Annotated in this window: 53 protein-coding genes and 8 pseudogenes (1 of these 61 running past the window's edge); 47 read left to right on the top strand and 14 right to left on the bottom strand. The window is 56.2% G+C overall.

Annotation, left to right across the window (positions count from 1 at the left end):
• Positions 1–2244: efflux RND transporter permease subunit (locus tag JWR98_RS18600; protein WP_205490789.1), on the top strand; the 2244-nt coding region annotated here is incomplete at its 5' end.
• A 181-nt stretch (positions 2245–2425) separates the two neighbouring features.
• Here the strand turns inward: JWR98_RS18600 and JWR98_RS18605 are convergent.
• Positions 2426–3757 (bottom strand): D-serine ammonia-lyase, encoded by a 1332-nt coding sequence (locus JWR98_RS18605; RefSeq protein ID WP_205490791.1) that lies wholly within the window; start codon positions 3755–3757, stop codon positions 2426–2428.
• Between the two features lie 996 nt (positions 3758–4753).
• Here JWR98_RS18605 and JWR98_RS18610 point away from each other — a divergent pair.
• Entirely contained in the window at positions 4754–5938 is a 1185-nt protein-coding gene (locus JWR98_RS18610; protein ID WP_225908780.1) for an MFS transporter, read from the top strand.
• Between the two features lie 404 nt (positions 5939–6342).
• On the opposite strand, the gene JWR98_RS18615 is transcribed toward JWR98_RS18610, so the two are convergent.
• Positions 6343–7995 (bottom strand): GMC oxidoreductase, encoded by a 1653-nt coding sequence (locus JWR98_RS18615; RefSeq protein WP_205490796.1) that lies wholly within the window; start codon positions 7993–7995, stop codon positions 6343–6345.
• Between the two features lie 60 nt (positions 7996–8055).
• On the bottom strand, positions 8056–8916 hold the full coding sequence (locus JWR98_RS18620; protein ID WP_205490798.1) for an alpha/beta fold hydrolase: 861 nt from the start codon (positions 8914–8916) through the stop codon (positions 8056–8058).
• Positions 8917–9110: 194 nt separating this feature from the next.
• Between JWR98_RS18620 and JWR98_RS18625 the strand changes: the two genes are divergently transcribed.
• From JWR98_RS18625 to JWR98_RS18685, 13 genes and pseudogenes are all read left to right on the top strand, one after another.
• Positions 9111–9866 (top strand): FAD-dependent oxidoreductase, encoded by a 756-nt coding sequence (locus JWR98_RS18625; protein WP_341869752.1) that lies wholly within the window; start codon positions 9111–9113, stop codon positions 9864–9866.
• Between the two features lie 227 nt (positions 9867–10093).
• Positions 10094–10372 carry an FAD-dependent oxidoreductase gene (locus JWR98_RS30270; RefSeq protein ID WP_425273202.1) on the top strand — a complete coding sequence of 93 codons (279 nt, stop codon included), beginning with the start codon at positions 10094–10096 and terminating at the stop codon, positions 10370–10372.
• Positions 10373–11894: 1522 nt separating this feature from the next.
• Complete coding sequence (locus JWR98_RS18635; RefSeq protein ID WP_205490802.1) at positions 11895–12650, top strand: hypothetical protein; 756 nt, start codon at positions 11895–11897, stop codon at positions 12648–12650.
• Positions 12651–12759: 109 nt separating this feature from the next.
• Positions 12760–12990, top strand: a complete 231-nt coding sequence (locus JWR98_RS18640; protein ID WP_205490804.1) for an AlpA family transcriptional regulator — start codon at positions 12760–12762, stop codon at positions 12988–12990.
• A gap of 4 nt (positions 12991–12994) precedes the next feature.
• The gene (locus tag JWR98_RS18645; protein ID WP_205490806.1) at positions 12995–13837 is read left to right on the top strand and encodes a ParA family protein; all 843 of its coding nucleotides are present in this window, start codon (positions 12995–12997) and stop codon (positions 13835–13837) included.
• 82 nt (positions 13838–13919) lie between these two features.
• A complete protein-coding gene (locus JWR98_RS18650; RefSeq protein ID WP_205490809.1) occupies positions 13920–14129 on the top strand; it encodes a hypothetical protein in 210 nt (69 codons plus the stop codon).
• Between the two features lie 14 nt (positions 14130–14143).
• A pseudogene (locus tag JWR98_RS18655) lies at positions 14144–15729 on the top strand (ParB family protein).
• The gene (locus JWR98_RS18660) at positions 15726–16274 is read left to right on the top strand and encodes a DUF2857 domain-containing protein (protein ID WP_205490812.1); all 549 of its coding nucleotides are present in this window, start codon (positions 15726–15728) and stop codon (positions 16272–16274) included. Before JWR98_RS18655 ends, JWR98_RS18660 begins: the two are co-directional and overlap by 4 nt.
• Positions 16271–17465 (top strand): annotated as a pseudogene (locus JWR98_RS18665) (STY4528 family pathogenicity island replication protein). Before JWR98_RS18660 ends, JWR98_RS18665 begins: the two are co-directional and overlap by 4 nt.
• 146 nt (positions 17466–17611) lie before the next feature.
• A pseudogene (locus JWR98_RS18670) lies at positions 17612–18366 on the top strand (PFL_4669 family integrating conjugative element protein).
• Positions 18363–18880: pseudogene (locus JWR98_RS18675) on the top strand (DUF3158 family protein). The pseudogenes JWR98_RS18670 and JWR98_RS18675 overlap by 4 nt, the downstream one beginning before the upstream one ends.
• Entirely contained in the window at positions 18877–19356 is a 480-nt protein-coding gene (locus tag JWR98_RS18680; RefSeq protein WP_205490814.1) for a single-stranded DNA-binding protein, read from the top strand. The pseudogene JWR98_RS18675 and the gene JWR98_RS18680 overlap by 4 nt, the downstream one beginning before the upstream one ends.
• Positions 19357–19569: 213 nt before the next feature.
• Entirely contained in the window at positions 19570–21537 is a 1968-nt protein-coding gene (locus tag JWR98_RS18685) for a DNA topoisomerase III (protein WP_205490817.1), read from the top strand.
• Between the two features lie 37 nt (positions 21538–21574).
• Here JWR98_RS18685 and JWR98_RS18690 read toward each other — a convergent pair whose 3' ends face one another.
• Complete coding sequence (locus tag JWR98_RS18690; RefSeq protein WP_205490819.1) at positions 21575–21832, bottom strand: hypothetical protein; 258 nt, start codon at positions 21830–21832, stop codon at positions 21575–21577.
• 209 nt (positions 21833–22041) lie between these two features.
• Between JWR98_RS18690 and JWR98_RS18695 the strand changes: the two genes are divergently transcribed.
• Positions 22042–22383 (top strand): helix-turn-helix domain-containing protein, encoded by a 342-nt coding sequence (locus JWR98_RS18695; protein WP_027912505.1) that lies wholly within the window; start codon positions 22042–22044, stop codon positions 22381–22383.
• Between the two features lie 1133 nt (positions 22384–23516).
• On the opposite strand, the pseudogene JWR98_RS30275 reads toward JWR98_RS18695, so the two are convergent.
• From JWR98_RS30275 to JWR98_RS18715, 4 genes and pseudogenes are all read right to left on the bottom strand, one after another.
• Positions 23517–23708, bottom strand: a pseudogene (locus tag JWR98_RS30275) (LysR family transcriptional regulator); the annotation flags it as partial.
• Between the two features lie 7 nt (positions 23709–23715).
• Positions 23716–24909, bottom strand: a complete 1194-nt coding sequence (locus tag JWR98_RS18705; protein WP_205490821.1) for an MFS transporter — start codon at positions 24907–24909, stop codon at positions 23716–23718.
• A 3-nt stretch (positions 24910–24912) separates the two neighbouring features.
• The gene (locus JWR98_RS18710) at positions 24913–25182 is read right to left on the bottom strand and encodes a type 1 glutamine amidotransferase family protein (protein WP_205490823.1); all 270 of its coding nucleotides are present in this window, start codon (positions 25180–25182) and stop codon (positions 24913–24915) included.
• Between the two features lie 8 nt (positions 25183–25190).
• Complete coding sequence (locus tag JWR98_RS18715; protein ID WP_205490825.1) at positions 25191–25616, bottom strand: type 1 glutamine amidotransferase domain-containing protein; 426 nt, start codon at positions 25614–25616, stop codon at positions 25191–25193.
• Between the two features lie 153 nt (positions 25617–25769).
• Here JWR98_RS18715 and JWR98_RS18720 point away from each other — a divergent pair, with 153 nt between their 5' ends.
• Positions 25770–26678, top strand: coding sequence for a LysR family transcriptional regulator (locus tag JWR98_RS18720; RefSeq protein ID WP_179028440.1), 909 nt, complete (start codon positions 25770–25772; stop codon positions 26676–26678).
• Between the two features lie 36 nt (positions 26679–26714).
• Here the strand turns inward: JWR98_RS18720 and JWR98_RS18725 are convergent, their stop codons facing one another.
• Genes JWR98_RS18725 through JWR98_RS18735 form a run of 4 tightly spaced genes read right to left on the bottom strand, consistent with a single transcriptional unit; the run spans position 26715 to position 28455 of the window.
• Entirely contained in the window at positions 26715–27365 is a 651-nt protein-coding gene (locus JWR98_RS18725; protein ID WP_263974305.1) for an MBL fold metallo-hydrolase, read from the bottom strand.
• 44 nt (positions 27366–27409) lie between these two features.
• Positions 27410–27553: a hypothetical protein gene (locus JWR98_RS29535; RefSeq protein WP_225908783.1), complete on the bottom strand. Its 144-nt coding sequence runs from the start codon at positions 27551–27553 to the stop codon at positions 27410–27412.
• 21 nt (positions 27554–27574) lie between these two features.
• Positions 27575–27901 (bottom strand): hypothetical protein, encoded by a 327-nt coding sequence (locus JWR98_RS18730; RefSeq protein WP_205490827.1) that lies wholly within the window; start codon positions 27899–27901, stop codon positions 27575–27577.
• Positions 27889–28455, bottom strand: a complete 567-nt coding sequence (locus JWR98_RS18735) for a sugar ABC transporter (RefSeq protein ID WP_205490828.1) — start codon at positions 28453–28455, stop codon at positions 27889–27891. The genes JWR98_RS18730 and JWR98_RS18735 overlap by 13 nt, the downstream gene beginning before the upstream one ends.
• Before the next feature lie 189 nt (positions 28456–28644).
• On the opposite strand from JWR98_RS18735, the gene JWR98_RS18740 reads away from it, so the two are divergent.
• Positions 28645–29514, top strand: a complete 870-nt coding sequence (locus JWR98_RS18740) for a LysR substrate-binding domain-containing protein (RefSeq protein ID WP_225908784.1) — start codon at positions 28645–28647, stop codon at positions 29512–29514.
• Here JWR98_RS18740 and JWR98_RS30010 read toward each other — a convergent pair.
• A pseudogene (locus tag JWR98_RS30010) lies at positions 29504–29770 on the bottom strand (DUF3363 domain-containing protein); the annotation flags it as partial. The gene JWR98_RS18740 and the pseudogene JWR98_RS30010 overlap by 11 nt on opposite strands.
• Positions 29771–30655: 885 nt before the next feature.
• On the opposite strand from JWR98_RS30010, the pseudogene JWR98_RS18750 reads away from it, so the two are divergent.
• The 20 genes and pseudogenes from JWR98_RS18750 to JWR98_RS18845 form a co-directional block, all read left to right on the top strand.
• Positions 30656–31519 (top strand): annotated as a pseudogene (locus tag JWR98_RS18750) (sigma 54-interacting transcriptional regulator); the annotation flags it as partial.
• Positions 31520–31679: 160 nt separating this feature from the next.
• Positions 31680–32237 carry a TetR/AcrR family transcriptional regulator gene (locus JWR98_RS18755; protein WP_205347505.1) on the top strand — a complete coding sequence of 186 codons (558 nt, stop codon included), beginning with the start codon at positions 31680–31682 and terminating at the stop codon, positions 32235–32237.
• 234 nt (positions 32238–32471) lie between these two features.
• Entirely contained in the window at positions 32472–33659 is a 1188-nt protein-coding gene (locus JWR98_RS18760; RefSeq protein ID WP_205490830.1) for an MFS transporter, read from the top strand.
• Between the two features lie 5 nt (positions 33660–33664).
• Positions 33665–34780, top strand: coding sequence for an FAD-dependent monooxygenase (locus JWR98_RS18765; protein ID WP_179028444.1), 1116 nt, complete (start codon positions 33665–33667; stop codon positions 34778–34780).
• A 97-nt stretch (positions 34781–34877) separates the two neighbouring features.
• A complete protein-coding gene (locus tag JWR98_RS18770) occupies positions 34878–36614 on the top strand; it encodes an FAD-dependent oxidoreductase (protein ID WP_225908785.1) in 1737 nt (578 codons plus the stop codon).
• Between the two features lie 67 nt (positions 36615–36681).
• Positions 36682–36999: a cupin domain-containing protein gene (locus tag JWR98_RS18775; protein WP_205490835.1), complete on the top strand. Its 318-nt coding sequence runs from the start codon at positions 36682–36684 to the stop codon at positions 36997–36999.
• A gap of 206 nt (positions 37000–37205) precedes the next feature.
• A complete protein-coding gene (locus JWR98_RS18780; protein ID WP_179028445.1) occupies positions 37206–38201 on the top strand; it encodes a cupin domain-containing protein in 996 nt (331 codons plus the stop codon).
• A 98-nt stretch (positions 38202–38299) separates the two neighbouring features.
• Complete coding sequence (locus tag JWR98_RS18785; protein WP_205490838.1) at positions 38300–41476, top strand: efflux RND transporter permease subunit; 3177 nt, start codon at positions 38300–38302, stop codon at positions 41474–41476.
• A gap of 14 nt (positions 41477–41490) precedes the next feature.
• The gene (locus JWR98_RS18790) at positions 41491–42609 is read left to right on the top strand and encodes an efflux RND transporter periplasmic adaptor subunit (protein WP_205490841.1); all 1119 of its coding nucleotides are present in this window, start codon (positions 41491–41493) and stop codon (positions 42607–42609) included.
• 720 nt (positions 42610–43329) lie between these two features.
• Entirely contained in the window at positions 43330–43911 is a 582-nt protein-coding gene (locus tag JWR98_RS18795; protein WP_069787753.1) for an STY4534 family ICE replication protein, read from the top strand.
• Positions 43912–43982: 71 nt separating this feature from the next.
• On the top strand, positions 43983–44240 hold the full coding sequence (locus JWR98_RS18800) for a hypothetical protein (RefSeq protein WP_069787754.1): 258 nt from the start codon (positions 43983–43985) through the stop codon (positions 44238–44240).
• Between the two features lie 100 nt (positions 44241–44340).
• Positions 44341–44835: a RadC family protein gene (gene radC / locus JWR98_RS18805; RefSeq protein WP_205490844.1), complete on the top strand. Its 495-nt coding sequence runs from the start codon at positions 44341–44343 to the stop codon at positions 44833–44835.
• A gap of 52 nt (positions 44836–44887) precedes the next feature.
• Positions 44888–45634: a DUF5983 family protein gene (locus JWR98_RS18810; protein WP_205490847.1), complete on the top strand. Its 747-nt coding sequence runs from the start codon at positions 44888–44890 to the stop codon at positions 45632–45634.
• Between the two features lie 106 nt (positions 45635–45740).
• Complete coding sequence (gene pilL2, locus JWR98_RS18815; RefSeq protein ID WP_205490849.1) at positions 45741–46283, top strand: PFGI-1 class ICE element type IV pilus protein PilL2; 543 nt, start codon at positions 45741–45743, stop codon at positions 46281–46283.
• Entirely contained in the window at positions 46280–46951 is a 672-nt protein-coding gene (locus tag JWR98_RS18820; RefSeq protein WP_205490852.1) for a chemotaxis protein, read from the top strand. The genes pilL2 and JWR98_RS18820 overlap by 4 nt, the downstream gene beginning before the upstream one ends.
• Before the next feature lie 9 nt (positions 46952–46960).
• On the top strand, positions 46961–47680 hold the full coding sequence (locus JWR98_RS18825) for a TIGR03759 family integrating conjugative element protein (RefSeq protein WP_069787759.1): 720 nt from the start codon (positions 46961–46963) through the stop codon (positions 47678–47680).
• Positions 47662–48210, top strand: a complete 549-nt coding sequence (locus tag JWR98_RS18830; RefSeq protein WP_069787760.1) for a lysozyme family protein — start codon at positions 47662–47664, stop codon at positions 48208–48210. Before JWR98_RS18825 ends, JWR98_RS18830 begins: the two co-directional genes overlap by 19 nt.
• Positions 48207–48722, top strand: coding sequence for an integrating conjugative element protein (locus JWR98_RS18835; protein ID WP_205490855.1), 516 nt, complete (start codon positions 48207–48209; stop codon positions 48720–48722). The genes JWR98_RS18830 and JWR98_RS18835 overlap by 4 nt, the downstream gene beginning before the upstream one ends.
• A 9-nt stretch (positions 48723–48731) precedes the next feature.
• Positions 48732–50837, top strand: coding sequence for a type IV conjugative transfer system coupling protein TraD (gene traD / locus JWR98_RS18840; RefSeq protein ID WP_179028449.1), 2106 nt, complete (start codon positions 48732–48734; stop codon positions 50835–50837).
• Positions 50838–50927: 90 nt separating this feature from the next.
• Positions 50928–51659, top strand: a complete 732-nt coding sequence (locus tag JWR98_RS18845) for a TIGR03747 family integrating conjugative element membrane protein (protein WP_069787763.1) — start codon at positions 50928–50930, stop codon at positions 51657–51659.
• A 286-nt stretch (positions 51660–51945) separates the two neighbouring features.
• Here the strand turns inward: JWR98_RS18845 and JWR98_RS18850 are convergent, their stop codons facing one another.
• The gene (locus tag JWR98_RS18850; RefSeq protein ID WP_069787764.1) at positions 51946–52317 is read right to left on the bottom strand and encodes a histone-like nucleoid-structuring protein, MvaT/MvaU family; all 372 of its coding nucleotides are present in this window, start codon (positions 52315–52317) and stop codon (positions 51946–51948) included.
• 307 nt (positions 52318–52624) lie between these two features.
• Between JWR98_RS18850 and JWR98_RS18855 the strand changes: the two genes are divergently transcribed.
• The 9 genes and pseudogenes from JWR98_RS18855 to JWR98_RS18895 all read left to right on the top strand — a co-directional run.
• Entirely contained in the window at positions 52625–52960 is a 336-nt protein-coding gene (locus tag JWR98_RS18855) for an integrative conjugative element protein, RAQPRD family (protein ID WP_069787765.1), read from the top strand.
• Complete coding sequence (locus tag JWR98_RS18860; protein ID WP_069787766.1) at positions 52957–53196, top strand: TIGR03758 family integrating conjugative element protein; 240 nt, start codon at positions 52957–52959, stop codon at positions 53194–53196. The genes JWR98_RS18855 and JWR98_RS18860 overlap by 4 nt, the downstream gene beginning before the upstream one ends.
• 17 nt (positions 53197–53213) lie before the next feature.
• On the top strand, positions 53214–53585 hold the full coding sequence (locus JWR98_RS18865; protein WP_069787767.1) for a TIGR03745 family integrating conjugative element membrane protein: 372 nt from the start codon (positions 53214–53216) through the stop codon (positions 53583–53585).
• A 7-nt stretch (positions 53586–53592) separates the two neighbouring features.
• On the top strand, positions 53593–54006 hold the full coding sequence (locus tag JWR98_RS18870; protein WP_069787768.1) for a TIGR03750 family conjugal transfer protein: 414 nt from the start codon (positions 53593–53595) through the stop codon (positions 54004–54006).
• Positions 54003–54644, top strand: coding sequence for a PFL_4703 family integrating conjugative element protein (locus JWR98_RS18875; RefSeq protein WP_069787769.1), 642 nt, complete (start codon positions 54003–54005; stop codon positions 54642–54644). Before JWR98_RS18870 ends, JWR98_RS18875 begins: the two co-directional genes overlap by 4 nt.
• Positions 54641–55453 carry a TIGR03749 family integrating conjugative element protein gene (locus JWR98_RS18880; RefSeq protein WP_069787770.1) on the top strand — a complete coding sequence of 271 codons (813 nt, stop codon included), beginning with the start codon at positions 54641–54643 and terminating at the stop codon, positions 55451–55453. The genes JWR98_RS18875 and JWR98_RS18880 overlap by 4 nt, the downstream gene beginning before the upstream one ends.
• Positions 55443–56960 carry a TIGR03752 family integrating conjugative element protein gene (locus JWR98_RS18885; protein WP_205490858.1) on the top strand — a complete coding sequence of 506 codons (1518 nt, stop codon included), beginning with the start codon at positions 55443–55445 and terminating at the stop codon, positions 56958–56960. The genes JWR98_RS18880 and JWR98_RS18885 overlap by 11 nt, the downstream gene beginning before the upstream one ends.
• Positions 56923–57339, top strand: a complete 417-nt coding sequence (locus JWR98_RS18890) for a TIGR03751 family conjugal transfer lipoprotein (RefSeq protein WP_069787772.1) — start codon at positions 56923–56925, stop codon at positions 57337–57339. The genes JWR98_RS18885 and JWR98_RS18890 overlap by 38 nt, the downstream gene beginning before the upstream one ends.
• Positions 57339–57671 (top strand): annotated as a pseudogene (locus JWR98_RS18895) (conjugative transfer ATPase); it runs 2417 nt beyond the window's last position. The gene JWR98_RS18890 and the pseudogene JWR98_RS18895 overlap by 1 nt, the downstream one beginning before the upstream one ends.

The raw sequence follows: 57671 nt of genomic DNA on the forward strand, positions 1-57671 counted from the left end.
GTGATGGCGGCCGACCCGCCCCAGACCGCTGCGGTGTATCAAGGCCAGGACGCCGTGGTGCTGGCAGTGTCCATGGCGCCAGGACAGAACGTTCATCAATTCGGCGTGGCCTTGCGCAAGCGTTTGGCCCAGCTGGAACAGCAGCTGCCGCTGGGCTTCAGCGCCCATATGGTGACGTTCCAGGCGGATGTGGTCGATCAGCAGATGGCCAAGATGAAGCATGTGATGATCGAGACGGTGGTCATCGTCATGGCCGTGGTCATGCTGTTCCTGGGCTGGCACACCGGGCTGGTGGTGGGCGCGATTGTGCCGCTGACCATCCTCGGTACCTTGATCGCCATGCGCATGCTCGGGGTCGAGCTGCAAACCGTGTCGATCGCCGCAATCATCCTCGCGCTCGGCCTGCTGGTGGACAACGGCATCGTGATCGCCGAGGACATTGAACGTCGGCTGCACGCCGGTGAGGATCGGCGCCAGGCCTGCGAGGACGCCGGACGCACGCTGGCGATTCCATTGTTGACCTCGTCGCTGGTGATCGTGCTGGCGTTCTCGCCGTTCTTTCTCGGTCAGACCAGCACCAATGAATACCTGCGTTCATTGGCTGTCGTGCTGGCGCTGACGCTGCTCGGCTCGTGGTTGTTGAGCATCACCGTCACGCCGCTGCTGTGCCTGTATTTCGCCAAGGCCGTTCCCCAGGACACGGCAGAGGACAGTTATGACAGCGGTTTTTACCGAGGCTACCGGGCGGTCATCCGCCGCGTACTGCAGCACAAAGTGTTGTTTTTGCTGGCGATGCTGGGGTTACTGGCCGCCGCGATCTTCGAGTTGATGCGCGTGCCATATGACTTTCTGCCTCAGTCGGACCGGCTGCAATTTCAGATACCCATCACCCTGGAACCCGGCAGCGGTTCGCGCAAGACCTTGCAAAGTGTGCGAGAGATCAGCCGCTGGTTGAGCAAGGAACCTCAGGTCATCGACAGCATCGGCTACGTCGCCGATGGCGGACCACGGATCGTGCTGGGTCTCAATCCACCCTTGCCAGCCCCAGAGACGGCTTACTGCACCGTCAGCGTTAAACCCGGTACAGATATTGATAAGGTCATCGCTGACACGCGCCGCTACCTGCTCGAACAACATCCCGAACTGCGCGGCGAACCCAAACGCTTTTCCATGGGCACCACAGAAGCCGGGATCGCGATCTACCGGGTGACCGGTCCGGACGAAAGTGTATTGCGAACGGTGGCAGGCAAACTTGAATCAGCCCTGCGTAACTTGCCAGGCACATTAGATGTGCGCGATGACTGGAACATACGCTTGACCCGCTACACCGTTGAGGTTGACCAACAAAGCGCCCGCCGCGCCGGTGTAGACACCCAAGCCATCGCTCAGGCGCTACAGCTGCACTTTGGCGGAATCCAGATTTCGTCATTGCAGGACAACGAAACCCGCGTACCAATGGTAGTGCGCGAGCCCGCAACGGCGATCAGTGCCTCCCCCGATCTAAACGGCATACTGGTTTACCCGGTCGATGGCTCGACGCCCCTGCCGCTGGCAGCCTTTGCCCATATCGTCGCGTCCAGTGAGCCCTCCACACTGATACGGCGCAATCAGGAACGGACTATCACGGTGGTCGGGCACAACCCGTCGCTGACGGCCACCTCGATCGTCGAACAGCTGGCGCCACAGGTGGCTGCACTGGCCTTGCCGCCGGGATACCGCATCGAACTGGGCGGCGAAATCGAAGACTCAGCGGACGCCAACCAGGCGCTGTTGCAATACCTGCCACACGCGCTGGTTGCGATGCTGCTGCTGTTCGTCTGGCAATTCAACTCGTTCCGCAAGCTGCTGATCGTGGTCTCCGCCATCCCTTTCGTATTGATCGGCGTTGCGGTCGCGCTGCTGATCACCGGCTATCCGTTCGGCTTCATGGCCACGTTCGGTTTGTTGTCCCTGGCGGGGATTATCGTCAACAACGCAGTGTTGCTGCTGGAACGTATCGAGGCAGAACTGCGCGATGGCCTGTCGGTGCACGAGGCCGTGGTGAATGCCGCCGTCAAACGCCTGCGCCCAATCGTCATGACCAAACTGACCTGCATCCTCGGGCTGATCCCATTGATGCTGTTTGCCGGCCCCCTATGGAAAGGCATGGCGATCACTATGGTGGGCGGCCTGGCGCTCGGCACATTGGTGACACTGGGGTTGATTCCGGTGCTGTATGTGTTGCTGTTCACCCGACGAAGCTGATTAAGATCATCAAACTTAGGCCGTTAAAGGTATAGGCCCTGCGCCAGTTTAAAAGCCGGCATCTGTCGGCTTTTAAACTGGCGTGATCGCTATAATCTAATACCTGTAAAGAAAGCGACCTCGAACGGTCACGGTACGGACCGCGGCTTGGCAAGTTCGTCGACGGTGAACCGCGGGCACCTCACCCCTTCAATGACTCACCTCGGGCATAGAACTTGTCATATTCGCCAGAGGGTACGAACAGCCCCCCAGTCGTCCATATGATATGGGTTGCATTCGCCAGATATGGCTCGAGCCCATTGGCGGCGGTGTATGCTCTTCCAGCAAGAGACTCGGTTACCCAGAGTGGACCGTCGAAGGCTGCAGTGGCAGATGGCTCGACCTTGATTGACTCCGCTTGCCAAGCAGTGTGGACGTGCTTAAACAGCATATCGTCATCAATCGTAAATACTCCTGAAAGCACTGGTCGCATCACCTCCACCGCGCGTTCAGATGCCCGGGGAACTGCCAGCCCGTCTGCCTCTGTGTGATTACTAAGCCCGATGTCATAGACGCTCGGATGGCCTCCACTATCATCTTTCATCGCAACCAAGAAGCATGGTGCTTCCGTAGGCTCGGCAAAGAAACAATGAACATATGATCCAAAGAGATGCGCCAACCCGAACGCAATCCCTCCGGGTGCGCCACCCACGCCACAAGGGATGTAGACGAATAGTGGATGATGCTCATCCACGATAACTTGCTGCTCAGCTAACTGCTTTTGCAACGCCAAAGCGGCAACGCTGTAACCAACAAAGAGAGAAAATGAACTTTCATCGTCGACGAAATGGCAATACAAGTCCTGCTCTGCCTCCGTACGCCCTGCGGCAACGGCGGCAGCATAATCTCCCTCATGCTCTACTACGTTTACTCCGCGATCCCGAAGCCGCGTCTTCTTCCACTCTTTTGCGTCCGCCGACATGTGAACGATGGCTTCAAAACCGAGAGCAGATGCGATAACACCTATACTCAAGCCCAGATTGCCAGTAGATCCAACTGCAACACTATACTGATTCAATAGCTCCTTCCCGGCGAGGCTGAGTACGTTTTTCGGATCACCTTCGGTGATCACTCCACGCCCCAACGCGATTTTTTCGGCGAACTCCAATACCTCGTGTATTCCACCGCGAGCCTTGATAGATCCTGCAATCGGCAGTCCGTGGTCTGCTTTTACGAATAACCTTCCGCTATCCGAGCTCAGGCCTAACGCGTCCTGAAGCTTAGGTACTTTAAGGAGCGGAGATTCAATAATGCCGTTGGACTGTTCCAGCTCAGGAAAAAGGGTGGTCAAAACTGGAGCGAATTTTTTAAATCGCTCCGAAGCCTTGAAGATGTCGGCCTCACCAATAAGTTCAGAGCCCCAAGCTTTTCCAGGCTTTCCACTAGCCCCCCGCCCTGGATTAATCCACATTACTGTTTGCTTGTTCCGCAGCGCGAGATCCACAGAATCCAGCGTATCTAGAGTACCGCTCATCGTTATTCACCCTAAGGTATTGATTGTGTGTGGCCCATTTCAAAAAGCACTACAGGCAGAGAAGATTCTTGCCGACCTAGCAGCAATCGTCATGATTGGGGCAGCGGGCTTTCCAGGGGTAGGGGCGCCATGATCGAAGCATCATCGACGCTATGGTCATCAACCCCATGCCGCCTCAGAGCAAGATCAAGAACGGACCTATTGTCGTTGCACAAAGGGACTTCAAGCGACAGCCTCCAAGAACAGCAGGCGGCGATTGGAGCTTTCAAAAAAATCATTCGTAAGGGGACGACCTGCTGACCGAGCCCCACGTGAATACAGTCACGAGCAGTACTATCGGTTTTTGTTATAGACATCCCGGCGCTCTCCTCTCTGCCCGCATCTCTAAAATGCTAGCGACCTAGAAAATTTCTCGAAAAAACATATGGTTGCGGATCTTAAGGGCCCTCTACCTCTTCCTAGAGGCCAGATTTGTAAGGATGGCATGCGGATTAAACGGCACTATAGGTTGAAGCAAAAATCTGACATAAGTCAATATATAGATCAAGACCCGTTCAGAAACCGTGCGGGAAAATCTGATGGATTCACGTACAAGGTCATATAATGATAACAAACTGGAGAAAGCGAAGCGGCGCATGTTGCGAGCGTTGTACCAAACCGGTATCTTTAACCTGACTAATGACAGGTTACGGCGTAAAAAATGAGCTGGCACGCTCAGGATCATATCGCCTACGTAGCAACCACTACCTCGGCTCAGCTATTCGCCACTGGAATCAACCGAGGATCGACACCCAGTTTTTAAATGAGCGCAAATCAAATCCGGTTCGCCGCAGGCCCGCAGTTGCCTCCCGCTGATTACGAAGCCGGACCCAGCATTCATGTAATGAGCCCGTACTACCTCTTAGGAACCTTGCTGTTGATTTTGGTCCCTCCTTCTTAATCGTCAGGTGCTCCCGGTTATTAACGCGTGCCCCCCTTGCCTAGGTTAAATAGAAAATGCACCTCTCTCATGTAAAATCTTATGAAAACCTATCGTTCGCCTTTCTGTCGCTTGTGCTGTGGACATTCTTTATGGCCTCCAGCGCCCCTACTCCGTTATATCTAATTTATCAACAGCAATGGGGGTTCTCCTCGATTGCCCTGACGTTAATATTCTCTATGTATGCTATTGGCATGCTTTCTGCGCTCTTTACAGTAGGCTCACTGTCGGATTATTTGGGTCGCAAGCCCGTCGTAGCAGGGGCAATTATTCTTGAATTGGTATCAATGATTATATTTTTACAAGCAGACAGCCTCACGCACCTCTTATTCGCTCGATTCATCCAAGGTTGCGCAACCGGGATGGCTACAGCCGTGCTGGGCGCCTTCTTGTTAGATATCAATAGTGACAGAGCGACAATTGCAACGAGCGTAATTCCGCTCCTGGCAACGGGCGCTGGCGTCGCTCTCTCAAGCCTAAGCGTCGACTTTGGACCGATGCCGCTTCAACTGATATATGCGCTGATTGCAATAGGCCTTGCATTCCAGTTAGTGGGAGTCCATATGCTTAATGAATCAATCTCTAAGCGCCCTTTGACTTTCAAAGCATTGCGCCCGTCACTAGCCATTCCAGCGTCCGCTAAGGCCACGTTCTTGGCTATCATGCCGATGAACATAGCAGTGTGGTCGTTAAATGGGTTTTTCCTGTCCCTGGTACCCTCCTTGGTAAAAGCCTCAATCTCAACCACCTCAACGAGCGTTGGAGGTATCGTAGTCAGTTTACTGAGTTTCAGCGGTGCAATGTCCGTAGTACTACTTCGGCGCAAGCGATCAGATTACACTAATCGACTGGGGATAATTTTATTAGTGATCGGCGTTGCAGGCATATTAGGCGGTGTCTACTCCAGCAAAACCTACATATATTATACTTCAACAATCATTGCTGGATTTGGAGTAGGCGCGTGCATTATCAGCATGACCAAAGAGCTTTTACCGCTAGCGTTACCATTTGAGCGAGCAAGTTTAATATCGGCTTACTGGGTTGCGAGTCAGCTCTCTCTTATCGTTCCGTCAATTTTAGTCGGCATATTAGTCCATTATGCAGGATTAACCATCGCCACCTATTACTACGGCGCCGTTGTACTTCTGCTATTAGTTATTTCTCCAATTGTGATGAGTCGGCGCTTAAAGACAATCAGCTAGCGTATGACTTTCATCAACAACCATGCGCTAGCTAGATGCCAACCCTATAGAGCGCAGCGCAAAAAAAGGCTGATCAACCTATTACGTCAATCAGCCAAAAATATAACATTACAAAATATATCGCTAATATTACAAAATTCGATAATCACCATACCAAACGATTAACATCCAGACAACAATCCAGCCGCCGACCCCAATTATTGAAGCTAAGACGCAACACATCCGATCGGCCACATCATTACTCTTGTCGGCTTCCTTTTTTGACAAAGAATTAGCACGAATGCTCCCTATCGATCTTATATTTATTTTCATTTATAAGCTCCCCTGATCAATACCTTATAGCACTCAAACAGGCCTTTTAACTCTATCGCTCCCTTATACTTGTAAGATCCCTCACCCCCACCTCAACGATTAACTTTATCGGCTGCCCTCCCACCAATGTAAGACGCGTTAATTATTAAATCAGCCACCCTTAGGGCGTTCGCAGCAATCGTAAGCGATGGATTAGTACCCGAACTGGTAGGAAAAAAAGAACTATCGACAACATACAAGTTATCTAACTCATGCGCTTTGTTGTTTCTGTCAAGTACACTATTGTGAGGTAAATCACCAAAACGACAAGTTCCACATGCATGACCTAAAATACTATTTTTTTCCGCAGCCGGATTCAAACGTGTGCGATACCCTTTGAATACAGATTTTACTTTTCTACGAAATAGGGCGAGCCGATCTCTATCTTCCTTATGAATTGAATATTCAATTCTGATTTGCCCATCCGCGCTCAAAGTCACCCGATTATCAGCATATGGAAAGTCCTCCATGATCCCTGCAAAGACCATTGTATCTCGCAGCGATGCTTTCACTCCCCATTCAATAATCGAAGACATCCTGGATGCAAGCAGGCCTAGCAACCTAGAGCTACGCGTCAGATCCTCTTTTACAGTATGTGCGATTACACTCACCGGCGGAAGATTGCCATTCGACTGTACGGTACCTAACTTGATACCGTCACTGACATATAAATCATTCCACGCCAATTGTTTGATTAGATCTTTTTCGCGCGGCGGCATACGCATCTTAACAATGTAGTAATCGAGAAAATGACGCATCAAATTTCGGCCAACCTGATCCGACCCGTTAGCGAGCCCACGCGGCCACTTTTTGGAGGCTGAGCGTAACAGTATAGCTGGAGTGCCAAGGGCTCCAGCAGCCAATATGATGGTAGTCCCCCTAAGCGTTACAAGCTTACCATTCCACAGACAAAGAAAAGACGTTACACGAGCAGCTTCAGTCTGCAGCTTGAGAACTTCACAATTGTCAGCGAGAACGGCACTATTCTCCTTTAATGCAGGTACAAGACAAATATTTACACTATCGCCCTTACAGCGCTTATCGCAGATAAAGCCGATGCATTCGCGACAACTAGGTCTATACTCGCATGCCATGGGGAGATGATAAGGATGACAACCCTGCGATGAGAGGTATTCGTACAGCTCCCCATTCGCTGGGCTATATGGCGGCGGAGGCAGAATCGAACGGCTTTCTTTGCCAGGCCGCAGGGGATCTAAGGTTGCTTTAACATTATAGAGAGCCTCCGCTTTCGCGTAATACGGCTCAAGTTCTCCAGATGCTATAGGCCACTTATCAGGAGTCTGCGCGCCCGAGGCACCATTGGCGTAAACAGATGGCTCGAAGTCGACTGGAAAAAACCGCTCCATGACCATCCCATAAAGCACACTCGATCCACCCGTCCCCTCACCCAGAATAGGTAAAACCGATTTTGAGCCCCCTCCCGTTACTTCAAGTATGGGGGAAGATAAGCGACCTGCTCGCTTAAGATAACTAGTGTACGAATTGTTAGAATGCTCGCCTTCGAAAAACGTCTCCGCCCACTTGCCAACGAGTGCATCAGGAGCCGTCAGATGGCTCGCTCCTTTCTCACAGAAAAGCACGCTCATGCCAGCCTGCGCCAGGCTTTGCCCGAGGGTAGCTCCTCCAATTCCCGTGCCTATCACGATCGCATCCCAATGACGCAGCTGAATTTCGGCAGGTGTCATGAACTCTCTCTCGCCTAGTAAAGTGATCTGAAAATGATCTTGCTAATTAGCTCTGACCGGCTAGTCGACTCGCTCTAAAAGCGCGTCTATCGCAGCCAACGATTGAGGCTCGTTTAACAATGGCGGATGCCCTCTGTCGGCAACAACGGTAAGGACTGCATCAGAGTTCAATTCAATCATCCGCTGCGCGATTTCATCCGTTAGCAGATCTGATAGCTCCCCTCTAATGAGTGCTACCGGCACAGCGCTTGCTTTGGAAAACTCATGCCAGAACTCGGGCCGCTCTGCCTGCATACGTGCTGATTCACGCATCGTGAGCAAATCGAAATCACGAGCGTATCGACCAGGCGCAATTTCACGATAGGCACGGAGCATCAAACGTACCCAATCATCTTTATCAAATCCCGGATAGATCGCCTCGTTGTGGTCTTGAACTCGCGCAACCGCCTCCTCAAATGAATAATCCGCACTTTCAGCATGGCCAGCCATTCGCTTAAGTGCCGGTAACGGTATTCGCCCCCCGATATCATTCACCACGATCCCCGCGACGCGCTCTGGTCTCTTGCCTGCCATTTCGATGGCCATCAAGCCACCTAATGTTGTCCCGATAATCACCACGCGCTCAATGTTCAAATGATCAAGAAGCTGCCACATATCCTCAATCAATAAGTCGAAGTGATAATCCTCTGCATTCGTCATGCGGGCAGAGTTTCCTCGTCCGCGCAGGTCGGGAGCGATGACTCGCCGGCCCGCAGCCAAGCGCGGCGCAAGGTCTTCGAAATCCCGAGAATTACGCATAAATCCGTGCAAGCAGAGCACGGGCGTTCCCGCTTCTCGCGATGTGTAGTCTCGATAGAACAGCTCTAAACCGGACCGACCCGTGAATAGCACGCTAGAGAATTGCGATTCGGTGTTAGGCATCACCCTGCTCCATTCTTAGAAATTTAGCCAAAGGCCCCAGGGGCACGGTCTCAAAATTGCCTGTAGCACCCGAAATCAGCTTCGTGCATAATCCGACTTAAGTCAACTTTAACAAAAATCTTATGGGCGTTTGACACTGCTTTGGCGGTGGGGGGATACAAAGTGAGTAAACACGTGATCGTAATTGGAGGGGGATCACTGGTCTCGCGGCTGCGACGGCGTTGAGCTTGCGAGGCCAAAAAGTGACCATTCTTGAGGCATCTGATCGTCCAGGGGGCCGAATCCAAAGACTTACACGTCATGGAGACTCGGTAGAGGCTGGAGCTCAAGGCATTCATTCAAATTACACAGAGATGCTCGGCTTGGTAGAGCACGCAGGGCTACGCGGAGATCTTATGCCATTGGATGGAAAGGTTTCCTACCTGGATCGTAACGGGGCTAGCCGTATCCCTAATGGCAATCTAGGTATAACTAGCCTGATGAATGGACGAGGAGTTCGTGACCTCTCTTGGTTTGTAGCTCGCTATTTAGCCCTCGCAAGGCGCTATCCTCAATTTGAAATTGTTCGCGATTTGCCCGCTTATGACAACATCTCAGTAGAGGAAGCGCTCAATTGGGCAGGCAGTGATTTTCGTGATTATATTTTACATCCAATGATGCACGCAATGACCAACACTGCTCTTGAATTCACCAATCTCTATCACATGCTTAATTCCACCAAATTGGAACTTACTACCAAAGTATTTGGCCTGCGAACGGGGATAGTAACCCTAGCGGAGCGATTGGCCTCCAAGTTGGAGGTCCGATACGAGAGTCCGGTACTTAAGATATTATCATCCGGACGCAAGGTTGATGGTGTTCTTCTTGATAGCGGCGAGACCATAAAATGCGACCATGTTATAGCCGCGTGCCTATTAATGTTTCCGCTCGAATTTTACCTTCAGAACTAGAAACCTCAGCTAAATTCCTAACGGAGTTTACTAACACCCCTATTGTGCTGGTATATTTTTTCCTAGACAGACCAGTTTCATCGCCTGCATATGTGTACATGGGACACCCTTATCGCGATGTCACATTTAATATGGCTATAAATCATAGCAAGAAAACACCCTATATGGTACCAAGCGGTAAGGCAATAATTTCTGCATAGTCATGCTATCCAAGCTCTGCGCTATTAATTACTCAACCAGACAATACGATCATTAGCCACGCCCTTCGAGATATGGAAGCATTCTTCCCTAACATATCAAACTGGGTCGATGAGGCTCAAGTTGTGAGACATCAATGGGGCATGGCTCGTTATGCACCTGGTGCTCATAGGAGGATTCTGGACTTCAAACGCCACGCCGAATCTCTACACGGCATCTCGTTCGCGGGCAATGATTTTGATGGTGTGCACATGGAATCCGGGGTTAGGAGCGCGCGGCGGGCGGCTCACCGCGCGGAGCAAACCTGATCGGTAACAGCCAGCTCCTGCCGAGGATATAGGGTGCAAAACGCATCAATAAACTTCCTAAACGCAAGGCTATGGGGAGTGGCGAACCCTATTGATCGGCAACTATTTAATAATTAAAAGTTTATAGAACGCTTTTAATTCTTCACCAAAAATCAATTTAGGACGTTAGCTTCAAATCAAAATCAGACCAATAAAAATGTCGACAACTGTAATAAGGCAAACACGTTCAAATACTCACTCGACACCATTATGCTTCGATATACGCCTAGAACACCTAAAACCATCACACAAAAATCAATACCCTCTCCAGAGTATCGGCATGTCCGACCAAGCACTAAAAAAATAAAAAGCGGAAGCCTTTAATTCACCCCCACATACAAACATAAACTTACAAACCAAGCCAGCCAGTAACCATAATAGATAACATGAAACACTCAACATCTTGAGCATACCACCCTTAACTCCATACGCAATATTGAATACAAGCACCCCTCACATACGATAATATTGAAAATACGCCCAGCGAAATCTATTAATACACTACCCAGACACACTTAACACTAATAAATCCAAGCGGATATCTTATTATCTAGCGATCCATAACACACATACAAATTCATGTATATTTTTCCTGAGACGCCCACCCAACCTATTGCTGCATTGATGACAAGGTCTTTTCCAATGCTAGAAATTCAGCATTCTGTTACCCCGTTTACAGCACTCATATGAATGCCCTTGAGCCAAACTCCAACTACGCCACACATAAAATTAATCCAATAATTCACGTACATATTTAAAGCTTACTATTTTCCCTGAATTCAAATTGCTCTTTAACCTGTCATTTTATGATGACTCTGTGTCGCAAAATTCCCCCCCCACGCCATCCACGCCGCTGCTGCGCCAATTCACTATCGCTAATTCCCTGCCCTTCCTCCCTGATGTCAGACGACGCAGGCGACGATGCTTGCAGTCCCACTACGATGCCCTGGCCCAACGCAGTCGAATCGGACCGGTACTGTGATCTGGTCACCTGGTATGGGCACGGCTTGCAAAACCAAACCGACCGCGATAACCTGACTTAAAGCTGTTTTTGTGCGTACCAGGTGCATTCAACGCCAGTCGTTGTATTTTTTCTCGGAATCTGAGATGAGCTGGGTCGGATTACGGCCCTGCTTCTACACATTTGTAATTTCTATCGACATTCGGATGAGCATAATGAGGACTGATAGAACCCCACAAAACCAAACAAAACCTGCTCGATTCCAGGTATTTTCACAGTCATCGCAGGGCGTCAATGTAACCCCAGTGCCCCGAAGGCGATGCGTCTGGAATTAAGCACACCAAGACAACATCGTCGCACCATATAGCCAGAGAGGCGATGTTTAGGCTCCTATTGAGCTGAGCGCTCTAATTCGACGCCTACAAATGAAGTACAGGACAGCAACCGCACGGAAGCCTAGGTCATAGCATTAGACGTTTAGACAGAACCTAGCGGGTCTGCCCTTGCATAGAAGCTGCCGCTATGTACAAAAATAATGGATCTGGTGTCGTCGAAAAGCTCTTCTACAAGCCCATTGAAGCGGCGATACGCTGGTGCGACCTGATTGCTCATGAGGCGCAGATTCTCGAGTCAGCCTGGGAAGATCCGGATCGTCTCATCAATAGCTTTCCTCACTGGCCATGCTTGCATGCAAGCTTAGGTAAGATCTTGGATGCCATTAGAAATCATGAGATGCCGTACGGAGCTTTAGGTATTACCGTTACTCACAGCACCCCAGTCGATCTAACGCTACTGACCATAAGACATTCGGACCTAAAGCGGTGGATGCTGCACTACCACCCAGATCAGCGACCGTCGTTTCTTTTTAACCAAACCGCAACTGACAAGGAAACTATTCATTACAGCACCTATTTGGTTTTACAGGCAGACCGTGATGCCCTCCAGGTACAGTTGAAAGCAACAGAAACCAAACTTCAATTTCTGATCGACGAGCTAAAGGCGGCCGGGCTGGAGCGCGAAAGCCTACGCCAGCACGCTGAGAACAGACAACAGCTTAGCGACCACAGCAAAGCAGGTTTTCTGAACGTAATCGGAGCCTTAGTCAACACCATACTGGGTTCGTCACAGGCAGGAAGAAAGCACTCTATCTTCGATAGTCAGGCCGCTGTTGTCGACTCTATAACTGCGCACTATGGTGGCGTCGCCGGACTGAGCAAACGCTCACTTGATGAAAAGTTTGCAGCCGGCAGACGTAGCCTTGCCAAGGCCAAAAGCTGAGCATTGCAGTGCAATGACGTCGCTTGCATTGCAATGACTCACGTCTTTTTCTGGCATTGAATCCAAGTCACTTCCCACCCAATGCCATCTGGCGCTAGGAGTGACTACCATGACCAATCAGTCCTCATCTTTCGTTGAAGCCACTCAAACGCCGGTCGAACGCCACATCATGCGCCGCGATGAGGTAGAACGGAAAACCGGCTTCAAACGTGCGCACATTTACAATCTGATGAAGGAAGGAAAGTTTCCTCAGGCCAAGCGCATTGGACTTCGCGCAGTCGGTTGGGACTCGCTGGAAATCGAGCAGTGGGTCACCGAACGCTTGGCGCAGCAGGGCTGATGCCATGCGTGTGGTATCGGTAGTTTCCACCAAAGGTGGTGTAGGTAAGACCACAGTAACCGCCAACCTCGGAGGTCTTATCGCGGATGCTGGACTGCGTGTTCTGCTGCTGGATCTTGATAGCCAACCCACCCTTTCCAGCTATTACAAGTTGAGCCATGAGGCTACCGCAGGCGCGTACGAGCTTATCGCGCTCAAACTGACAAACCCTGTGCAGATAGTTTCTAACACTGCGGTTGCCGGCCTCGACCTGATCCTCTCCAACGACGATCAAGGTCGGCTGAGTCAACTTCTGCTGCACGCCCCTGACGGGCGATTGCGGCTGCGCAATGTGCTCGACAATTTCAGCTCCCGCTATGACCTCTTGCTCATCGACACTCAAGGTGCGCGCAGCGTACTGCTGGAAATGGCCGTGCTCGCATCCGATCTCGCCATCTCCCCCATTACGCCGGAAATGCTCGCAGCCCGCGAACTGCGACGCGGCACCTTGAATCTGCTGAGTGAGCTAGAAGCGTTCCGTCACCTAGGCATTACAACACCACCGTTGCGACTGCTACTAAACCAGGTGAATGCCATTAGGGTGGACACACGAATGATCATCCGCAGCCTGCGCGAATCTTTCGCCGAGACTGCCAACATTTCGGTCCTAGACACCGTAGTGCCGGATCGAGTGGCGTACCTCAATGCCGCTTCCCTAGGCCTACCGGTCCACCGAGTCGACACACGCCAGTCACGTAAGCGATGCTCGCCAACGGCGCTGGAAACCATGCAAGCACTGGCCATCGAGTTGTTTCCGGAATGGCGCGAAGCGATCTCTACGGTAAGCAGGCGGTTGGAGGCTAAATGAAATAAATCGCCAAGCAGGCACTTTTCACCAAGTCATTTTTACCAATCTTGATGCCAACGGTGCTTGGCTAGGAGTCTTCTTGATGTTGGATCAACCCACCATCATCGCCCCACCTGCTATCCAACAACTCCACCCGCCTTGCGATGAGTATTGCACCGTAGTCTTTCGCCTGCAGGGCGGGCGCTCGGCCATGGGGTGGTTCCTTGCAGAACTATCCCGACATTTCGAAGGTTCGGGCACTACCGAGGTCGTCAAGTTCGAGGTCGGTGACCATTTGCGTAACCGGCGTTAACTGAGGTTGTTCCGATGAAAAAGCTCAGTCAGGAGCAGATCACCGACAAGCTGCACCAGGACCACTTCCCTCGAGCGCAGGAGTTGGAGCGGCTGTCCGATCCACTTACTGACACGCCTATGTTGGTCACGCTGGAGGAAATGCGGCCCTACGAACACAACCCGCGCTTCATCCGTAATCCGCTATACGACGATATCAAGGCTTCGATCCGTGAACGGGGGCTGGATCAACCGCCACCGATTACCCGACGGCCGGGTGAAACCTATTTCATCATCCGCAACGGCGGTAATACGCGCTTGGCGATTCTCGGCGAGCTGTGGCAGGAAACTCGCGACGAGCGCTTCTTTCGCATTCATTGCCTGTTCCGACCTTGGACCAATGAAATCACCGCCCTACTCGGCCATCTGGCTGAAAGCGATCTGCACGGCCAACTCACTTTCATCGAGCGGGCTCTGGCGGTAGCCAAACTCAAAACCATGCTCGAAGCAGAGGGGACTGTGTTCTCACAACGGGAACTGGCACGACATCTTGCCGCTGGAGGCTATCCGATTTCGCAGCCGCACATCAGCCGGATGCTGGACACTCTCGAACATTTACTGCCCGCGATTCCACAAACGCTGTATGCCGGATTGGGTAAGCCCCAGATCGAACGCCTGATCGGCCTACGCAGCCAGGCAGAACGAACCTGGAACCGATATCCAACCGCCCCCGTTGCGTTCGTCGATTTCTGGCTCGAGACCCTGGGCTATTTCGATGCAGAACCCGAGTCATTCGATCTTGAGCAAATCCAAGATGAACTGCTCGAACGCATGAGCCACTTACTCGGACAGTCCTACCGTATGTTGGCCCTTGAGCTGAGCGACACCCAACGGGTCATCTCGACGCCTGGCGTTGCCCTCACCGAGCCCTCGGAGAATATTCATTTGCCGAGCATTGATGAAGCCTCGGCAGGACTTCTTTCCTCCGATCCTCATCCCAAATCAACTGAGACCAAATCCCAGACTGAAACAGCGCAAGAGGAACTGCTCACACCGCCCCAAACGAATGCCATATCAGCAGTCAGCCCTCCGTCTCGCGTGCAACAGATTCGCGAACAGATCGATCGCGAGACGCCACCGACGCAGCATCTTCGGTCGACACCTATGCGATCGACGACATCTGGACCATCGCTACAGCACTGGACAGCCCCGAACAACTGCGATCCGCCATTGCCACACTGGCGCGGGAAATGGCGGCCTATGCCGGACATCCCGAGAGCATCATCGACCAGCAGCATGGCTTGGGCTTCGCCCTGAACATCGAGCGAGTTGATCTTGCAGTGCCTCGCGCGACCGGCGTTCACCTACTGCTCCTGGCCCTGCTGCGCGCTCAAGACGACGTGAACTGGGAAGATCGTAAGCAACTGCCGTCAGCGCTGTTCGGCCAGTTGTTGTTGGGGATCTATCAACTTCCGCTGACAGATCGTCCCGCCCTGGATGTGGGACTGGAGCGATTGCCAGACAGCCTGCTCATCAAACTGTATCGGCTGATCCGCCTGGCCCGTCGCCTGATCGACCTAACGCTTCCCCCTGAAGATGAGTCACCGAAGGAGCTGCCATGAACCTTTCCTTCAATGTGCTCAACCAGGCCATGCTGACCCAGGTGCTACATGAACTGCGCCAAGGTAACCTGCAGCGCTGCAAGGCACTCGGATTGGGTGAAGACGACATCTATTTGTTGCAATCCTTACCGCCCACCACCCTGTCACGCCTGGCCCATGCCACCGTACCCTGGGTAGAGGTCAAGATCGACTCGCCGGTGCTGCACCGGTTGATCGAACAAGCCGAGCGCGACGAGCAGAACGAGCGCTTGATCAATCGAGCGCTCAAGCTCGGCGCCAGCAGCACCATCATGTATCAATGCTTCGGCTTGGCGCATTCGGAAACCGCCCTGCGCCGGCGTCTGCTCAAGATAGAAACCCGTAAGGGCCGCCCTCAACATTTGACCGAAGCCCAGGAACATGCGCTCTGGCAGCGATGGTGTCAGCTGCGCGCTCAAGACAGTACCGAGGATCAGCTCGACGCCATGATGATGCTGGCTGAAGAGCAACAGATCAGCTTGACCATCGTGTGGCAGCAGATCGACCAGTACAGCAACGGCACATGAACACTGCCCCTTCCAATCGCTGGCAGCGTGTCCTGCAGCAATGCACCCAGCAGTTGAGTGAACGCTGGCCCGTACGCCCCACCACTGAACATCCCTCCAACCAGGCCCTGCAGGCGGGCTTTTTGTTCAGTGGCCAATCTCACGAAGTCGTGCCACGTCGGCTGCTATTGGATAGTCGGCTGACGCCATTGGAACGCAATGCCTGGCAGGTATTTCGACTCATGCTGCAAGGCCAGGGCGTGGTCACACCGCGCTATGAGGATTTGCAGCCTTACCTTTCAAGCGTGCCCTACGGCGCGTCAGCCTCCCGTGAAACTATTGCTCGGGTGTTGACGATGCTCAGGTTGACGCGCTGGCTCAGTTTGGTAAGTCGCGGACGCGATCAGCTCAGTGGACGCCTTCAAGGTTCTCTGTACGTTCTGCACGATGAGCCGTTAACCCCCGCCGAAGCCATGGAACTGGATCAGGATTACCTGGCGCTGGTCGGACATGCCCTCTCTCATGCGACTAAGGCTGTGCGAATTGTCGCTCAGCATGTTTTGGAAGAAATCCGCCAAGACACCGATATCGATCAGGATCGGTTGCCGACCCGACTCGACAGTTGGAGCGACCATTGGACACAACAAGGATTGGGTCAGGCGATCGATAAAGCATTACACGATTCCGAACTGGGTGGCGATCACCGCGTTCGGAACGTGCAGGCCCTCGTTCGGATTCCGAACCGGGCCTGAACGCCAGTGTTTCCCGCACCGTTCGGAATCGAACGCCGCCTGTACTGTATTAAAAGAAAGTATTTGTACAGTACCGCGCGCGACCCCGGCGGTGGATAACCTGCTCTGGCCCACTCCGCTGCAACTGAGCCCAAGCGATCGTCAGGCCGTCGGCGTGGCGCTGAACAAGCTCAAACCCGCGGATCGGCAGGCGGTGCTCAACGAAGCGGGGGCACGCTGTGCGGTCGGTGGAATCCGCAAGCCAGCGGCGTATCTGATGGGCCTGATCCAGCGCGCACTGAAAGGCGACTTTCGTCCTTGGGCAGGTCAGGCAGAGTCGTCCCCCATTGCAGTACCGACTCCGTCCACACCGCCCCCCTCGCGCGCATCTCGACAACCGGGCGAACCTGCATCCGCCCTCGCCCAAGCGTGCCTAAATGAGCTACGCCAACTTCGCGGCAAAGGTTCTGGACGTCAGTAGATTTGATGCCACTGGCATCAAATCCATTGGCGTCTAAATGATTAACCCTCTTAAACCAAATCGAACAAACCGCATTCAGCTTTTTGGCTGTCCTTAGTCCTCACTTGTCGCAACGTTATCGTCCAAGCCGATGCGAGGACACTACCGTGGCCGATCACTATCAGCTCAACCTGGGCTCATTGCGCAGCAGCATCACCCTAACACTGCATACCCACCACGCCGCCCGTATCTGGCAAGGTCGAACCGCACGTGAAGGCGTCCATTCGATCATGGGCATGGCCGGCTACATCAGCGTCACCAATCTGATCAAACAAGCCGCAGCGCAGGACGACCCTTATGCCGATTGGGCTATCGTGCAACTCGAAGAAAAACTGCTGCAGGCTAAGGCTGGGATGCTGGAACTGACCCAACAATTAGATCGGATCAGACAGGACCTGCCAACGCAGATCGACATGAGCGACAACCTCAATATCCACCCGGTCACCTTGCCCTTGTACATCGGCAGCCAACTGGGGTTTCTCGCCGTCTACCTGCTAACTGACTACGACACCCTGGTGCGCCACACCCTGTTGGCCCATCACACCGCCTTGATCGGTCGTAGAGACATGGAAGCCTGGATCGACGACGGTGCCCATTTGCTGCGCAGCTTGTTTGGCCAGGTGCAGCGCTATCGACTTGCAGGTGTCACACGCGATGACATGGCCGCAAGTAATGCCCGCGCATGGCGGCCATGGAGAAGTTTGGATTGCCCCCCACGGACATCCTTGAGGGGCATCGCCGTTCCCAGTTCGCGCCACCTATTGTTCGTCGGGGTGCTGGGGCGGTAGATGACACTGACGCGTCGACGGAGAACGCGATAGAGCCATCTGCGACAGTAGATGAGCCGGAGGACGAAGCATGAAGCCCATTATCTCGACTCAGCTAATCCCCCTCGAAACACTCACACCGGATGCCTATCGACAGCTCGAACACGCTGCCTCCCTAAAAGGCCTTTTAAAACCTTTTAAGGGTAAGGGGGAGTTGGAACTCCTGGCGCAGATGGCGAGGGAAATCGAGGCGCAATTATGTCACCTGATGGAGGCTGTGGCGCAGCAGGCCGGACAACCCCCTTACTCACTGCTGGATATTCGAATGGTGCTGCAGAACACCGGTGCGGGCAGCACTTTTTGCGTTGGCGCACCCGCGATTTTGCTCGAATGGGTGTTGCAGTCTGGGAACGCCAGGTCTTCAACAAAGCCTTGCCCCAAGCCGTACGCGAGGGATTGCACCGTTTCGAATGCGAGCGTATCGCACTGAACTTGCAGATGAGCGTGGTGCACTCGCTCTACCGTCAGGCTTCAACCTGCGCGATCAAAATGGCCAGCGCCGAACGGCTGCTGCGCCAATTCACACCAGCAGCGGAGATATCACGATGAGTACTTTTTTCGTCGGCGAAGGCAACATCGGTAGTGCGCCAGAGTTCCAGGAGTTCCCATCAGGTAATGACGAGCCACGGCGTCTGCTGCGGCTGAACGTGTACTTCGACAACCCCGTGCCGCGCGAGGGCAGCTATGAGGATCGAGGCGGCTATTGGGCGCCGGTCGAGCTCTGGCACCGCGACGCTGAACACTGGAGCACGCTGTATCAGAAAGGTATGCGCGTATTGGTAGAAGGCCGCACCGTGCGCGATGAGTGGGAGGACAGTGAAGACAATGCGCGGGTCACCTTCAAGATCGAGGCGCGTCGTGTCGGCATCCTGCCTCATCGCGTGCTGAACGTGGTCATGCGGGAGCGCTCAGGTGAATCAGCTTCGTCTGCGGCCCCCATCGGACAGGCTACAGACCTGGCCAGCTCGCCTGCGTCGAAGTCCAAAAAACGCAGAGGGCAGCCTCCGTCGGCACGACTGACTTGAGGCACAAAAATTGCGCCTTTGCGCGAAGTTTCTGGCCCGCCACTACTCCCCGCTCGTGAAGCACTGTCCTCCACGTGATTACAAGGTAGCAGCCTCGCCCCCAATCAAGACTGCCCTCACCGACCAATATGAGGAACCTGCCATTCAGGTTTCTCATAGCTCGCCACTGCTGTTTCCAACAACGCTGCTCCGAACTCAACCCGGAGCAGTTCTATGCGTCTCTTTCTCTGCGAAAAACCCTCCCAAGCTCGTGACATCGCTAAGGTTCTCGGCGCCAGCCGACGTAGCGATGGTTGCTTGATCGGACCCGAGATAACCGTCACCTGGTGTATCGGCCACCTGCTGGAGACGGCCCCACCTGAAGCCTACGGCGATCAGTACAAAACCTGGTCGTTGGATCATCTACCGATCATTCCCGTGCAGTGGAGGGTTGAGGTCAAACCCAAGACTGTCGCGCAGTTCAAAATCATCAAACACCTGCTCAGCGAAGCTACCACCGTCGTCATCGCCACCGACGCCGATCGCGAAGGTGAAATGATTGCCCGCGAGTTACTAGAGCTCTGCAACTATCGTGGTTCTGTTGAGCGCCTCTGGTTATCCGCACTCAACGAGGCGTCAATTCGCAAAGCACTGTCCTCTCTGAAGTCTAGTCAGGAGACCTTCCCGCTCTATCACTCAGCCCTCGCCCGCAGCCGAGCCGATTGGCTGATTGGTATGAACCTCAGTCGTTTGTTTACCCTCCTAGGACGGCGGGCGGGCTATGACGGCGTGCTGTCGGTTGGACGCGTCCAAACGCCCACTTTGCGCTTGGTGGTTGAACGAGACCGCGCGATTGCCAGCTTCGTCTCTGTGCCGTACTGGGTGGTGGATGTGCACCTGTCTTCAATGGGGCAACCCTTCATCGCGTCGTGGGTACCGCCCAGCTCAGGACGTGACGAAGCCGGTCGCTGCCTGCAGCAGGCGCTCGCCAGTCAGACCGTCCAAGCGCTTTCTGGCAGCAAGACCGCCACCGTAGTCTCGCTGCAGACTGAGCATTTGCGCAAAGCGCCACCCCTGCCCTTCGACCTGAGCACACTGCAAGAAGTCTGTTCACGCAAGTTGGGACTCGGCGCTCAGGAAACACTGAACATCGCCCAAGCCTTGTATGAAACCCACAAAGCCACCAGCTATCCGCGCAGCGATTGCCGTTATTTGCCAGAGAGCATGTTCAACGAGGTAGCCGCAGTATTCGATGCCCTGCTCAGAATGGATCCCGCATTGCGCCCAGCGCTCGCAAGCGTCGATCAATCATTGCGCTCACGAGCATGGAACGATGCCAAGATCACCGCGCACCACGCCATCATCCCCACCACCGAGCCGGCGAACCTTGGGCGGATGTCTGAACAAGAGCGCCAAGTCTACGAACTGATTCGTAGCCACTACCTCGCGCAATTCCTGCCGCCTCACGAGTTTGATCGAACCGAGGTCGAACTGGAGTGCGGCGCCGAGCGTTTGACTGCTGTTGGCAAACAGATCCTCGTCCAAGGCTGGAAAGGCTTACTCTCCGACAACGCCGAAGACGATGAACCCAGTCAAAAGGCCCAGGTATTGCCTGCCCTACAACAGGGTATGCAGTGCGCAGTGGACGACGTCAAACTCAAGTCCATGCGCACCGCTGCGCCCAAACCGCTCACCGAGGGCGATCTGATCAAGGCGATGAAAAACGTCGCCAAGCTGGTCAACGACCCGCGCCTGAAACAGAAACTTCGGGACACCACCGGTATCGGCACCGAAGCCACGCGAGCCGGCATTATCAAGGGGTTGATTGATCGCGGTTACTTGTTGAAGAAAAAACGTGCCTTAACGGCCTCCGCAGCGGCCCATACCCTGATCGAAGCGGTACCCGCAGCAGTCGCGGATCCGGGTATGACAGCGATCTGGGAGCAAGCTCTGGAGGAAATCGAAGCGGGACGTCTGACCTTGGATGCATTCGTTGCCAAGCAGGCGCACTGGATTACGCAACTGATCGCAAACTGCGGAGCGCTCACTTTGTCGGTACCGGTCGAAGCCGGGCCGGCTTGCCCCAATTGCAATGCCTCAATGCTCAGGCGTAAGGGAAAATCAGGGCCGTTCTGGTCATGCTCCCAGTACCCGGACTGCAAAGGCACTGTGCCGATCAGCAAAGGTATACGTCGTCCATGAGGCACCATTGGCGCTCACATGAACCTCGTGGGTGTTGTCAGTGCATCATCAACGGCGCCTGATCCTTCTCCAAGTCGTCTAGCGGTTGTCCGATTTCACGGGCCAAGGCGATGCCTGCCGCGATCCATATCTGCCCCAGTTCATTGAACGCTTTCAGGTTAGCAGGATCTTCGTTTAGCCAATGAACAAGGCTGTCGAGATGTTCGGGGCTATCAGGGCAGTCATGGATCTTGATGAACAGCTCCAGTGTTCGATCCCAGATCAGGTCCATGACGTTCTCGCGCGGCTCATCCATGCTCAACCTTGCCTCCCTTTGGCCCTATCAGACCGTTCAGTCTCGCTGGTCACTTCGGCCTCTGATTCCTGGAGGAATAGATGTCACGTCGCGACAAACAGCTGTTTCAGTCAATATAACAACCCTTTAAGTCGATACTCAACCGTTAAGGATGTTCATGTCAATGGGTCTTTGCTCAACCATTCGGGTTGAATTGGAGAACTCATCACTTGGCACATAAACATCCAACCCAAGCCCAAATCGGACGCATGATCGCGAAGCACCGCACCCAGCGTAATCTGACCCAGGAAGAAGTGGCAGAACGCCTGGGAATCGGCAGCGAAGCCATTTCGCGCCTTGAGCGAGGTGTGGTCGAGCTTTCCGTGGTCAAGCTGATGCAACTGGCGGACATCTTCGACTGCCGGATGGATGAACTGCTGACGGAGTCGAGCAGTCGCCCCAACGACCAGGGCCAGATGATTGCGGGCCTGCTGAGCGGCCTTCAAGAAAGCGACCGTGCCTTTATCCTGACGACCGTCGAACAGCTGGCCGCTCATCTCAGTAGCAAATAACCTCTTAGCACACTGGCTTGACGTCCTCCCACCCCCTCTGCTGTAGTGCCTCAAGATCATCGCTTACGGCGACCCAAGACCGATTCGCTCCGGGTAGCTCGGTCGGACTGTTAGAGTTCGGAGCCTTCTCTTCTGCGGAATTTCATTCCCGCTTTGTGCTCGACCGGATCAATGTGGCGGATGACCGCTGTTGCCTCTGCCAGGCATCAGCGGTCATCCGCTACGGCAATCGCATTCAGTCCCGGAGCCCGCCGGGGAAACACTGGGCACCCTTTGTGCGCGGATGCGTGCCAGCATGTTCCGACCCAGGCCACGACAAGGGTCGGTTGGCGAATCATGGCGCAGTCAAACCAAGTTTTGCGAGGAGCTTGTCGACTGCGTCAGACCGCCTAAGGTGGCTTTTCTATTCCTCGCCTGGCACCCCGACAGGCCCGCTCTTCACTTTTTTAATTCAGTGACCGACACTATTTCCGGTCATGAAAATTTTGGCTGCCAAGCCTGTAGTACAGACATCCGACGGTGAAAAGCTCTTACGGGACAATAGAGTAAGCCAGAACTCTTCCTCCGCCTGCTCTAGCCGCATTTCGAGCTAGGTGCTGCATAGTTGCTTCACCGTAGCATTCCCAGAAGCGGCGTAGCGGGCAAAGTCGCAGCGTCATCATAGCCCGGCCTTGTCGCAAGTCACCCATCAAAGCGAAAGCGCAGCCCGTCGGCTGCGCTTTCATCTTGGGGGTGGTAGAAATGTCCGCACCGTCAATTCGGCGTAAGCGGTGTGGCCTTGCTCGTTCCTGCCTTACTGATTCCCCGGTCGCCTGCGATGAACGCCTGTAGCATGTGTGGGATCTAACCGTACACCTGTGCGTGCGGCGCGGCGTAGCGGTCAAGTTAGAGCTTGATGTCGGCTTTTAGGCTAGTCGACAAACGAAGATCAGCTTGATGCTCTCGGTCTTGGGCTGCGGCCCCGCCCGCTTGGCTAACATCGATTGTAAGTCCACGCGGCGTAGCAAACGATCAACCTGTCGCGCATGTCCTTAGCACGCCTACAGATAGCAGAGCACCAGCGGATAGCGCAGCAGTTCTTCCATAGCAATGCGTTTGTGGGCCAGCAGGCAATGCCCTGCAGACACGGCCAAAGAAAAGCTTGCCCGCACGGGTCAGGCGTGTGCTGCGTGTGGTACGTGCAAATAGCACCACGCCCGGTTCTTCTTCAAGTTCTTTGATGGCCCGAGACAGCGGCGATTGCTCAATGTGCAGTTTCTCCGCCGCACGGGCGAGTGGAATTCTTCGGCTCCGGCCAGGAAGCAGCGAAGATCCCGAAGATCCATCGTTCACCTATCTATGAGTTCTTGCGCCCAGGAACGTGGGACGCCGCATCTGCCAGAGCATCCAGACGATCCCCAGGCCCACGGCAACCGCACCGACCCAGGCCGTGCTGGTCAGACCCATCGCTTCCAGGCTGGCCCCGCCTAGCAGCGAACCCAACGCGATGCCGCCATTGAAGCCGGCGATGTTCAGCCCAGCCGCCACTGCCGGTGCCTCCGGCGCGTGGATGTGCGACAACCCGATCACCCGCGCCTGCAAGGCAGGCACCGCCGCATAGGTCAGCGCACCCAGCAGGCCCGTCAGCAACACCATCAACGGCAACGACGGTGCCGATGCCCATATCGCCAACAGCACGACGGCCAGGCCGACGAGCACAGTCATCACCGCAAAGTCGGCACCCTTGCGGTCGGTCAGCCGCCCGCCCCACACATTGCCAATGGCGGCCATCACGCCGTAGCCCAGCATCAAAAGGCTCGCCATGCTTTCACTCACGTTCGTCACTTGCAGCAGGATCGGCGAAATGTAGGTGTAGAGCGCGAAAGATCCCGCATACGCCAACACGGTGATACCGGCTCCGGCCAGCAGACGCTGATTGAACATAGCTTTCAGGCCATCCATCGCATTGGCCTGCGCCGAGGCATCGTTGCGATCTGTCGGCATCAGGGCCAGCAGGCCGACGAACCCAATGGCACCACTTGCGGCCACTGCCATGAAGATGACCTGCCAGCTCAACACGCTGCCCAGGTAGGTGCCGAGCGGTACGCCCAGCGCCAGTGACAGCGTCAGGCCGCCGAACACCACGGCCACCGCCGCACCGGCGCGATGTCGGCCCGCCAATTGGGTTGCCACGCTGGATGCTACGGCGAGAAATACCCCATGTCCCAGGCCGGAGGCGGAGCGGGCCACCAGCATGGGTGTCAGTGCATCGGACAGACTGACTACAGCGTTGCCCAACGTGAACAGCCCCATCGCCACCAGCAGCAGCCGCTTGCGCGGCCAGCGGGTTGCCAGCGCGGTCAGGCCGGGTGCACCAATCACCGCACCCAGCGCATAGGCCGTAACCGCCGCGCCAACCTGGCTGACGCTGACATGCAGATCAGCGGAAATAGTGGACACCAGGCCGATGGTGACGAACTCGGTAAAGCCCAGGGCGAACGCGCAAAGCGCGAAGACGTAGATGACGAAAGGCATACGTGGATTCATGGTTCAGGCTCGCTTCTCGGCTGTCACCGCTAATAGGGGCAGCATCGCTTCCGCGACGCCCTTGGCCGAGGCCGGGTTCTGCCCCATCACCCGGCGCTCGCTCACCACTACCTGCGCCTGGAAATTCGCCGCAGGCACATGCCGGGCGCCACGCTCCTGCAAAGCATCGGCCAGCAGGAAGGGCACCGTGTCGTACAGGCCGACCGCACGCTCCTCCTCGTTGGTGAAGGCCGACACGTCCTTACCCGTTACCAGATAGCCGCCATCGGACAACTTGAGGTTTACCAGCCCGGCCGCCCGTGGCACACCGCCGCGACCACGCCGCCACGCTCGTAGATGAACGCCGCAATGGCCGCCAGTTCGGCGTTGTCCGGGAACTCCCACATCGTCGCGTGGCCGCCGGCGTAGAAGATCGCGGCGTAGGCATCGGGATCGACCTGCGTGGGTGCCATGGTGTTCTCGGTGGCGCTTCTTAGCGTCGCATCGTTCCAGAACGCGGCATTGATCGGATCGTCCAGACTGAGTCCATCGACGTGCGTCTTGCCGCCCTTGGCGCTGACGAAATCGACCGCATGACCGGCGTCTGCCAGCACCCGATGCGGATGCGTGACCTCGGACAGATAGAAACCGCTGGGCGCGGCATCGGCGGCGCCGGCCGGCCCCTTTCGGTCGTGGCTGGTCAGGACGAAAAGAATACGTTGGGTCATCAGAAGCTCCTGCAGCGAATCGAGCACACCACCGGACACCTCCAACGGAGGCATGCGTGTTGCAGCGTGGGAAGTTGGGATCCTCATTCTGGTGAATCCGGTATATCGTTTAAATGACCAAAATAGACAAACACTTTCCCCGGAATGACCCAAATGGCCCTGCGCAATCTTGATGACCTAGCGGTGTTCGTGCATGTTGTGGAGCGCCACAGTTTTTCCGCCGCCGCACGCGACCTGCACCTCGCGCCTAAGACGGTCAGCAAGCAGATCGCCCGGCTGGAACAAGCGTTGGGCACCACGCTGTTCGAGCGCAACACCCGTAACTTGCGCATCACCAGCGAAGGCCGCGCCATCGCCGAGCGCGCACGGGTGGCCCTGGCTGTGCTGGAAGAAGTGCAGGAACTGGCGACCGGCGGCAGCCAGGAACTGAGCGGCACTATCCGCCTGACCGCGCCCACGCCGTTCGGGCGCAAGTTCGTGGCCCCGGCTATCCACGATTTCTGCCGCCTGCATCCCAGGGTCGGTTTCGACCTGCGCCTGTCCGATCAAGTGCAGGATCTGTATAGCGGCGACCTCGACCTGGCGATCCGCATGGGCGAGTTGGCCGATTCGCGCCTGGTGGCGCGGCGCGTGGCCGAAAACCGGCGCATTCTGGCAGCGTCTCCCGCCTACCTGAAAGCGCATGGCAGTCCCGCGCAGCCGGAAGAACTGGAACGGCACAACTGCCTGGTGTTCGCCTATCCGGGCCTGCTGCAAAGCACCTGGCCGCTGCGCAAGGGCCGCCGGGAGACGCCTGTCGCGGTCAGCGGTACGCTGTGCAGCGACAACGGCGACGTGCTACATGCGTGGTGCGTGGCCGGGCTGGGCATCTCGCTGCGCGAGACCTGGGACATTCACGAGGAACTACGCGACGGGAGGCTGGTGCGCGTGTTGCCTGAATGGGAAGCCACACCCTCGAAGATCAGCATCGTGCGGGCGCGGCGCGAACCAGTGCCGCGCCGGCTGACGGCGTTCAGCGATTTTCTGTTCGACCGCTGGCAGGAGGCGCCGTGGGATCAATGACCTCATTCGCCGCAGCCGACGCATCTCGAACAGCCGCTAAGTTTCGTAGGAAATTTTGTAGGTTTTGCCTAGCCGCTCGACATGTGCAAAACCGAGTTCGCCAAGGTGCATACCAGCGATAAGAATCTTATCCGAGCTAACAACATTCAATAGTTTGGATCGTGTTTCGGCGGAAAGAAGCGGATCTTGGTCGAATGCAATGGTTACGTCGGGACGAGCAATCTGAATTTGGGGGAAATGAACGATATCCCCCCAAACCAGCAGACTACGACCATTGGAATCGAGACGATAACCGGAATGTCCTGCGGTATGCCCCGGAAGGGGCATCGCACTAATGCCAGGGAGAACTTCGCTATCAGTAAACAGGCGCGTCTTCTCCCGATACTGATCGAACACCTTCCGAGCAAACAGGAAGTTGCCACGAGCACGTTCACTCGCTCGACTGAGATTGCCATCGTCCTCCCAGAAAGAAACCTCACGCTGGTGGACGACTAGCTCTGCATCGGGAAAGGCTGCTTCCCCTGAAGAGTCAAGCAACCCCCCAACATGGTCGGGATGTGCATGGGTCAGAAGAATGGTGTCAATGTCAGCGGGTTGCACGCCAGCACGCGCGAGATTCGCCTTTAGCTTGCCGCCCCACTGCTTGAAACCACCAGCCCCCGCATCAATGAGGATCGTGCGGCCCATTCCACGCACCAGGTAACAGTTGATGTGGATCGAGAATGGATCGCTTACACCTGCGTCCTGCTGCAACTTGGACGCTGCGCAGGATCGATATTGGAGAGAAGATCTAGACTTGCGCAAAGGTATCCGTCACTGATGGCCGTAATAGAAAACTCGCCGATCTGCTGGCCCGGAAATTTCATGTCGTTCATTGCGGCCCTCCTTGCGGGTCATCAGTTCCGCGCGTAGATGGTATCGGCTGGATAGCCAAAGCAACGAATGCGCGCCGTTAGCCCCGCATGGCGTTTTATTGCCTCATCCAGTCGCGCCATGAAATCGTCCATGACCGATGGCGTTCTAAACGGTTCGAGGCGGTACTTGATTTCCGCGTAAGCAGGATGCCCACGCCCCTGGCGGGCAGCGACGTAGATGACATGCACGTTGTCCAGCGCCGCCTGAAGGACGTCCGTGCAAAGTCGAGTGCATCGTTTGGTGAGTTCCGCCAGATTTGCGTCGGGTGGCATCTCGTCCGCCTGGATGAAGATCGTCAGGTTAGGCATGTCGGTTCTGCACCTGCGTCTGGGGGCTCTGCGCCTCTGCCACTCGTCAATTGCACGGTCATCGGGGCATAGAGATGCACGTTCTTCGGAAGGGTATCTACACCAAGACTAATGGCGCTATCCAGCTTCGCCAGCCACCTGTTTTCAGGACACTTCTCCAATGCGACGGCCCACATCTGCTCAGGCGTGAGCCCCATCTCGATGAGCGGCTCGGGACCGACTGCGCTCACGATCAGATGCTCGCCTTCACCGATGGCAGGCGCACGCTCAAGGCCGCCGTAAAGATTGCGGTGCCAATCGGTGATGTGCTGCTGCCAGCGTGCGAAGTTGCCCCCGCCCTTTTGGCGATACTCGTCGCCCTCAAGCACAGCCAGACCGTCGATCGAGTGCATGGCCAGGTAGACAGGGCAGCCATCGCTAAACGCCTTGAAGCGCTGCGAAGTATGGAACCCGCTCACGGAAATAAGCGCGGGTAGCTTTTCCAGGCTATAGAAATCATTCCACTCTGCTTCGCTGGCTGGGTCGGCAAAGCTGCACTCGACGGTATAGATCATGGAATCACGCTACCGAACCGCTTGTGCGCTCGGTCCTCACTGTTGATGTTTCATCATGGTATGACCTGAAAATCGACGTATAAAACGATTTTTCGGTATGCTTCAGTGACAAAAAATCAAGCTAAACCGATCACCAGTTTTAAGCTAGGAACGCTCATGCGAAGGAAGATCCCCAGCAGCACGGCACTGATGGCATTCGAAGTGGCTGCGCGCCACGGCAGCTTCGCGCGCGCGGCAGAGGAACTGTCTTTGACTGAAGGAGCTATCAGTCGCCAGATTGGCAGGCTGGAAGCCTTCCTCGGGGTCACCCTGTTCGAGCGGGTCGGCAATCGTGTCCGACTCCTTCCTAACGGAGAGCGTTACGCGGTCCAAGTTCGCGAATCGCTTGACCGCTTGGATCGGGACAGTCAGTACTTAATGGGGCAGCCGAACGATGGCGCAAGCTTGGACATTGCCACTATCCCGACGTTCGCGATGCGATGGCTCATTCCTCGCTTGGGACGATTCCAGCAGAAGCATCCGAACATTACTGTGCATTTGGCCGAGCGCATGGAACCCTTCGTCCTGGCCGGGAGCGGATTCGATGCTGCCATCCATTTCGAGCACCCAGCGTGGACGGGAATGCGGACTCACGAACTTTTGCATGAAGTGCTGGTTCCGGTTTGCCATCCTGAACTTCTGACAGGACGCAATCGAACAACCGCACTGGATGAATTACCGCGCCTTCACCGACGACAGAACCCTGAAGCTTGGCAACACTACGCCCAGGAGACGGGAAGCCCGCTGACCAATCCTGCAATTGGCGCACGCTTTGATCTCCATGGAATGTTGATAGAAGCCGCATTGGCCGGCCTCGGCGTTGCGCTAGTACCGCGCCTGTACGTTGAAGCCGAACTTGCGTCAGGAAGCCTGATCGCCCCGTGGCCGGAGGGGAAAACCATCTCCAAAACCTTCTGCCTCATCCTTCCTGAGCCCATCGGATTGGGCAGAAAGCCAATACAAGCTTTTGCTCAATGGTTGCTCGACGAAGCGAAGAAGGGGGCAGCGGTTAAATCGTAGGATATGTCTTTCCTCCATTGTTATCAGATAGAGGCGCTACGTTGCGCCTGATCTCCCACGACACATCACCGCCGCGGCCATTTGCTACCCAAGCTTCTTCTCTGTCGCTGGCTGCCAAGGCACCAGACTAAATCCCATGCCGTCATCCAGCATCGCGTAGCGCCCACTGGCGAGCATGACGGAACGCCGGTAGATGCCGGCCACGCGCTGCTCGTCTGTGACGGGGGCGATGCTCCACGCCAGTGTCGGCGGTTAACCGCCAACGGCGACCCAAGGCCGATTCGCTCCGGGTAGCTCGGTCGGACTCCCTGAGTTCGGAGCCTTCTCTTCTGCGGAATTACATTCCCGCTTTGTGCTCGACCTGATCGTGGTGGCGGATGACCGCTGTTGCCTCTACCAGGCATCAGCGGTCATCCGCTACGGATCGCATTCAGTCCCGGAGCCCACCGGGGAAACACAGGGCACCCTTTGTGCGCGGATGCGTGCCGGCATGTTCCGACCCAGGCCACGATAAGGGTCGGTTGGCGAATCGAGATGCAGTTAAAACACGTTTTGCGAGGAGTTTGTCGACTGCGTAAGTTCGCCAAAGGTGGTTCTTCTCTTCCTCGCCTGGCACCCCGCCAGGCCCACTTTTTTGTATTTTTTGCCGTAACTGCCATTGTATCCAGCGCTAGCAATTGAGACTGGCGCCGTTTCTGATCTGCCACCTGGCTTGAACCTTGGAACCGTTGGCCTTGAAAGCGCATGCCCGAGGCATCCTCCACCTCGAACCTCTATTCACTGCGTACCCTCGAGATTCGCCTTGTCCGTGAGTACAGGTGACACAGGCTCTTTCAGCAAACCAGCAGACGATCTGCGACCCGCCGATAGCCTTACCGTCGCCATCGCTCACATGGCTGCGATGATGAGCCTGAGCGCCAGTAGGATCAGTTACTCAAAGTGTACGCAGGCATTCATCAGCCTCCAGTAAAGCCGAGGGTCAGTCAGGTCGGAGCGTTCAGCAATGTTGGAAGAAACCGGCGTGGACAAGAAACTCACCTCCAATGTTTGACTCGGATCGCTGATCTTGATGGGCAGAAAGGCCGAAGCCTGATTCGAGTTGATGGTGAGATTGAGTAGGCCAAGGAGATGTTCGCGCGCCAGGCGTGACAGCCCGTTTGTGGCCCTCAATTGCGCAGCCATCCCGGACAACCTGATTGAGGCTGAACTTTTCGGCGTCGAACGCGGCGCGTATACCGGCGCGGCCCATTCACGACCTGGACGTTTTGAGCGTGCCCAAGGCGGCACACTGTTTCTGGATGAGATCACCAGCCTGAGCCAGGGCGGGCAAAGCAAGTTGCTACGGGCCTTGCAGTAACGGGAAATCGAAAGGGTTGGCGGCGTACGCGGGGTCAAGGTGGATGTGCGAGTAGTGGCCGCCACCAACCTTGATCTACGCAAATCCGTTGCCGACGGTACGTTTCGCGAAGACCTGTTCTACCGCCTGAATGTCTACCCCATCGCCCTGCCCCGCTGCGCGAACGCCGGGACGACATCCCGCTGTTGATCAACGCGTTCCTCACGCGCTTCTGCCAGGAATACGTGCGAACGCCGGTGGGCGTTACCATGCGCGCCCTGAAAGTTTTGCTGCGCTACGACTTCGCGGGCAATGTGCGCGAACTGCAAAACCTGATCGAACGCGGCCTGATCGCCAATGACGAAGGCCAACCCATTGACCTGGTGCACCTGTTTCACAACGAGCCGATGCCGTCTGGCCCCTACGGCGTGGATGGCCGCGGCAGCTTGCCCACCACCAGACTGTGCGCCTGCCCGCGAGCCGCCCGGCACTACTGTATACCTTGGCGAACTGGACCAGGGTTTTTCCATCGAAGGTCTGAAATCTCGCCTGATCAACGAAGCCTTGCAACAGAACGCAGGCAATCTGGCGGATGCGGCAAGACTCCTAGGGTTGAGCCGTGCTCAATTCACCTACCGCTTGAAGAAGCATCAGCGGCAACTCACCTGACGCCAACCACCATCATCATAGGCTACCACCTTATAATCAATGCGATAGATCGGCCGTAGGCAATACCTCGCAGATTGATTTGGGAACATCTATTACCTATAGTCATTGGATGAAAACCATCAAAACTACCCGGAGCCAAGGCCGTCCACGTGAATTTGACATGGACGAGTTTCTGGATAACGCCGCCAAACTGTTCTGCCAGCGCGGCTTTCACGGAACCTCCATCGTCGATATCTCCGACGCCACAAACCTCACCTGCGGAAGCTTGTATAAAGCTTTCAAGGACAAACGTGAAGTCTTCCTGAGCGCGTTGAAACGACAATCCAGCACCCGTGGTAGTCAGCTTCGACAGGCGATCAGCACCGGCAAGTGCGGTCGTGAGATGCTTCGCCAAGCCTTGCTTTTCTATGCAGCCATTTCAAGTGGCGAGGACGGTCGTGATGGCTGTCTCATCGTCAGCACCACTGTGGAGCTGGGGGCGTTCGACGCTGAAATTGCAGAAATGGCGCTGGTCTCGCTGCGTGATCGTGAGGCTTTGTTGCAGCGCCTGATTGACGTAGGCATCAGCGATGGGTCGATTGCGGCCACTGTCAACAGTGCTGCAGCCGCCAAATTCATGCTCTGTTTAATCCAAGGTTTACGCGTGATAGGCAAAACTTCTCCGGACCTCTCCGACATGGAAACCACCGTCGGTTTGGCCATGAAAACACTGGCCTGAGCGTCAGCATCGGGGCTTTCGAGCCCCTTATTGAATCCCTCCACAAAAATTGCCAAGTCATTTTTCTAAATGCCGCTTGATTTGGTAACATTCACTACCTATTATCCAAATCAGCGCTTCACACCAGTACTAGCGAAGCGGTAATCCTGGCCATCGACACCTAACTGCGCAGCAGGGGTGTCTTTTTATTGCTACATTAGGAAGTGATAACTTCCAAAAAGGAATGCATCCGCTATGAACGGCTCAGCCTCCATCAGTTTAGAAAAACCTGGTATTTCAACTTGGCTGACGTTGTTGCTGGCAACCGCTTGCGGCTTACTGGCGGCCAATATTTATTACGCCCAGCCGCTGGCAGGGCCGATTGCCAGCGCTATTGGCCTGCCCGCATCCAGCACCGGCCTGATCGTCACGTTGACGCAACTGGGGTATGGCGCAGGGTTGCTGCTGGTCGCCCCTTTGGGCGACTTGTTCGAGAATCGCAAGCTGACCATCACGTTGATCCTCATTGCTGCATCAGGGCTGCTGGTGTCCGGCCTTTCACACTCACCACTGCCCTTTTTGCTGGCGGCCCTGGTAACAGGCCTTGGCACGGTAGCGGTGCAAGTGCTGGTCCCTTATGCCGCGCACATGGCGCCGGAAGAAAGTAGAGGCCGGGTGGTTGGCAATGTAATGAGTGGGCTGATGCTGGGGATCATGCTCGCTCGTCCTGTTGCGAGTTTCATTACCCAACTATCGGATTGGACGAACGTCTTCTACTTTGCCGCTGCCGGTATGGTGCTACTCGCGCTGCTATTGAGTGTCGTGCTGCCCAAACGCGAACCTGCGGCAAAAATGAGTTATGCGTCGTTGATTGGTTCGATGTGGCACCTATTGCGCACCACGCCCGTGCTTCGCCGTCGCGCTATTTATCACGCTTGCCTGTTCGGCGCCTTCAGTCTGTTCTGGACAACCACGCCACTGCTCTTGACATCAGTGTTTCACCTGAATCAGGGAGAGATCGGCCTTTTTGCCCTGGCAGGTGTCGCTGGCGCGATTGCAGCCCCTATTGCCGGCCGAGTTGCGGACCGGGGGCGGACCAAATCTGCGACCGCAGCGGCGATGATCTGCGTCGCAGCCGCTTTTCTGATTACCCATATTGCCCCGCAGGGTTCCACTACCGCTCTGGTTTTACTGGTGATTGCCGCTGTCGTTCTGGACTTCGGGGTGTCGGCCAACATGACCCTGGGCCAGCGCACGATATTCGCACTGGGCAGTGAGTTTCGGGCGCGCCTCAACGGCCTGTACATGACCACCTTTTTCATGGGGGCTGCAGCCGGCTCCGCAATGGGTGGCTGGGCGTTCGCCGAAGGCGGCTGGTCATTGGCTTCTTGGCTGGGCTTCGCGTTGCCGGTCACCGCGCTGTTATATTTCATCACGGAGTAAGCACCATGGATCAACCATTGGACATCGCCGTTATTGGCTGCGGTTTAGGGGGCGCGGCCATGACCGCCCTGCTTCAAGCCAAGGGTTTCAACGCCTGTGTGTTTGAGCAAGCGCCCTCATTCGGCCCTGTAGGTGCTGGTATTCATCTAACGCCGAACTTGATGAACGTGTTGCACGACCTGGACCTGCAAAATCAACTGGTAGAGAAAGGTTTCACTCCCGCCAGTTTTACCAGCCGCTGCGGAGCCACTGCGGACGTCCTGTTCGAACTGCCGCTGGCAAGCCATATGAGCGTTCAATATGGCGCGTCTTATATCACCATCCGCAGGTCGGATTTTCACGAAGCGCTGGTGTCGCGCATCGCACCAGATAGCATTCATTACGCCAAACAACTGAACTCCATCGAACAGGGCAGCGAAGACGTCAAGCTCGGCTTTGCAGATGGATCACAACAGCGAGCCCGCCTTGTCATCGCGGCTGACGGCGTATTTTCCAAGATTCGTTCGGCACTCTTTGATCCCACCCCGCCCACGTTTGCTGGTCAAGCAGCCTACAGGGCAATCGTTGATGCATCGAAGTTGCCTCACGCACCACTGGACGACCTTACCAAATGGTGGGACGGGGAACGATTTGTCATCTCCTACTACCTGGACAATGACCGCAAGAATTACTACTTCGTCGCCGGTTTTCCCGAACCTGATTGGCCTGCGGACAGAGGTTGGCAGGAGGGCAGCCGTGACGAGTTACTGGAGCAATTCCACGGCTTCCATCCGCACGTTCGAGCGCTGTTGGACACCGCCACGGATTGGAAAAAATGGCCACTGTTTGAGCGCCCCCCATGCGATACCTGGCACGCGCAACGCGTCGCCCTGCTGGGTGATGCCTGTCACCCGATGCGACCACATATGGCTCAAGGCGCGGCGATGGCCATTGAAGATGCTGCGGTTCTGTCACGTTACCTTTGCGAGTTTGGCCTGCAGCGCTATGAGCAAGCCTTCGCACGCTATTACGAAGAAAGGATAGAACGGGTGTCTGCGGTCCAGGCAATGTCCAATGAAAATACCTGGCTGCGATCGGCCATGGACCCCTCTTGGGTTTTTGCCCACCAAACAGGCCGCTAAGTAGTCGTTCGCGGCAATGAAGCGCATGGATTAAACCGCAAGCCAACAAGATGAGCGTAAGGACTTTGGATTTAACAACTGCATAGGAGTGCGCTTCATGCTTGAAACAGATGTCATCATTATCGGCAGTGGGCCGGCCGGTTCGACCGCCGCACTGGCCCTGAGCAATGCCGGTATCGCCAACCTGGTCATCACTAAGTATCGATGGCTCGCCGATACGCCTCGGGCTCACTACATCAACACCCGTACCCTGGAAGTGCTTCGGGACCTGGGGGTGCATCAAGACGTGATTGCCAAAGCGGCACCGTTGGAGGTCATGGGTAACGTCGTCTTCTGCAACAGTCTGACCGGCAAGGAACTTGGTCGCTTGCCTTACGGCGCCAACGACCCCAAGCGGCGAAGCGACTACCTGCTGGCCAGTCCCTGCGAGCAATGTGACCTGCCCCAGCACTTGCTTGAGCCCATCCTGTTAGGCAGGGCAGTTTCCCAAGGCAGCCACGTGCGCTTTGATAGTCAATACCTGAGCCATCAGCAGGATCCGGACGGTGTAGTTGTCCAGGTCAGCGACCGCTTGAGCGGAAGCGAATACAGTATTCGCTGTAAATACCTGCTGGGGGCAGACGGCGCTAATAGCAAAGTCGCCGCGGACCTCCAATTGCCCATGGAAGGCAAGATGGGCAAAAGTGGCAGTATCAGCATTATTCTGCGAGCAGACCTGAGTCAATATGTGGCTCATCGTCCCGGTTACCTGTGGTGGATGCTGCAACCAGGGGCCGATATCGGGGGCATTGGCATGGGCCTTTTACGGATGGTCAGGCCTTGGAACGAATGGCAGATTGTCTGGGGCTATGACATAAACGGCCCAGCGCCTGAATTAACGAACGAGCAAGCGATTGCCATTGTTCATCAGTTTGTGGGCGACACGTCGGTGGAGGTCGAAATTTCTTCGATTTCCCTTTGGACTGTCAATGAGATGTATGCGGCGCGTTACAGCCAGGGACGGGTCTTCTGCCTGGGCGACGCGGTGCATCGCCATCCACCGACGAATGGCCTGGGCTCCAATACCTCGATTCAGGACGCCTACAACCTGGCCTGGAAACTATCGCTAGTCCTTGCAGGAACGGCGTCACCTTCACTGCTTGAAACCTACGATACCGAGCGCATTCCCGTCGGGCGGCAGATCATTCGCCGGGCCAATAAAAGCGTCGAGGACTTCGCAGCGCTCTTCCAGGCGCTGGACCTGACGACAGGTCTGTCCGCGGAGCAGATGAACCAGAATATTCGCTCGTTGGAACACGACACGCCAGAAGGCGCCCAACGCAGGAAGGCCCTCAGGAAAGCCATCCAGTTGAAAGCCTACGAATTTGCGACCCAAGGCGTGGAGCTGAACATTCGCTATCAATCCGATGCGATTGTAGAAGATGCAGATGAGCCTTTTGTATTTTCCCAGGACAGTGAATTGTTCTATCAACCCTCGTTGCGCGCGGGCGGTCGACTGCCACACGCGTGGGTGAATAAAAACGGCCGTCAACTGTCCACCCTGGATTTGGTAGGCAAAGGCCAATTCACGGTAATTACCGGTATTGCAGGTGGCGCCTGGGTCGAGCAGGCCAGGCAAATCAATGAGGTGTTTGGTCTAGCTGTTCGCTGCGTAACGGTAGGGCCAGGGCGCGATGTGGAAGACCTGTACGGCGATTGGTCGGCGCTGCTTGATGATAGAGAAGACGCGTGTCTTTTGGTAAGGCCCGATGCTCATATCGCCTGGCACGGCAACCTCTCGTTGTACTCGCCTGAGCACTTACGCAGCGTACTTTCTCGTGTGCTCGGACTGTAGCGATCCGCTGCAAAAAGTTATTAAAAACAGCATTGTATTTTTTAGCTCATACAGGGAAGGGATAGCTATGTCTGCATATACCGTTACAGGCTCATTGACCCACTTTAGAAAGGGATCATTGGACTTATTTTCCGCCAAGCCTGAGCACTACGCATTCTCAAATATCTTTGACGTCGCGCAACGTTCAGATTTTTTCGAACGCGTTGCCGTTACCAAAAATATCGAATACGTCACCGAAGTGATAAAGATCCAACATGACTCCCCTTGGTTCATCGCCGCCCATGATGAGTTTGCCCTCATCATGATGGTGATGTCACGCTCACTTTTTTTACTGTTCCCCCTCAGACGTTGCCGGCGCCGGCGTCGCAAGGCGCTCATTTACTAGAAGCGCCGCCGTCGGGAGCGTGCATGGGAAACGTCCAGGCCCGCCGCGGACACCTTGTCCTGCTACCCGCCAACACCGCTTACCGTTTGGGAAGTGACCAACCTGCCGTTGCATTGATTCAGACCCTATCAGGCGACCTGACGCAAGAGCGTTGGGCCGACATTTGTGCACGTGGCTAACCGTTCGCCACCTTACCGGAGCTCATCATGTCGCAGACATTATCCGCAGCACCTCAATCATTTGAAACGCTCGACACGGAGTATCAACTCTTTAGCCTGGGACAGTTCTCCTTTAGCAGGGATAACAACTTTGCAATTATCCGCTGGCCGGGCGGTGTTCACTATATGCACGTTGAACTGTTCCTAAGCGCCATGGTACGAGACTTGGGCTGGGAGTTTCTTTATGGCTGGATTTTCTTCGACGATATATTCGGCACCATTAATTATTATGGAAAAGTTGAAGTGTTCGCGGGCACCCATCATCCCAGCTACAAAAAAGCCGGGATCGCTTATCACGAAACGTTCGATACGGAGCAGGTCCTGGAGGTCTTCCAAGGCATCGCGAACGACTGGATCAATGAAGGGTATGACCCATTGTGTGTCCCGCGCGAGACAGGTTCGGCTCACGGCCCCAAAGGCAGGCCAGCTCGGATTTCCCTGACGCGAGGTTTCACCCAGCCAGCAAAAAGGATGCTCGGCCTGCCCGGCGATGCAGTCGCCCGATCCAGCGCTTCCGGGCAGCCCATCAGTGAGTCGTTTAAAGATCTGCATCTGGAGTTTGATCGGCCACAGGTGAAAACAGAACCCGGTTTCGAGGGTAGCCTTCATGCAGTCAATGTGTTCGATCACATTGCTCGCTCCGAGGTGACCTGGATACCGTCGACGGTTTCCTCCACGCGCAACAGTCTTTTTTGCATGTCCAGCGAAGAGCACGTGTTACCGGTAACTCACGGTAACGACCGCCCGGAATGGTTCATACAACTGACCGATGAAATTCACTGGACGCTTCAGGACAAAGAAACAGGCGCGCCCTTAGGCCGAGTCGCCATGCGCCCTGGGGACGTGTGCGCGATGCCTGCCGATATTCGCCATAAAGGCTTTGCGCCCAAACGCGCCATGCTCCTGGTTCTGGAAAACAGCACGCCCGACCTGCCACCTTTATATGCCAACGGCACGTTAGCGCCTTATCCCGTCGAGTTCTGAAACTTAACCTCACTGAGGGTCCGCTTGCCCAGGGTTCATTCGCTGCCTGGGCGAGCGGCATCAATGCCCACCTCTAAAAAACAGATGAGTCACTGCAAATGTGGATTGTCCAATATGCACTGAGCCGCCGCTACACCATCGCGGTCATTGCGCTGATGCTGTTGATTTTTGGCGGGCTCTCTGCACGGCACATGCCGACCGATATCCTGCCCAGGATCGATATACCGTCGGTCAGGGTGCTCTGGACGTATAGCGGACTACCGGCGGCAGAAATGGCAGCGAAGATTACTTCACTGTCAGAAATTTCAATTCTTAATAATGTTGATGACCTGAAACAGGTGGGCTCACAAACAATCAATGGGATCGGGATGATTCGCGTGGACCTGCAACCCGGCGCGCCCATAGATCGTGCGCTGACGCAGATCACAGCAGTGTCACAGACCATGCTCAGGCGCATGCCGGCAGGGACTGCACCACCATTCATCGTGCGTAACAACGTTTCCAGTACGCCCGTGTTGCAGTTGGTACTGTCTTCTGACTCGATGACCGAAGCTCAGTTGTACGATTACGCACGGCTGCAACTGCGCTCCCAGATTCAATCCATCCCCGGCGTTCTCATGACGCTTCCGTATGGTGGCGCCGCGCGCCAAGTCATGATCGATCTCAACCCTGTGGCGCTGCAAACCTATAACCTCACGGCAAACCAAGTCACCAGCGCCATTGAACACGGTGCTCCTACGCTACCGTCGGGCAGCCTGCGTGAAGGGCCGCAGGAGTTGCAGGTTACTGTGCAGGCCAGCCCTGTCGACGTGAAGGGTTTCATGAGTCTCCCCATCAAGTCGAATGGAACTAACGTCATCTATGTCCGTGATGTTGCTTCAGTGCGCGATGGCGCAGCACTGCAAACCAGTATTGCGCGAATGGATGGCGCCAGCGCCGTTTCCGTATCACTGATTAAACTGGGCGGTGCGTCCGCCGTGGATATAGTCAGGGCCGTCCGGGCGCGTTTGCCGGAGGTGATTGCTTCGGCCCCTGCCGGAATGCGCATCGAAGCCGTGTTCGACCAGTCAATATTCGTCAACAACGCCATTCAGTCCGTTGTTCACGAGGGCGTATTGGTCGGCGTACTGGTAGCGCTGGTCGTGCTTATGTTCATTGGTTCGTGGCGTTCGAGTCTGATTGTGCTCGCCAACATCCCACTGGCGCTCCTGGCTTCGACGCTGGCGCTGCACCTGCTCGGCAATACTTTCAACATTATGACGCTGGGCGGCCTGGCACTTGCGATTGGCATACTGGTCGATAACGCGGTGGTCGACGTAGAGAACACCAACCGGCACGTCGCGATGGGTAAGGCGGTACCCACCGCCATTCTTGATAGCGCAAAAGAAGTGGTATTCCCAGAGTTTGTATCCACGCTGTGCATTTGTATCGTGCTCACGCCGATCCTATTGCTGACAGGCCTTTCCTCCTGGGTATTCGCCCCTCTGGCCCTGGCGGTAATCTTCGCCATGCTCGCATCTTTCATGCTCTCGCGAACGCTGATCCCCGTACTGTGTTCATTGATGCTGCCGAAGGACCTTGAAGCACGTGCTTCCCCGAAGGGCCGTATGGCGCCCTTGCTACTGGCTGCCAACCATCGGGTAGAGCAGGTCATCGACCACATCAGGGATCGGCAGAGTCGCCTGCTCAATAGCTTGCACCAGAACGGCACGAAGCTTCTCATCAGCTTGGCGCTCCTGCTTGGGCTGGGTGTGCTCGCAGCAACTTCCCTGGGGCAGGAGTACTTCCCGCAAATAGACGCTGGTCAACTGCGCCTGCAAGTGCGCTTTCCTGCCGGCCTCCGAATTGAGGAGACCGCTCAAAGGTTGGCAGCCGTACAGCGAGAAATTCGCAAGATTATCCCTCAGGACGAATTGCAGACTCTTTACGAACAAATCGGCATTCCCGACCCCATCAACCTAGGCTTTGTCGACAGCGCTGTCGTCGGCCCGTTCGAGGCGGAGGTGATGATCCAGTTGCGAGCCCATCACGCACCCAGCGCAGGTTATCTTGACGAAATACGTCAGCACATTGCGTCGAAGTTTCCGGATATCGTGATGTTTGACCGCCCAGCCGATGCTACCAGCCGCACGCTGGCGGGCTCGGCACTGGGTGCTTTCGAAGTAAAGATCACTGGGCGCGATACACAAGGCAACCTCAAGATTGCTCGTGCGATCCAGTCCAGGCTCAGGACGGTCCCTGGTGCGACGGATGTCGCGTTGCAGCAGGTGCTTGATCTACCGGAATACTACATCCAGATCGACAGAACCCGGGCGGCACAGCTGGGCATCAGCTCGGAAGATGCCAGCCGGGCAATATTGTCAGTACTGGGATCGGCAAGCACCGTCTCGCCCATTTACTGGGTAGACCAGGCCACGACATTAGCCTACGTCGTACAAGTGCAAGCACTTCCAAATGACCTTCAGAATATTGACACTCTGCTCAACATACCGGTGCGCACCTATACCAATGGCGAACAGGTCCTACTACGCACCATAGCCAGCGTGGCAAGACGCACCGTACCAGCCAGTATCGACAAAACGATGCTGGCCCCCACCCTCAATGTTATTGCCAATATCCGTCAAACCGACTTAGGGACCGTGCTTCATGCGCTGACGAATGTGATCAACACATTGAGTCCTCAGCTCAAACCCGGGAACCATATTGAAATAGGCGGACAGGCACAAGCCATGCAGTCGGCCTATACCGAGCTTACTAATGGATTGGCGCTCGCCGCACTATTGGTGTTCCTGCTCCTGGTGGTCAACTTTCAATCCTGGACCTACCCTTTAGTGGCCATGTGCGGACTACCCTTTGCCCTCACCGGCTCCGCGATTTCACTATGGGTTACCCACACCCCGCTTTCTGTTCCGGCGCTGATGGGCGCAATGATGGTCATCGGCGTCTCCACGGCGAACAGCGTACTGGTCACCAGTTTCGCCAGGAATCTCATCATTACCGGTCATGACCCTGAGCTCGCGGCCTTCGAGGCCGCCTCGGTACGCCTCAGGCCCGTCCTGATGACTGCGTGCGCCATGCTGCTTGGCATCATTCCCATGGCATTGGGCCTGGGTGACGGCGCAGAGCAAAACGCGCCTTTGGGCAGAGCCGTGATTGGCGGGCTATTGCTGGGAACACCAGCGACCTTGCTCGTCGTCCCGGCGATCCTTGCGGCGTCAGGTCGGCGACGCAAAGCCCGACACCTTTCTTCGCTCACTGCCGAACGCCTTTCTTGACCCCAGGATCCACCATGTCAACCTCACCTTGCACCGGCACTTCTTCTTGCTTGCGTTTCATCTCGTTGACGACGTTGCTTCTCGCATTCTCCCTTGCCGGCTGCGATGCAAAATCAGCATCGGCAACCGATGAAACTGCAAGCCCTCAAGTGAAAACCGTGACGGTAAGAGCCGCGCCGGACACGCAGACGCTCGTCCTGCCTGCGACGTCGCGCCCCGGCGAACACGCATTCATTTTTGCCCGAGCCACCGGCATTCTCACCAAACGGCAGGTGGATATAGGCGATACGGTGGCGAAGGGGCAAGTGCTGGCCGAGGTCAGTGCGCCCGAAATTGACCAACATGTTCGCCAGGCGAATGCCCAACTGCAACTGGCGGCGGCCAATGCAAAGCTATCAGCAAGCAACCTGAAGCGGGCACAGACATTGGTGTCGTCGGGGGCGATAGCGCGTGAAGTCTACGAACAGCGCCAGGCCAGCTATGCGGTGGATCAAGCCTCCTGGGCTGCGGCCACTGCGCAGTTGGCAGGCCTGGAAGAGGAACAACGCTTCCAGATCGTCAAAGCCCCCTTTGCTGGCGTGGTGTCGGCCCGCAACGTAGATGACGGCGATAGGGTGATAGGCGATCAAGCAGCGAGCACATTGCCGCTCTTTGAACTGAGCAGCCTGAACCCCCTGCGAGTTGTGGTTGACGCCCCGCAGAGTGCAGTGATGCACATCCGCCCCGGGATAGCGGCGACCGTCCAGTTCCAAGGACTTTCCGGCCCCGCCATGAAAGCAACCGTCACCCGTATGGCAAAAAACATTTCGGGAAGCAGCGGCGGCATGCGCATCGAACTCAGGCTTCCAAACCCAGGCAATCGAATCCCGTCCGGCATGGCGGGTGAAGTCGAACTGGCAATACCTGCTCAACCTGCGGTGCTTGTGCCAATCTCTACCGTTGTTCAGGACGGCGCCGGAGCGCATACCTTGCGCCTACGCAAGGACAACACCGTCGAGTACTGCATAGTCACACTGGGTCGTAACCTAGGGGACATGGTTGAGGTCATTTCCGGGCTTGGGGACGGCGACACATTGGTGTTAAGCCCCAATGCGCTGCTGCAACGGAATACGAAAGTGACCGCCATTCAATAGTGGCGAGATTAAAGGACAATCGATGACGGGTAAGTAAATGCCGCAGCCCTTAATTCTCGATCGGCATGGGTGGATAACGGGTTTGTCGGCCTTCATAATCGGAGAGACGAAATCTTGGCGGATGAACAAGCCCCATGAAAGACAGGGCACCGTTCCCCCCTTAAGATAGGGGATAGGCGAACGGGTAATGAGATGGTAACTCCCACACATTGCGAGGGCTAAGCTTTCGCAGGGTGTTTTTATTTCGGAGACCATCACATGAGCGATTTAGCACCAGTCTCTTTTTTTCCTTTTCTTAATTCCAGTGACTGCCACCGTATTCCGGCCTTAAAAAATAGGGTGGCAGCGTCTTGACGCTCCCCTGTGACAGGCTTATACAAAGGCCGTGGTTCGCTGTCGTCGACAGCCCAGCCCAGGTAGCCAGAACCTTCAAGGCTACGCCACGTTAGTGGTGGTTTACCCAAGTGCGATCAGCGTTCGGAAGCTCGCGCGGTTACCGCTTCAGCGGTGATGAATGCCCACTACCTCATGCCTGCGAATCACCACCGCAGACGTTTCTCTGCTGCACCGCTATTCCCCCAGACGCATCGTTCTGATCGTCATCGGCTTGCCGGTGGCGAGTCGTTCATTGCTCGACTTCACCTTACCTACCCTGACGGGGACTCACTTCCCCGTCAGGGACTGTGCGTCACCGTTTTCCCTTGAAACAGGAGAACCACCATGGCCCACGCCAACCATTCCCAAGAAGCGACCACCTACTTCAACCTGCACACCGTCGGTATCGGCTACCTCAACCGTGTTCGTGAAGTACAAGTCCGCCGCGGCCAGCCATTCATGGCCTGCGATATCGCAGCCCTGCACGGTGCCACCGATGCGGTCGAGTACACCCGCTTCGACTGCAAAGTCGCTGGGGGTGAAGCTGAACGCTTGATTCGTCTCTACATGGACGCCGTCAAAGCCGAGAAAAAGGTCTTGCTGTCGTTCCGTATCGGCGATCTGTGGATCGATCCGTTTCTCTACGAGAAAGGCGATAAACAAGGTCAACCGGGCGCCAGCCTGAAAGGCCGTTTGCTGTTCATCGACTGGATCAAGGTCAACGGCACGTTCGAGTACAAAGCGCCCGCCAGGCAGGAAGCAACAGCACCTGCTGAGCAAGCGCCGATCAATGAACCCTCTACAACGTCGGCTGATGCCGAAGCCGAGGAGACCGAACATCCAACAGAGGCTCGGGTCGAACCTGAATCTCAACCCACTCCCCGCACGGCTCGCCGTGACGCCTCCCGTACCGTTCAGTCCGCCTGAACAGTCCACGATGTTCCTCATCAAGGCGCTCCCTCGAGCGCCTTTTCTTCAATCAGCACAGGAGAACCAACATGGAATCCTTCTGGCTTTGCGACGACTGCCTGTTCGCGGCTGCTTACGAGGACTACAGCACGTTATCGCTCTACTACACGACGGATGAAATCGAGAAACGCATCGCCGGTATCCATCGTGGACTGGTTCGGTTAATGCCCATCAGTGCCGACTTCGATCCCGAAACCGGCTGGGGAATAAAAGCCTTTTCCCCATTGCCCTGCGACAGTTGTGGTTCATACCTACACGGTCAACGCCACCGATTCACTCGGCTGTAAACAGCGCGTCACCTGCTAACGCCCACAACTCTATATCCACCTCGGGGACACCACTCCCCTCGGGTGTGTACCCCTGATTGTTGCCTTCGGAGGTACCACCATGAGCACCCAACTCACACTGATCGAGACTTCGGATTTCGAGGCTGATCGTATCGTCCAAGAAAACCAGGTGATCGACGAAGCACTGCATATTCTGGATCGTCGGCTGTTCGCCCGAGGTCCTAACCTGACATCGCCCGACACCGTGGCCGCATACCTAAAACTGCATCTTGCGCAACAAGAGCATGAAGTCTTCGGTGTGATTTTTCTCGATGCCAAACACCGGGTGCTGGCGTTCGAAGTCCTCTTTCACGGCAGCATTGATGGCGCCAGCGTTTACCCCCGCCAAGTCGTTAAGCGTTCCCTAGCGCATAACGCTGCGGCCGCCATTTTTGTTCACAACCACCCCTCAGGGTGTACGGAACCCAGCCAGGCGGATCGCGTCTTGACCGCACGGCTGAAGGAGGCCTTGGCCTTGATCGAAGTGCGCTTACTGGATCACTTCATCGTGGGTGAAGGTCGTCCACTTTCTCTTGCCGAACATGGCTGGCTTTAATCCTCAAAGGCGTCTTCGGGCGCCTTGTCCATTATCATTCTGGAGAACCTTCATGAACCCCACGCACCAAGCTGCAGCCGTGCTGACGGCCCCCAACCCATTTGCTCGCGGTTACGACAACCTTCATATCGAACGGCTGCTACTGATCACCTACGAAAACGACTGCCCTCCCTGCTTTCGACCCGTGCACGACTCACAAGCCCATCTGCCCGACAATGAGCTGCAACTGTTCGCCTGCCTGTTCAATGACGATTTCGCCTTGATCAGCGAAAGCCAATCCATTTCGGATGATTTGGATGAACGCTGCCAGTCCACTGGGCTAGTACGCCAAGTAATCTACGCTGTGATAGGCGAAATGCTCAACGAGCGGCATCACCTCGGTGATCTGTACTCCCTGGAAGAGGCACAAGCCATGGTCCATCGCTTGAGCTTCGAAACGGGACACTACAGTCGAGCCTGGGAAATCAGCACCGCACATCTTCCCGAAGCAGCGATGCTTTATCTGAAAGAGTGGGTCAGTAACTTCGCTCTGCGGCAGACCGGCCTTTTGTTCGGGCTTTTTACGCTTCCAGATTGCTGCGGTATCGGTTGCAAATTGATCGGCACGCCATGGACGGACGATAACTTGTTGAACAATGAGGGCAATCGTTATTCGAGCTTGAGACAAGAACAACTCGACGCAGGCACACCGGAAGCCTTGGTCAACGTACTGCATCTGGCGGCATTGGCGGATGTGCGATTGTTGATCTTCGACCCCGACGCTGCCGTCTTGGATGGGCTCGCCATTTTCGATGAATAGCAACGTGTTCAGCGTTAACACGACCCACCTCAAATCAACTTTCTCACTGAATCGTTCCTTCACCTCATGTCAGGTTCTGCACTGAATCTGATATGAGGTTTCTTCCATGAAGCGTTTTTTCACGCCTGTCTGCCTGCTGGGTTTGTTGAGCGCCTGCACCGCGCAAATCCCCGACCCTTTGCCGACCAATCCAGAGATAGACAGTGGCTCCAATCGGGCCGAGCACTCGAAGGGCATAGCCGAAGAAAGCCATCCGGCAGAGCTTCGTTATGGCCGCTACACGCTGGTTAGCACCGAGCCCACCACGGAACAACGCGATCTTCTTGCCCAAATCATTGACGTGAGCATCCTGTCCAGCCTGAACCCTTCAGTGCAGGAGGCTATGCAGTACGTATTGCAGCGCTCGGGCTATGCGCTCTGCCCCGTTACCCCGTCGGTGAGGGTGCTGTTTACTCGGCCCCTGCCCGCGGCCCATTACCGGCTCGGCCCGATCTCTTTGCGCCGCGCGCTCCAAGTGCTCGCTGGCCCCGCCTGGCTACTCACGACCGACGAAGTCAGCCGTTCAGTCTGCTTCGAACAGCAGAAAACGGAGGCCGGCGGCACGCTGATCACACCCGTCTCGCCCCATCTGTTGGAGGCACACCCATGAGAGCCTCGACGTTTCAAACCCTCATCATTGGGCTACTTTGCTTGGCGGTCGCCGGCCTGAGCGGTGGTTTGTATAACCAGTATCAACGCGTGGCCGAACTGCAGAGCACGAACAACCAACACCTACAAACCCTGGACACCCTGCAACATGATTCAAGCGCACTCAAGGATGCCCAGGAGAAGCTGCAGTACGCGCTGAAAGACCTTAAGCAGACGGTCGATACTGGTGAGCAACAGGTCAATACCCTCGATCCGATGTTGGATCAGTGGGCGCAAGAGATACAGGAACTGCGCGATAGTCTCGCAGCCCGCGCCACCCAGGCAGACCTGACAGCGCTGCGCGCACGCCTTGAACAGGTCGAGCAGCAGCTCCTGGAGCACAAGACCCAGCCATTACCCCCATCGCCGACGCCTTCTGCGACCAAACCGAAAAAGAACACTCGATCCGAACCCACCCCGCTCTCGCCACCGTTTTCAGTATTGAGTGTCGAGTCCCGCGGTGGTGAGCGCTTTCTGGCGGTCGCGCCTCATGACAGTCGCTCGCTCACGGATGTCCGGCTGCTACATAGCGGTGAGCAGCAAGGGGCTTGGCGCCTGAAAAGACTGGAGCCGAACTCAGCCATCTTCGCGGTGGCCGCTCAGCCAGATCAGACCGTGCACCTCCCTTGAGTAGTGATCATGAACAAAGCGCTACTGCCCACCGTTGTCTGTCTCGTTTCGCTACTGAGCACAGGAGCAGCGATGGGCAATCCCATGACGACACCGTCACGAATACAGGACACGCAGTCCGCTCCCCTAGGGCGCTCTCACTCTGAACAGGCGGCAAGCTGGGGTCTGACGGAGCAGGAGTGGACGCGTTTCGAACAGATCCAAGCCAGCCCGCGCGGTTTCTGGAGCCCGAACCTCGATCCGTTGACCGCACTCGGGGTCGAAGCCCAGACCGACCAAGAGCGCCAGCGCTATGCCGAATTACAGGTAGCGCTGGAAGCCAAACGCGCCGAGCGCGAGTTGGCTTACCAAAACGCTTACACCGCGGCATGGACCAAGCTATTTCCCGGGCTGCTGCCGATCCAGGGCATGGCGTCCCCACCCCCTGCCAGCTCATCAGTCATGCCGCGCCAGGCCCTGTTTGTGGAGGACCACTGCCAGGCGTGCACCGACGAAGCGCAGCGTCTGCAAAGCAGCGACACGGCGTTCGATATCTACCTGGTGGGCAGCCAAGGCCAGGATGAACGCGTCCGTAGCTGGGCTCGGCAAGCGGACATCGATCCGGCCAAGGTTCAACACCGGCAGATCACCCTGAACCATGACCGTGGTCGCTGGTTCAGCCTGGGTGCTCCGGGGCCATTGCCTGCCACATTTCAACAGGTGAACGGACAATGGCAACGCCTCGACTGAGTGGTCTTGCGCTCCTGCTGACGATGCTCGCCGCCCAGGCGGACGAACTTCCGCCTCCGGCCTATCAACTGGCGGCGCATAACGCCGGCATCCCTTCGACGGTGCTGTTCGCGATTGCCCAGCAGGAGAGTGGACTCCGCGTCCGTGATCGACTGCTGCCCTGGCCGTGGACCTTGAACATCGCCGGTAATCCTTACCGCTTCGCCACTCGCCAGGCCGCCTGTCACGCCTTGCTTCAGGCGCTCGCCCTGCATGACGCCAAGCGGGTCGATGTCGGTCTTGGACAAACCAACCTGGGTTACCACGGGCAACGTTTTTCCGTTCCCTGCGAAGCCCTCGATCCCTACCGAAATCTCGCCGTAACCGCCGCACTGTTGCAGGAGCATCACGCCGCCACCGGTGATTGGGTCTTGGCTGCCGGGCGCTATCACCGTCCGGCAGGAGGCGCGCCGGCAGCACGCTACCGTGCTGGCTTTTCCCAGAGACTCGAACAACTGCTGATTTCCTTTGAACAGGGCACACCACCATGAAGCGAATCACCATTGCCTGTTATTTCATCCTGCTCTTGGCACCTTTCGCCCAGCCGGAACTGACCGTAGCCGGAGATCAGCCTAGCGACTTCACACACCCCGATTCTCCAGCCATGGGCGTGCCGATAAATAACAGAGTTCAGGCTGATCGGCCCGTGCATGCGGACCTGTCCACGTTTGCCGATGAAACCTGGATACTGCCCGTCCGTAGCTCCCACTTGAGCCCCGGCCAGATCACGTCACGGGCTCTGAGCATGCCGGGCTTACAGCCATTTTTCCTGGTTGGTGACGATCCCCAGTCGCTGACTTGGCTGCGTCAACGCGCTCCTGAACTGCAGGAAATGGGCGCGGCAGGCCTCGCCGTCGAAGTGGTCGATAATGAAGCCCTGGCCCGGATTCGAGCAGTTGCTCCGGGCATCACCATCCTGCCGGTCAACGGTAACGACATCGCCACCCGCCTGCAGATTGAGCACTACCCCGTCTTGATCACTGCCACCTCACTGGTACAGTGAGTCCAGGTCATGGCCGAGCATGCGATGGAGTCCAAGCTCCGGCCAGCGGTGGAGCTGTACACCGTAGCGATCTGCATCGCTGCCGCGGTGTTGTGCGTATACTCGCCCTGGGCTGTGGCCCTGTCACCCGAGATCGGTCGGGTTGCAGCGCTGGCCTATGCCCTGTTCGGCCTGATCCGGCTGCGCCAAGCCAGGGAGGTGTTGCGCTATCGACGCAATATCCGCCGGCTGCCCCGCTACGAACTGACCAGTCGGCAGATTCCGGTTAGCCGTAAGTGGTTGTTCATGGGTCGTGGCTTTCGCTGGAGCCGTCTACACACCCAGCGCTTGGTCGAGGCCCAGGATCCGGCGGTCGCCCACTATGTCGACCAACCGACCAGCTACCGTCTGGCCCGTGGACTCGAACGGCGCCTGGAGCATGCACCGTTTCCACTCTCGATACTGGCCCGTGTCACGGCCTGGGACAGTGCCTTCAATCCGTTGCGTCCTTTGCCCCCGGTAGGTGGCTCGCCACTATTGCATGGGGTCGAGCCCGATGAAACGGAAGTCAGTCTGCCGCTGGGCGAACGAGTCGGACACACCCTGGTACTCGGCACTACCCGTGTAGGCAAGACGCGACTCGCCGAGGTGTACATCACCCAGGACATTCATCGCATCGAACATGAGGTGGTCATCGTCTTCGATCCGAAAGGCGATGCTGAATTGCTCAAACGAATGTATGTCGAAGCCAAACGGGCCGGTCGGGATAAGGAGTTTTATGTTTTCCATCTAGGCTGGCCGGAGATCTCTGCTCGATACAATGCGGTGGGACGCTTCGGGCGTATCTCGGAAGTGGCGTCACGCATCGCCGGGCAGCTCAGCGGCGAAGGTAACTCCGCGGCCTTTCGCGAGTTTGCCTGGCGTTTCGTCAACATCATCGCCCGCGCATTGATCGAGTTGGGTCGACGCCCGGACTACCTGCAGATCCAACGGCATGTGGTCAACATCGACGCACTGTTCATCGAATACGCCCAGCAGTTTTTCGCCAAAACTGACCCGAAGGCGTGGGAAGTGATCGTCCAGCTTGAAGGCAAACTCACCGAGAAAAACATTCCCCGACATATGATCGGGCGCGAAAAGCGTGTCGTGGCCATCGAGCAGTACCTGGCGGTGAAACGGGTATTCGATCCAGTGTTGGATGGACTGCGTTCGGCGGTACGCTATGACCGTACTTACTTCGACAAAATCGTGGCCTCGCTACTGCCGCTGCTGGAGAAACTCACCACAGGCAAGACAGCCCAACTGTTGGCCCCCGACTACACCGATCTGGACGACCCACGGCCGATCTTCGACTGGATGCAGATCATCCGAAAACGCGGGATCGTCTACGTCGGCCTGGATGCGCTGACCGACGCCGAGGTGGCCGCCGCTGTGGGCAACTCCATGTTTGCCGATTTGGTCTCGGTCGCTGGCCACATATACAAACATGGCATTGACCATGGTCTGCCCCAATCGGGTAACAATAGTGACAAGTTGCCGATCAACCTGCACGCCGATGAGTTCAATGAGTTGATGGGCGATGAGTTCATCCCGCTGATCAACAAGGGCGGTGGCGCCGGCATCCAGGTGACGGCCTACACCCAAACCCTGAGCGATATCGAAGCGCGAATCGGCAACCGAGCCAAGGCCGGCCAGGTTATTGGTAACTTCAACACCCTGCAGATACTGCGGGTGCGCGAAACCGCCACTGCGGAACTGCTCACCCAACAGTTGCCCAAGGTTAACGTGCTGACCAAGACCCTGGTGTCGGGTGCCACCGACACCTCCGATCCTGAGGCCAACACGGACTTCACATCCTCCTCGCAAGACCGCGTCAGTAGCACCAGCGTGCCCTTGATCGAGCCGGCTCATATCGTCAGTTTACCCAAGGGGCAAATGTTCTCCTTCCAGACCGGTGGGCAGCTCTGGAAAGTCCGCATGCCGTTGCCAAAACCCTCCAACGACGATGCCATGCCCAAGGACCTGCAGGAGCTCACCCAGCGAATGCGGGCGACCTATAACGCGCAGGCGGGGCAATGGTGGAGCGCAAGCGGTGGCGGCCCAACTACCAACTTCGATCTGGATCAGGCCGGGTAGCCCGCCCCTGCTGCAGGTTTTTGACTCAGCAGAAAACTATCCAGAAGGATCGTGATGGCATCGACTCTGCAACGCACAATGGAGTGAACGATGGCGACTTCCACCCAGAACACGCCGCCACAACCAATCCAGCGCCCAGGATTAATCGTCTCGGTGATTGGCTTGGTTTTACGCATTATTGGTGTACTGATCGCCTCGTTGCTGTTCTCGATCCTGATCGAGTTTGCAGGTTTATTGCTCTTTTGGGGCGATCAGGGCTGGCGGCACAGCCAGGCCATGCTGACCAATGAACTGGGCTGGCTTAGTCAACACTTCAAATCTTCACTCATCCTCCAGCAGCCTGGGCGAACGATCATCCAGATACTGGAATTTCTCAATCAGTGGTTGTTGGTCAAGACCGGCTTTGCAGATTTTGCCCAGCAGGCGCGGGGGCCTAACCATGGCAATGGCTTCTGGGAGTGGATCAACCAGTTCTACGTAACCATTGAGGATTTCATGCTGACGGCTGTGTATGTCACCTTTACCTTCGTGGTGCGCCTTACCATTCTGGTCCTGGCCATCCCCCTGTTTCTGCTGGCCATGTTCACTGGTTTTGTCGATGGACTGATGCGCCGGGACCTACGTAAATTTGGCGCAGGGCGAGAAAGTAGCTTTGTCTACCATCGAGCTAAGCGAGCCGTGATACCACTGCTGATCGTGCCCTGGGTTATCTACTTGTCCCTACCCTTTTCGCTCAATCCCATGGCTGTGTTTTTCCCTTGTGCTGTGATGCTCGGCATCATTACGGCAATCACGGCAACGACATTCAAGAAGTATCTCTGATTCGGAAAAACCAGTTATTCTTTACATGTCCCGATGCCAGGATAGTTATCCTGCGACCCAAAACTGACACACCATACGAATGCAAATAAAACTGCTAGAGGTCGTCTTCGACTCCCATTATGGGTTAGAGCATCAGATGAAATGTAGGCTTCCAAGATTTTGGCGAAATTCAAGGATCTAACCAGCAATTAAACTGGTGCAGGACCGGGTCAAGACTTGCACTCTGGTTTTATCATTCGCACCGATAAAAAAGGGCCCTTACAGGCCCTTGGTCATCAAACTGATCTTACTGAGTACGCCACGAGTCAACAACGTCTGCGCCAAACTCGACTTTCCATTCTTTCAGTTGTCGATGATTTCCTCCCTTGGTTTCGATCACCTCACCCGAGTTTGGATTCTTGTAAATCTTCACTTCGCGAGCCTTACGGATGGCCTTTACGGAGGCAACTATTGGTGCCGAGGTACGACGGCCAGCCTCTGGATCCAGGATGCCAATGATGTTCTTCAAGCTGAAGCCGTACTCGCCAAGCAACGCACGTAGTTTGCTCTCAAATTCCATTTCTTTTTTCAGACCGGAGTCACTTTTCATCGACTCGAGCTCTGCGAGCTGTTCGGCCAGTTGTTGTTCAAGCTTGCGAAATTCAGCCAAACGAGACATGTGAAACTTCCTTCAGGTTAGGGAAATGAGAAGTGAACGCCCCCATACTAAGCGATGATTGACTCTTCGTCACCCATACGCGTTTCAAGCAAAAGTGAATCCACTCATTGCCCTATGAGCAACACATTACTCATGGGGAAGGATTGCTAGACTGGGCTCTCTTTTTCGCCCAATCGATTGCTAGTGTATGTGTGGGTAAGTTTCTTCCGCTCGCCTCCAAAAAAGCGATACATCCCATCTCGCGTTTTATACTGAGTAATTCAACCCCTAACTTGATGCTGGCGCCATCTCCACATGGACCAGTATCATGTCGACTACCGTCTTTCGCTGCTTGTTATTCCTTTCACTGGCCATCGCTCATGGCAGCGGCTATGCCGCATCGACTCATGAACTGGAACAGTTCAGCCTAGTCCAGCAGCAACTCGACACTCTCGAACGCCTTGCGACGCGAGCGGAGGCAGCCCGTACCCTTGAACCAATCGAACGATATCGATTCGACTACCCCCGACTGACCCAGGACATTCAGCGCATCCGCCAAGGGGTGCAGAGCTATCTGTTCCCCTCCCGTGCGCAACCCCGCGACCCCAGTGAACTGGTCGGCGACTACCGCCTCGACACTCCGATTGCAGAGTCCTCGCCATGAGCATGACTGACGCTCAGATCGCAGCGTTCCAAAACGCCGCCGGCTTCGCACCGCAGAGCAGTTCGACGCTGTGGTTGTCCCTAGTTCTCGTCCTGACCTTGCTGTGGTGCGCCTGGGTGATGTGGACGGCTTACCGGGGTTGGGCGAGCGGCAGCGTGCGCTTTGGAGCCTTCGGCGGCAGCGCCGCACGCGTGCTGCTCACCTTGCTGGTTTTGATGTTCTTCACCCTGTCCTAACCCAGGAGATCGCCGCCATGCTCAAGTGCTTTACCCCTCTGAAAAACAGCCTGCGTGATCGTGCGAGCCAGCGCTTGATCGGACTGCTGCTGGTGCTCGGCCCAAGCCTGGCTTTTGCCGAGCTCCCCACCATGGAAGCCCCTTCGCGCGGCGAAGGATCCGGGTTGATCGAGACGATCAAAAACTATGCCTACGACGGCGGCATCCTGCTCGGTCTGCTGATCGCCCTACTCGCTTTCTTGGGGGTGGCGTGGCACTCATTGACCGTCTATGCCGACGTGCAAAACCAGCGCAAGACCTGGAAGGACCTCGGTGCTGTAGTCGGAATCGGAGCTCTGTTGGTGGTGATCATCATCTGGTTCCTGACCAAAGCCGCCGCGATTCTGTGAGATCGATATGAGCGACACTATCGAACGCCTTGCCGACGGCACCTTGGTCTTTTTGCCTGAGCGACTCAATCGTGATCCGGCCGTATTGCGCGGCTTGACCAATGATGAGATGTGGGTAGCACTCGGTACCGGCGCCGTCATTGGCCTGCTGCTGGGCGTTCCTCTGACGATTGCCACCGCCTCCATTGCCGTGGCGCCCACCAGCATGATCGGGGCCATGGCGGTGGTGCTATTTTTCGGTGGCACGCTACTGCGTCGAGCCAAACGGGCCCGGCCAGATACGTGGTTGTACCGCAAGCTCGAATGGATACTGGCCAGTCGTTGGCGCCTGGGTCGTGGGAGCTGGATCCTTCACTCCGGCGCCTGGACGGTTCGCCGTTCGCGTCGGCTGCGCCCTGCTCTGTCGCGGTGGCAACCATGAGTCGCTTTCGAAACAAGGTGGATGCCCAACAGGCTCATATCTTCAGCTTGCGTCTGGCGGTAGTGATCCTTGCCCTGGTCTGTGCCGGGCTCTGGTACGGCTGGCGTTCGGCACCGACCGATCTGACCGTGCATGTACCCCCAGATCTGCGCTCGGGAAGCACGCGCAAGTGGTGGGATATCCCCTCAGAGAATGTGTATGCCTTCGCCCTGTACATCTTTGGCCAACTCAACCGCTGGCCTTCGGATGGCGAACAGGACTACCGCCGCGCTATCTACAGCTTGCAGTCCTACCTGACACCCGCCTGCAAGGCCTTCCTCGACGGCGACTATGAGTACCGCAAGGCCGCCGGCGAGCTGCGCCAGCGGGTACGTGGTGTCTACGAAATTCTGGGCCGAGGCTACAGCGAAGATCCGGAACTCAGGGTCAAGCAACTTGATCGCGATAGCTGGCTGGTCACCCTCGACCTCAACGCCGATGAGTACTACGCGGCCGAACCAGTGAAACGGGTGGTGGTGCGTTATCCATTACGCGTGGTGCGTTTTGATCTGGACCCCGAACGCAATAAGTGGGGGCTGGCACTGGACTGTTATCAGGGCACTCCGCAAAAAATCTCCCTGCCTGGAGGTGAACCATGAAGTGGATGTCTACCCTGGGGCTCACCATCGCACTGATGCTATGGGGAGTTGCAGCACAGGCCGTCGAGTTGATGCGCTGGGAACGCATCCCTCTCGCGGTCCCGCTGTTGATTAATCAGGAGCGTGTGGTCTTTATCGAGGAGGATGTCCGAGTCGGCGTCCCCTCAACTCTGACCGGCAAGCTGCGCGTGCAATCTACCGGCGGCACGCTGTACCTGCGCGCGTCAGAAGCCATTGCACCTACCCGATTACAACTGCAATCGGTCGCGACGGGCGAGATCATCCTGCTGGATATCGCCGCCACGCCTGGCGATCAACCACTCGAGCCCGTGCGTATTATCAAGAATGCTCCGGCGCAGACTACCGAGACGGAACCCAGCACCGTCCTTGTTCCAGAACGTACGCCGATCCCGGTCGCTTTGACGCGCTACGCCGCACAAAGCCTATACGCACCTTTACGTACCGTTGAGCCTCTGCCCGGCATACGTCGCGTCCCGCTCAAGCTGCGCACCGCACTGCCGAACTTGCTGCCGACTGAAAACGTGTCCAGCACGCCCATCGCCGCTTGGCGACTAGGTGATTACTGGGTGACGGCGGTGAAGTTACGCAACCTTGGTTCAGCGACGGTGCAACTCGATCCGCGTCAACTTCAGGCCAAGTTGTTCGCCGCGTCCTTCCAGCATGCTTTCCTCGGGCCTGTCGGCAGCCCTGAAGACACCACGATTGCTTACCTCGTCACCCGCGGTGCCGGCCTCGAACACGCCGTGCTGCTCCCGCCCGTTACACGAGGTGCTGACGATGAAAGCTAACGCCTTGCTCAAATGGCTGGTACCGGCTGTGTTGCTAGGCGTGGTGTTCATCATCCTGAAAACTTGGGTCGCGGGTGGTACCTCGCCTTCGTCGGTAAGTCCGACTGCTCAGGACAACCTCCAGTTATCCGCCGAGCAGGCCAAGTCGCTCGGCATTGCGGGTGACACCCCACGCGACACGGTTGCCACCCTGGTCGGCCAGGTGAAGGCCATGCGCAGCGACATGCTCGGCCTGAAAAAACACAACGATTCGCTGCAGGCGGAGAACAACCGCCTTCGCGAGCGGGAAAACAGCGTCGATTCGCGTATCCAGACGGCACTTGGCAGCGTGACCCAGCAGGTCGACGAAGGCCGCCGCCAAGCCAACGAGGCCCGGCTCAAAGCGGAACAAGACAGTCGTCAGGCTCGCGGTCTGCTGACGCAATTGCAGGATCAGTTGTCGGGGCTGGCTGGCAAGAGCAAGGACATGCCGATTGGATTGGGGCTTGAGCCCGGCGACGGCGCTCAGTTCGAAGGGCGACACTCTGCCAATGATGCGCTGCAGTGGATTGAACCCTCGGATGCTCCGTCCACCGACGCCAGAGGCAAAACCATGACTTCCTCCGCACTGAGCCTGCCTACCGCTTTCAACTCTCTGGACGGCTTGAAAGACAACGCGATTGATCGCAGCCAGAAACAGCTACGTGCAGTTACCAAGGGTGAGCGCGACCTGACGCGATCCGTTGATCGTACCGAAGGCGCGAAGCCGGTCTACACGATCCCCGAAAACGCCACGCTGATGGGCTCGGTCGCCATGACTGCGCTGATCGGCCGGGTCCCGGTGGACGGCACCGTGAATGACCCCTATCCCTTCAAGGTGCTGGTCGGTCCGGAAAACCTGACCGCCAACGGCATCGACCTACCGGACGTCGCGGGGGCCGTGATGAGCGGCACGGCGTCCGGTGACTGGACCCTGTCCTGTGTACGCGGACAGGTCGAGTCAATTACCTTTGTGTTTACCGATGGCACCATCCGCACGGTGCCTCAGCCGAAGGCAGTAGCCAGCCGCAATGCTTCCACCACCCAGAGCTCGAACACCGACAAGATCCGTGGCGGGCTCGGTTATCTGTCCGATCCGTATGGCATTCCTTGCATTGCCGGCGAGCGCCGCTCGAACGCCCAGCAATACCTCGGCAGCCAAAGTCTGATCACGGCAGCTGGCGCAGGTGTCGCTGCCTTGCTAGGAGATGAGCAGAACAACAGCAGTGTGATCAGTTCGGGCGGCAATACGCTCGGGCTTACCAACAGCACAGGCAACAGCGCGCTGAATTCAATTCTCAGTGGTGGGGTCAGCGACATCCGCGAGTGGATCAACAAACTGTATGGCGAGACCTTTGCTGCCGTGTACGTGCCACCGTCCGCCCAAGTCGCGCTACACCTCGACCATGAAATCACCATCGACTACGAGCCCAAGGGCCGGAGCGTTCGCCATGAAAAAGACCATGCTTCTCTGCCTGACTTGGATTAGCTTGCTCTGCTGGGTCCTGACGGGGTGTTCCACCGACAAAGAAACGCTTCTGCCCCATGGCGAGCAAACCATGCTGGACATATGGAACGGCGCCGGTTCGCAAGGCACTCAGCAGCAATTGTTAGATGCTCGGCAGCAGCTACGCCGCCCGTTGGCTCAGACGGATTTCTCCGCGTCTGTCCAGGAACCGTATACGCGCACCGCAGCGAACGAGATCCACAATCTGTTCCCTCGCCTGCCCAATCCCGATCTGGTGCTGTACGTGTATCCGCACTTGAGTGGTACCGAGCAGGCACCGATCCCCGGTTACTCGACCGTCTTTCCGTTCTACCAACGGGTGCAGTACGCATTACCCGGTGAACGCCAGGAAGACTTGTAATGCGTAGCGGCGGTTCGGGTAACCGCACTGGCGCGTGGAAAGCCTGGCGCAACCCATTACGTCCTCGCGCCACGCTGGCCGATGACGCCGCACTCTACGCACACAACCCCAGCTTCACCGATCACCTGCCTTGGGTCGAATACCTCGACACCGAGCAGTGTTTTCTGCTCGATGACAACCGCTCGGTGGGCGCGGTGCTTGAGTTACTGCCCATCGGCACCGAAGGGCGAGAACCCGATTGGTTGATGGCCGCCCGCGATGCCCTTGAGGATGCCTTGCAGGACAGTTTTGATGAGCTGGATCAAACGCCTTGGGTGGCGCAGTTTTTCTGC

The organism is Pseudomonas lactucae (assembly GCF_016937615.1).
GTDB classification, from domain to species: domain Bacteria; phylum Pseudomonadota; class Gammaproteobacteria; order Pseudomonadales; family Pseudomonadaceae; genus Aquipseudomonas; species Aquipseudomonas lactucae.

Bases quoted from the DNA above. Each gene is read 5' to 3' on its own strand.
- JWR98_RS18880 (WP_069787770.1), top strand. From the start codon at position 54,641: ATGAAGTGGATGTCTACCCTGGGGCTCACCATCGCACTGATGCTATGG.
- JWR98_RS18790 (WP_205490841.1), top strand. From the start codon at position 41,491: ATGTCAACCTCACCTTGCACCGGCACTTCTTCTTGCTTGCGTTTCATC.
- traD (WP_179028449.1), top strand. From the start codon at position 48,732: ATGGCCGAGCATGCGATGGAGTCCAAGCTCCGGCCAGCGGTGGAGCTG.
- JWR98_RS18770 (WP_225908785.1), top strand. From the start codon at position 34,878: ATGCTTGAAACAGATGTCATCATTATCGGCAGTGGGCCGGCCGGTTCG.
- JWR98_RS18780 (WP_179028445.1), top strand. From the start codon at position 37,206: ATGTCGCAGACATTATCCGCAGCACCTCAATCATTTGAAACGCTCGAC.
- JWR98_RS18855 (WP_069787765.1), top strand. From the start codon at position 52,625: ATGTCGACTACCGTCTTTCGCTGCTTGTTATTCCTTTCACTGGCCATC.
- JWR98_RS18870 (WP_069787768.1), top strand. From the start codon at position 53,593: ATGAGCGACACTATCGAACGCCTTGCCGACGGCACCTTGGTCTTTTTG.
- JWR98_RS18605 (WP_205490791.1), bottom strand. From the start codon at position 3,757: ATGAGCGGTACTCTAGATACGCTGGATTCTGTGGATCTCGCGCTGCGG.
- JWR98_RS18635 (WP_205490802.1), top strand. From the start codon at position 11,895: ATGTACAAAAATAATGGATCTGGTGTCGTCGAAAAGCTCTTCTACAAG.
- JWR98_RS18650 (WP_205490809.1), top strand. From the start codon at position 13,920: ATGTTGGATCAACCCACCATCATCGCCCCACCTGCTATCCAACAACTC.
- JWR98_RS18820 (WP_205490852.1), top strand. From the start codon at position 46,280: ATGAGAGCCTCGACGTTTCAAACCCTCATCATTGGGCTACTTTGCTTG.
- radC (WP_205490844.1), top strand. From the start codon at position 44,341: ATGAGCACCCAACTCACACTGATCGAGACTTCGGATTTCGAGGCTGAT.
- JWR98_RS18830 (WP_069787760.1), top strand. From the start codon at position 47,662: ATGGCAACGCCTCGACTGAGTGGTCTTGCGCTCCTGCTGACGATGCTC.
- JWR98_RS18730 (WP_205490827.1), bottom strand. From the start codon at position 27,901: ATGCCTAACCTGACGATCTTCATCCAGGCGGACGAGATGCCACCCGAC.
- JWR98_RS18715 (WP_205490825.1), bottom strand. From the start codon at position 25,616: ATGACCCAACGTATTCTTTTCGTCCTGACCAGCCACGACCGAAAGGGG.
- JWR98_RS18660 (WP_205490812.1), top strand. From the start codon at position 15,726: ATGAACCTTTCCTTCAATGTGCTCAACCAGGCCATGCTGACCCAGGTG.
- JWR98_RS18705 (WP_205490821.1), bottom strand. From the start codon at position 24,909: ATGAATCCACGTATGCCTTTCGTCATCTACGTCTTCGCGCTTTGCGCG.
- JWR98_RS18640 (WP_205490804.1), top strand. From the start codon at position 12,760: ATGACCAATCAGTCCTCATCTTTCGTTGAAGCCACTCAAACGCCGGTC.
- pilL2 (WP_205490849.1), top strand. From the start codon at position 45,741: ATGAAGCGTTTTTTCACGCCTGTCTGCCTGCTGGGTTTGTTGAGCGCC.
- JWR98_RS18850 (WP_069787764.1), bottom strand. From the start codon at position 52,317: ATGTCTCGTTTGGCTGAATTTCGCAAGCTTGAACAACAACTGGCCGAA.
- JWR98_RS18760 (WP_205490830.1), top strand. From the start codon at position 32,472: ATGAACGGCTCAGCCTCCATCAGTTTAGAAAAACCTGGTATTTCAACT.
- JWR98_RS18835 (WP_205490855.1), top strand. From the start codon at position 48,207: ATGAAGCGAATCACCATTGCCTGTTATTTCATCCTGCTCTTGGCACCT.
- JWR98_RS18865 (WP_069787767.1), top strand. From the start codon at position 53,214: ATGCTCAAGTGCTTTACCCCTCTGAAAAACAGCCTGCGTGATCGTGCG.
- JWR98_RS18795 (WP_069787753.1), top strand. From the start codon at position 43,330: ATGGCCCACGCCAACCATTCCCAAGAAGCGACCACCTACTTCAACCTG.
- JWR98_RS18645 (WP_205490806.1), top strand. From the start codon at position 12,995: ATGCGTGTGGTATCGGTAGTTTCCACCAAAGGTGGTGTAGGTAAGACC.
- JWR98_RS18720 (WP_179028440.1), top strand. From the start codon at position 25,770: ATGGCCCTGCGCAATCTTGATGACCTAGCGGTGTTCGTGCATGTTGTG.
- JWR98_RS18885 (WP_205490858.1), top strand. From the start codon at position 55,443: ATGAAAGCTAACGCCTTGCTCAAATGGCTGGTACCGGCTGTGTTGCTA.
- JWR98_RS29535 (WP_225908783.1), bottom strand. From the start codon at position 27,553: ATGAACGACATGAAATTTCCGGGCCAGCAGATCGGCGAGTTTTCTATT.
- JWR98_RS18825 (WP_069787759.1), top strand. From the start codon at position 46,961: ATGAACAAAGCGCTACTGCCCACCGTTGTCTGTCTCGTTTCGCTACTG.
- JWR98_RS18765 (WP_179028444.1), top strand. From the start codon at position 33,665: ATGGATCAACCATTGGACATCGCCGTTATTGGCTGCGGTTTAGGGGGC.
- JWR98_RS18735 (WP_205490828.1), bottom strand. From the start codon at position 28,455: ATGATCTATACCGTCGAGTGCAGCTTTGCCGACCCAGCCAGCGAAGCA.
- JWR98_RS18680 (WP_205490814.1), top strand. From the start codon at position 18,877: ATGAGTACTTTTTTCGTCGGCGAAGGCAACATCGGTAGTGCGCCAGAG.
- JWR98_RS18860 (WP_069787766.1), top strand. From the start codon at position 52,957: ATGAGCATGACTGACGCTCAGATCGCAGCGTTCCAAAACGCCGCCGGC.
- JWR98_RS18810 (WP_205490847.1), top strand. From the start codon at position 44,888: ATGAACCCCACGCACCAAGCTGCAGCCGTGCTGACGGCCCCCAACCCA.
- JWR98_RS18775 (WP_205490835.1), top strand. From the start codon at position 36,682: ATGTCTGCATATACCGTTACAGGCTCATTGACCCACTTTAGAAAGGGA.
- JWR98_RS18685 (WP_205490817.1), top strand. From the start codon at position 19,570: ATGCGTCTCTTTCTCTGCGAAAAACCCTCCCAAGCTCGTGACATCGCT.
- JWR98_RS18740 (WP_225908784.1), top strand. From the start codon at position 28,645: ATGGCATTCGAAGTGGCTGCGCGCCACGGCAGCTTCGCGCGCGCGGCA.
- JWR98_RS18620 (WP_205490798.1), bottom strand. From the start codon at position 8,916: ATGCCTAACACCGAATCGCAATTCTCTAGCGTGCTATTCACGGGTCGG.
- JWR98_RS18755 (WP_205347505.1), top strand. From the start codon at position 31,680: ATGGACGAGTTTCTGGATAACGCCGCCAAACTGTTCTGCCAGCGCGGC.
- JWR98_RS18690 (WP_205490819.1), bottom strand. From the start codon at position 21,832: ATGGATGAGCCGCGCGAGAACGTCATGGACCTGATCTGGGATCGAACA.
- JWR98_RS18800 (WP_069787754.1), top strand. From the start codon at position 43,983: ATGGAATCCTTCTGGCTTTGCGACGACTGCCTGTTCGCGGCTGCTTAC.
- JWR98_RS18725 (WP_263974305.1), bottom strand. From the start codon at position 27,365: ATGGGCCGCACGATCCTCATTGATGCGGGGGCTGGTGGTTTCAAGCAG.
- JWR98_RS18875 (WP_069787769.1), top strand. From the start codon at position 54,003: ATGAGTCGCTTTCGAAACAAGGTGGATGCCCAACAGGCTCATATCTTC.
- JWR98_RS18615 (WP_205490796.1), bottom strand. From the start codon at position 7,995: ATGACACCTGCCGAAATTCAGCTGCGTCATTGGGATGCGATCGTGATA.
- JWR98_RS18610 (WP_225908780.1), top strand. From the start codon at position 4,754: ATGCACCTCTCTCATGTAAAATCTTATGAAAACCTATCGTTCGCCTTT.
- JWR98_RS18845 (WP_069787763.1), top strand. From the start codon at position 50,928: ATGGCGACTTCCACCCAGAACACGCCGCCACAACCAATCCAGCGCCCA.
- JWR98_RS18890 (WP_069787772.1), top strand. From the start codon at position 56,923: ATGAAAAAGACCATGCTTCTCTGCCTGACTTGGATTAGCTTGCTCTGC.
- JWR98_RS18785 (WP_205490838.1), top strand. From the start codon at position 38,300: ATGTGGATTGTCCAATATGCACTGAGCCGCCGCTACACCATCGCGGTC.